Origin of the sequence: Kribbella catacumbae DSM 19601 (assembly GCF_000372465.1) — a bacterium.
Taxonomy (GTDB): domain Bacteria; phylum Actinomycetota; class Actinomycetes; order Propionibacteriales; family Kribbellaceae; genus Kribbella; species Kribbella catacumbae.
The window spans coordinates 1-51,047 of the sequence record NZ_AQUZ01000060.1 but is presented as its reverse complement, the minus strand read 5'-3'; the positions used below and the strand labels follow the sequence as shown (position 1 = coordinate 51,047).

Genomic DNA, 51,047 nt, shown 5'->3' with positions numbered 1-51,047 from the left:
ATAAGCAACATCATCGCTTTGTCCACACCCCAGCCATTCCTGTGCATAACTCGACCATTTCCGGCCACTCGCTGATCCCCTTACAGATAAGGCCTTCCGGCTCCAAAAACTGTCGGTGGGCCCGTCTAGAGTTCTGGGTATGGAGACCTCGCAGCTACTCTCACCGTCGATGCTCGGTGACAGCGCTCTGCTGTCCACCATCGACGGTGTCGACGCTGCCCTGTCCACCCTGCTCACCTACCGCCTCCAGTTGACCGCGGACCTCGACCATCGCGGCCTGGCCAAGGAACTCGGGGCCCGCGACACCGTCGAGTTCCTCGAGTTGCGCCACCACCGCAACGCCCGCGAAATCCGCCGCGACCTCAAAACCGCCAAAGCGCTCCCCAAATACGCAGCCGTCACCGCTGCCCTCCCCAACCCCCACACCTCCACCGGCCTCGCTGATCCGGATGGGGCTGGCGCCGGTGCGCTGACGGAGCAGGAGGCGGACGGGGACGGGACCGAGGTGCAAGGTCCGGCGGTGCTGAACCCGGGCCAGGCCGACGCCATCGTCTGGACGTTGGAGAAGGTCCCGCCCACGGTGCCTGATGAGGAGTTGCGGGTGGCCGAGGAGCAGATGATCGAGGCCGGCCGGTTGTTGAGCCCGGACGGGCTGGTGGATTTCGGCCGCGAGGTCCTGAACAGGCTGGACACCGACGGCCCCGAACCCGCCGAGGATGACGCCCACGCCAACGAATCCCTCTCGCTGCGGCGCGCCGACGGCGGCGTGAAGATCAACGGCTACCTGTCCGGCGAAAACGCCGAACTCCTCCGAACCCAGATCAACCGCCTGTCCAAGCCCCGCCGGACCGTCGACGGCGACCTAGATCCCCGCCCGCACCCCAAACGCCAAGCCGACGCCCTCACCACCCTCCTCAACGCCGCGGCCGCGACCATGCCCCGCAAACCCCACACCCCCAACCCATCCGGCACACCCGGCACGTCGGGTACGTCCGGCACACCCGGCACGTCCGGCACGTCCGGTACGTCCGGTACGTCCGGTACGTCCGGTACGTCCGGTACGTCCGGTACATCCGACGTGGCCGGTATGTCCGGTGGATCCAGTGGATCCAGTGGGTCCGGTACGTCTGGTGGATCCAGTGGGTCCGGTACGTCTGGTGGATCCAGTGGGTCGGGTACGTCTGGTGGGTCCGGTGCGTCCGGTATGTCCGGTGGGTCCGGTGCGTCGGATCCGTTCGACGGCTCAGGCGACTGGGGTAGCTCCGGCGCCTTGGATGGGTTCGATGGCTCCGGTGACTGGGGTAGCTCCGGTGCGTCCGGCGAGTTCGGTGAGCCGGAGACGCCGAGTGCGCACGGTACGTCGGGTGCCTGCGGGACCTGTGGCGCATCGGCTGGATCTGGTGGGTCGGGTGGGCCGGGGGTGCCGCACATCACCATCACCATCGACCTCGAAGACCTCCGCAACGCCACTTCGCAAGCCGTCGGCGAACTCGTCTACGGCGACAACCTGTCCGCCTCCGCCGTCCGCCGGCTGGCCTGCGACGCCGCCATCCTCCCCATCGTCCTCGGCTCCGACTCCCAACCCCTCGACGTCGGCACGGAACAGCGCTACGTCACCCGCGCCATCCGCCGCGCCCTGATGAGACGCGACAAGGGCTGCGTGATCTGCAAAGCCCCGCCCTGGCAGTGCCACGCCCACCATTTGATCCATTGGATCGACGGTGGCCCCACCGCGATCCACAATCTCGCGCTGCTGTGCGCCGCCCACCACCGCGCCGTCCACGCCGGTCACTGGACCATCACCATCACCCGCGGCGTCGTCCAGGTCACCCGCCCCGGCTGGACCAGCCCCGGCCCCACCAACCCCGCCGACCTGGCCAACCTCACCAACCTGTCCCGCTACTTCGGCCCACCCACCACCGGGCCCGGCAGCGCCTTGGACCACGAACATCCCGGCCGGTTCTTCGCCCCGCCCACCCCGCGCCCCAAAGTGCAGGCCGGTACCGGAAGCCTGTCCTGGCTGACTCCAGAAGCGGTCGCCCTGCTCGACCCCTGGGGCGACAACAACACCCCCTCCGCCGGCCCGTAACACCCACCGCGGCCCTCGCCGCCGTCGCGTCCGCCGCGACTGCCGCGTCCGAATACTGCCGCTCTCTAGCCCTCGGCTCGCCGACCGAGGGCTCCTCGCCATGCCCCGTCCTGGTCTTCCGGCCGCACGACGCACGAGTATGAACTGCAGAGGTGAGCGAGTGGCCTGAGTCCGGCTGCAGTTCCTTTGGTGGTGTCCAGTAATTCGTCTGGCGCATCCATAACGCATTGGCGATGACGGGCCAGGTCGAGCATCGCGGTCCGGGCTGGGGCAAAGTCCAGCGGTAGTGCACGAGGCAGCCGGCCATGATCGTCACCTGCCTGCGATTCCGCGCCACCCCCTTTGCCATCATTCGCCGCCTTTTCACCTCGCGCTCCTGAGTCACCTCGACGGCCGGCGCCAGCGATGTTCGCCGCTCCGCGCCATGGTGAATCGGATCGGCTGCCCGGGAGGGGTAAAGGGGGTCCTGTGACCCGTTCGTGGTGGCGTGGTTGGAGCTGGGGAGGATTCTGGCTAGACCCGGGGCGGATCTTGACCCGGTCCGGGGACATTTTCCTCCCGCCCGGCGAGGGGTGATCGACGTTGGGCACGGGCTGGGCGTCGATCGGTGGATTGGGTGCCTGGCCGGTGCCCAAGGTGGCTGGGGTGCTCACAAGAGACGTCCGGACCAGGTCAGAAGAACCGTCAAAAGGGGGCGAATGATCGGGGTTGTTGGCCTGGCGGGATCGGGACGGCAGGTACGAGACCGGACCGGCCAGCCTCGAGGCTTCAAACTGGCCGCGGGGTCGATCTTGTAGTGGGTTCGCGCATCTGTCTCGGTGGTCCTGCTCGTGTGACCGCGAGCGGCCGCCGCGAGCTGCTGCGGTGGCCGTTGCGGTTTACGGCGCTTGGTGCTCCAGCCGTAGCGCCGCGACGTTGCTCGGCGACCGGCTGCAGGTCGTGATGGCTGTGGTTCGTGGGTGGGATGTCGCTGGTGGTGGCCTTGTCGTTGTTTGGCTTGGCTAGTCGGCGTTGGGTGGGGTGGGGGACTTTGCTGTTGTGGTGGGGCGGTAGCGGACGTTGACTTCTGAGGTGGGGTCGGGCTGGTCGATGTGGTGGAGGTGGATTGGCTCGTGGCCGGGGTTGTTGTAGAGGCGGATGCCGTCGCCGAGTAGGACTGGGGCGATGTGGAGGTCGATCTCGTCGATCAGGCCGAGGTCGAGGAGTTGACGGCCGATGGTTGGTGAGAACACCTCGAGGTTCTTGCCGTCGGCTGCTTCCAGGGCTATCCGTACCGCCTCCGTGGGGCCGCAGTTGAGGAAGGTGACGCCGTCGGCCGGCGTCGCGTCCTCGGGGTGGTGGGTGAGGATGAAGATCGGTCTGTTCCAGTCATCGCTGTAAGGGCGGGCCCCGGAGGCCGCCGCGATGTCCCAGCCGTCCCGACCGCCCAGTACGGCGCCTGTGGTCTTGACGTACTCGTCGATCAGGCCTGGGCGGTTGGTCCCGGTCATCCAGTTCATCGCGTGGTTCGGGCCTGCCACGAAACCGTCCAGTGACATCGAGAAGTGCCAGAGGACCTTTCCCTCTGCGGTCTGCGGCTTGGTGTCGCTCATGCGTTTCTCCTTGTCGGCGTCGCCGGGGCGGAGCAGCTGACCTGCTCTCGATGCCGGGTGTGATCGCTGTCTTGACCAAGAGCCTGACAGCGAATCGGTACCGCGGTAAGGACCGCTTCGAGGGCAGGGCACAGGACCAATTCGCGGGTGGCCGACTAGCGTCTTCCAGCAGACTTCGGAGGAGAACCGAAAGCTTCGATCAGGCGGCGTCGAGGGCCGGGCCGAGGTGGGCCTCCTCGTAGGTGAAGTGGGTTTCGAGTTCGGTCGTAAGGCGGGCGAGTTCCTGCGAGATGGCTGAAGGGTCGTCGCCCTCGCCGAGTTCGGTGACCAGCTTGGTGATCTTGGTGTTCAGTTCGGCGATCACTTCGTGTTCGCGGCTCAGTCGATCGAGAGCCGATTTCAACTCGGGGAAGTCGTCGGCCAACCGGGGGAACACGCCGTCCTCGCGGTTGTGGTGGGCGTGCAGCGCGCTGCAGAAGGACAGGCAGTGGCGGAGGAGATCCGCGGCCGGCCGAGGTGCGGTACCGGCCAGGTAGTCATCCACAGCAGCCCGTACTGCGTCAAGCTCCGCCCGCAGCCCGGCGTGAATCTGCCGCAACTGCGCAGCCGCGGCCCCGAGTCGCTCGGGCGCCACCGCGGATTCGAGTCCGGCGGGCATAGCCGCGGCTGGCTGGTCGGCCGGCGGGTCGACGAGTGCATCGAGTCGGGCGGGTACCAGCGCGACTACTTGGATTCGGCGGTCTGTGCCTGCCTGGTAAGCGGCGAAGGCGGGGTCGCGCTGCGCCTGTTCGGCGTACAGGCGATCTCTTTCGGGGCCGGTGAGTTCGGTGGCGACGGCCTCGAAGCGGTCGGTGCCGCGCTCGATGGTGACCGTGGGGTTGCTTCGGAGGTTGTGGAGCCAGGCTGGCGCGGTGGGTTGGCCGGCGTTGGAGGCGAAGATGATCAGCCGGCCGGCGTCCTCGGCGTACACGGCCGGTGTGGTGTGCGGGCGGCCGGTGCGGGCGCCTGTGGTGGTGAGGAGCAGGAGTGGAGCTCCTTCGAACATGCCCCCGACCTGGCCGTCGTTCGCCCGGAACTCCTCGATGATGGTGCGGTTGAAGTCGCTCACGGCGTTACCCTCACGTCAGTGGGTTGTTTAGCTTTGCAAGCAAAATAGTTTTGAGGACAAAGGTATGTCAAGTGTCGACGACAGCATCCGCACGCTGCTCCTTCTGATGCCGAGGCTGGTCGGCCGGGCGAAACGCGCCAAGATCCCCGACGAACTGGCCGGCATGTCCCTCGCGCCACGCCATCTCTCGCTGTTCGCCTACCTGCTCTTCGACGGCCCGCTAGGCGTGAACGACCTAGCCGAACGCCTGGAGGTCACCCCCGCGACGGTGAGTCTGATGGTGGGCGAACTGAGCCGAAAAGGCATCCTCGAGCGCCGCGAAGACCCCGAAGACCGCCGCCGAGCCATCGTCACCCTCTCCGAAACCCACCGAGACGCGATCGACGCCTGGCTAGCCCGAAGCGCCCGAGCCTGGCGAGAAGCCCTGGCACCGCTGACCGACACCGAACGAGCCCTCTTCGTCAAAACCCTCAAAACCTACGAGGACGCCATCTGATCTGTCCCGACCGACAGGACATAGTGGACAGTGCGGCCTCCGCTCAGGCGGCGACGAGCGAGGAGAGGCGCGGTAAAGGGCACTATGTCCTGTCGGTCGGGACGGTGAGCTACCTGTTGCGGAGGGACCGGAGGTCCGCTTGGCAGCGGCGTTCTACCTCTGCCAGTTCCTCGAGGGTTTCGTCGATGTCGCGGCGGCGTTGCTCCAGTTCGGCTCGGCGGGTGCCGATCTGGTTGAGGAGGTAGACGAGTTGGCCTTCTTCGCCTGGTTCCGCGTCGTACATGTCGACGATGGTGGCGATCTCGTCGAGGCTGAAGCCCAGTCGCTTGCCGCGCAGGATGAGGCCTAGGCGGACCTTGTCGCGGGGGTGGTAGACGCGGACCGTCCCGCGGCGCTCCGGGGTGAGCAGGCCGCGGTCCTCGTAGAAGCGGATGGTGCGCAGGGTGACGTCGTACTCGGCGGCCAGTTCGGCGATGGACCAAGTAGCGGTTTCGACAGGCACCCGAATATTGTGCACACAGCCCATCGTGCTTTACGTTTACGTAAGCGTCAATCACGAGGCCCGGGAGTTGTCATGTCGTACGAACTGTCCGAAGAGCACCGCGAGTTCGCCCACAGCGTGCGCGACTTCGCTCAGGCCGAGATCGCGCCGCAGGCCGCCGAGTGGGATCGCAAGCACTACTTCCCGGTCGAGGTGGTCCAGAAGATGGGCGCGCTCGGGCTGTTCGGGCTGACCGCGCCGGAGGAGTTCGGCGGGTCGGGCGGGGACTTCACCAGCCTGTGTGTCGCGATCGAGGAGATCTCCAAGGTCGACCAGTCGATGGGCATCACGCTCGAGGCGGCGGTCGGGCTCGGGATCAACCCGATCCTCACCTACGGCACCGACGAGCAGAAGCAGCAGTGGCTGCCCGACCTCGTCGCCGGCAAGCGGCTGGCCGGGTTCGGCCTCACCGAGCCCGAGTCCGGGTCCGACGCGGGCGCGACGAAGACGAAGGCCGTGCTCGACAACGGCGAGTGGGTGATCGACGGGTCGAAGCAGTTCATCACCAACTCCGGCTCGAGCATCACCTCGCTGGTCACCGTGACGGCACGCACCGGCGAGAAGGCCGACGGGCGGCCGGAGATCTCCACGATCATCGTGCCGACCGGTACGCCGGGCTTCGTGGCGGAGGCGGCGTACGACAAGCTCGGCTGGCATGCATCCGACACCCACCCGCTGTCGTTCGCCGGCTGCCGGGTTCCCGAGGCGAACCTGCTCGGTGAACGCGGTAAGGGATTCGGGCAGTTCCTCGCCACCCTGGACGACGGCCGGGTCGCGATCGGCGCGGTGGCGCTGGGATGCATCAAGGCGTGCCTGGAGATGTCGGTCCAGTACGCCGGTGAGCGCAAAACGTTCGGCGTACCGATCGGTCAGAAGCAGGGGGTCGCGTTCCAGATCTCCGACCTCAAGGTGATGGCTGACGCGGCCGAACTGCTCGTGTACCGGGCCGCGGCGCTCAAGGACGCGGGTGCTCCGGTGAAGGAGTTCAAGCAGGCCGCCGCCGTCGCCAAGCTGTACGCGACCGAGTCCGCGGTCACCGCGACCCGGATCGCCACCCAGGTGTTCGGCGGCTACGGCTTCATGGAGGAGTACCCGGTCACCCGCTTCTACCGCGACGCCAAGATCCTCGAGATCGGCGAAGGCACTTCCGAAGTACAGCGCATGCTCATCGCCCGTGGCCTCGGTCTGCCGGTCGAATGACCCACCGGTCGAGTGACAGGATGGCCGCATGAGCAGGGATCACTGGACCGAGGTCAAGGTCGCGCGTGAGGCGACGCTGGCGCCGCCCGAGAAGGCGGCGGCCAAGCTCGCCTCGCAGAACAAGCTCTACGTCCGGGACCGGATTGCGCTGCTCGTCGACGAGGGCAGCTTCGTCGAGGACGCGCAGCTGGCCAACGCGCTGAACCCGGGTCTGCCCGCGGACGGCGTCGTCACCGGGCGCGCCCTGGTCGACGGCCGGCCGGCGCTGCTGGTCGCGAACGACCCGACCGTCAAGGCCGGCTCGTGGGGTGCCCGGACGGTCGAGAAGATCGTCCGGATCACCGAGGTCGCGATCCGCGACGAGCTGCCGATCTTCTGGCTGATCGACTCCGCCGGCGCGCGGATCACCGACCAGGTCGACCTCTTCCCGGGCCGGCGCGGCGCGGGCCGGATCTTCCACAACCAGGTCGCGCTGTCCGGCAAGGTGCCGCAGATCTGCTGCCTGTTCGGCCCGTCGGCCGCGGGTGGCGCGTACATCCCGGCGTTCTGCGACCTGGTGATCATGGTCGACGGCAACGCCTCGATGTACCTCGGGTCGCCGCGGATGGCCGAGATGGTGGTCGGCGAGAAGGTGACCCTGGAGGAGATGGGCGGCGCCCGGATGCACACCAGTGTGTCCGGCTGCGGTGACCTGCTCGCCAGCGATGACGCCGAGGCGATCGACCTGGCCAAGCAGTACTTCTCCTATCTGCCCGGTTCGTGGCAGTCGCCGCTTCCCTCGTACGACGCGTCCGCCGCCGGCCGCGACTTCACCCGGGACCTGGTGCCGGTCGAGGAGAGCATCGGGTTCGACATCCACGACGTGATCGACGCGTTGCTCGATGCCGACACCTTCTTCGAGGTCAAGCCGTCGTACGCGCCGGAACTCGTCACCGGGTTCGGGCTGCTCGCCGGGCAGGTCGTTGGGATCGTGGCGAACCAGCCGGCCGTGAAGGGTGGCGTGCTGTTCGTCGACTCGGCGGACAAGGCGGCCCGGTTCATCTGGTTGTGCGACGCGTTCAACGTGCCGCTGGTCTATCTGTGCGACGTACCGGGCTTCATGATCGGCTCGGAGGTCGAGCGGGCCGGGATCATCCGGCACGGCGCGAAGATGATCACCGCGGTGTCGGAGGCGACCGTGCCGACGGTATCGGTGATCGTCCGGAAGGCTTATGGGGCAGGGCTTTACGCGATGTGCGGGCCGGGTTTCTCGCCGGACGCGTGTCTTGCGTTGCCGACGGCAAAGATCGCGGTGATGGGGCCGGAGGCGGCGATCAATGCCGTCTACTACAACAAGATCCAGGAGATCGCGGACGAGGGGGAGCGGGTCGAGTACGTCTCCAAGCTGCGCGACGAGTACGAGACCGACATCGATATCCTCCGGCTCGCGGCCGACCTGGTGATCGACGCCATCGTCGAGCCGGAGAACCTGCGCGACGAGCTGATCGCCCGGCTGGCCGCAGCGCAGACGAAGAACCGTCACTTCTCCACCCGGCGGCACGGAGTACCGCCGGTCTAGCGCCTGGCACGGCGTGCGGCCGGTCTGGTGCCGCCGGCATCCGGTACGCCGTTCTGCGAGCATGTTCCTTGGCCTGCGTGCGGCGCCGGGGTTAGGTTCGGTTGTATGAGGGCTCCTGAGCGTGGAGCGTTGCCGTTGGGGCAGGCGGCGACGCTGGGCCGGACTTATGGGCGGCTGACCGAGGTAGTGCAGGGGTTGCCGGATGCCGCCTTCGAGCGGGCGACCCGGTGCGAGGAGATGCCCGTCGGCGCGCTGCTCGTGCATCTCCTGTACGACGCGGAGCGGGCGCTGGTCGCGTTCGCGACACCGTCGACGGCGGATCCGGATCGAGACTTCGTCTCGTACTGGCAGGACGAGCCGGACGAGCCGGACGAAACGGGCGAGACGGGCGAGACGGGCGAGACGGGCGACGCGGGCAACACGGGCGAGCCAGGCGAGACGAGCTTCGTGCGGGCGGTTGCGGCGGCGTACCGGGCGCCGTCGGTGGAGCTGGTCGGGCACTGGGCCGCGGTGTCGAGTGCGGCCGCTCGGGTGGCTGCGGTGCGGCTGGCGGAGAAGGGGCACAAGGTCGAGACGCAAGGCCATGTACTGCGGGCCGCCGACTTCGTCGCGACGCTGGTCACCGAGGCGACGATTCATCACCTCGATCTGATGCTGGAGCTGCCCGATGCGCCGGAGCCGGATCCGGAGGGGCTGCAGGTGACTGCCCGCACTCTGGACGGGCTGTTCGGTCCGGAGGCGTGGGATGTGATCTCGTGGGACACGACCACCTACGTGCTGAAGGCAACTGGGCGGCTGCCGCTCACCGAGGACGACCTGGACCAGCTGGGCATCTTCGCGGTCAGGCTGCCGTTGCTCAGCTGAGCGCCGAGAGGGACTGCATGACGTCGAAGGAGTTCGCCGATCGGCTCAAGAGCCGGCAGGTCGCTGTGGGGTACTGGGTGACGATGGACGCGCCGGCCGCGACCGAGCGGATCGCGTTGACCGGGTACGACTACGTAGGACTGGATGGGCAGCACGGGCTGATCGACGCCCGCGGGGTGCTGGACGGCCTGATGGCGATTGATGCCGCAGGCAACGGTACTGCGGGGCTGGTGCGGGTCGAGGCGAACAACGCGACGCCGATCGGGCGCGCGCTGGACGCCGGCGCGGCCGGGGTGATCGTGCCGCTGGTCGATACGGCCGAGGACGCGTTGCGGGCCGTCGAGGCGGCGCGGTATCCACCGACGGGGATCCGGTCGTACGGGCCGGCGCGCTCCGGGTTGCGGATCGGCCCGGTACCGGCGGAGGCGGACGCGGCGACCGTCGTACTGGCGATGATCGAGACTCGGCAGGGTCTGGAGAACGTCGCCGGGATCTGCGCGACGCCTGGGCTGGATGGAATCTATGTGGGGCCGTCGGATCTGCGGCTGGCCGTGGGTGGCAAGTATCCGGGCGATCCGGACGTCGATGAGACCTTTGACGCTGCCGTGGAGTTGATCGCCCGTACCGCGGCCGCGGCTGGTGTTGCCGCGGGCATCCATACGCACAGCGGTGCGGAGGCCCGGCAACGGCTGAGCGAGGGCTACACCTTCGCTACCGTGTCGTCGGACCTCGACCACCTACAAGCCGCGGCCGCCGCCCACCTCGCGGCCGCGCGTTAGAGGACCTCGGGTGCCCTGCGCCAACAACTTTGGGCGCAGGGCGTTTAGAGGACTCCGGCGAACGGATCGTCCAGGGACTGCCAGTCCATGCTGGCCAGTTCGGATTCGGTGAGCAGGCAGGCATCGAGGACCGCCTGCAAGCGGGCGGGATCCAGGCCGACGCCGGTCGCTACCACCGTGCATTCGGCCAGGTGCTCGGAATCGGACCACTCGCCGAGCATGCCCAGCGAGGCGCTGTAGCCGGCCGACTCCCAGCGGACTCGTTGGGTCGGCCGGTTGGCGAGCCAGACGACTCCGCGACTCCGGACGACGCCGTCGACGATGTCTTCGAGGGCATCGTTGAGCCGCGCTGGGTGAAGCGGACGGCTCGATCGCCAAAGCATCGTGGTGACGCCGTCGCCGCTCGGCTGCAGCCGTGAGTCGGTGGCCAGCTCCCCTGCCCAAGCCTCGGCTGCTTGGAAGTCGAAGCGGCCGAGGCGGGCAACCCTTGCCGCCGGTACGCCGGTGGCGTCGCTGTTGACGACAGTGGTGCGCGGATTGAGGTGCTGAAGCAGGTGATGCAAACGCTCGGGTGCCTTGCTGCGATGCGCATTCGCGAGCACACAGACATCGGCGTACTCGACCTGTCGTGCGGTCAGCTCGGCCACGTTGCGGCGGTCAGGCGGGCCGAGCGCGAGGCCGCGCTCATCCAGCAGTTCATCCCCGGACAACTGCTCGACCAGCAGCACGGCGTCGACCACGCAAGTGACCGTGTCGACCTGTACTTCCGGCATCGTGGCGACCAGAGCACTCGCCAGCGACCGGGCCTCCATAGCCGGCGGAGCAGCCAGTACTACGTGTTGCCAGTGCCCGCGCGCGACGAGCGTCTCCAGCAGGGGCAGAAGCGACTCGATCAGCTGGCAGGAGCCGCAATCGTCGTCCACGGTGAACTCACCGGCGTCGATCGGGCCGCTCTGGTCGATCACTCGCCAGGTCAGCACTCCGCGATGCCGCAGTTCGTCCTGATCCACGACGACGGCCACGGTGGTGGCGTCGACCATGGTGCCCAGCACGGGCTCGCGAAGCGTGGTGGAAAGCCCGGTCAACAGGGTCAGCGGGGTCTTGCGATGGGCGGCCATCCCCCGAGTATATGAAAACGATTTTCATCAGTCCAGGGCCGGGGGTAGCGGACGGCTGCGCACACACGACCCGGCGCCGATGCCTCGACACGCCGAGGGAAGCGTTTGCTGACCGGAGGTCGGTATGCGTGGCCTCCGGCCTGCGGCGCACCGTCAGTACCAGTTAACTGTTAAGGGTGTGACGCCTTCCGTGGGTGGGAGTGGGTCACTACTGTGCGGACTATGCCGGAGCCATTGGAGCAGGCGGATAGTGAGTTCGCTCGGGTTCTTCGCGCGGCCATCCAGGCCCGTGGGTTAGGACTCGAGCGGATTCGGGACCGCCTGCGGGGGCAGGGGATCTCCGTGAGTCTGGCGACGCTCAGCTATTGGCAGTCAGGGCGGTCCCGGCCGGAGCGGCGGGACTCGCTGGCGGCGGTTCAGTTGCTGGAAAGCGTTCTGGAGGTACCGACCGGGACGCTGGTGGACTCGTTGGGGCCACCGCGCCGGCGGGGGCGGTGGTTGAGCACTGTGCCCGATCCGCCTGAGGTGGCGGCGTTCTGGCCGCGGCCCGACGCGGTGGAAGACGCCGTCAGCGAGGTCACCATCAAATGGGATGAGCGGCTGACCAGGATCAGCCAGCATGACCGGGTGTTCGTCGGCCCCGAAGGCGGTGAGCGGTCCTATCACTGCCGCCAGGTACTGCGGGCCGAGGCGGACGGGCCCGATCGCTGGGTGGTGATCATGCATCTCGATGAGCACGATCGCGCGTTGCCCGAGATCAGGCCGCTGCGGCATTGCCGGCTGGGCCGCACCGTACTGCGTCCCGCGGACGGGCTGCTGGTCGCCGAATTGCTGTTCGACCGGCCCTTGCGAAAAGGCGAGACGGTGATCACCGAGCACGAGTTGGTGAATGCCGCGCCTTATCCGCCGGCCACGAACTACGAGCGGAAATTCCGGCTCCCGGTCCGGGAGTTCGTGCTGGAGGTCTGCTTCGACCCGGCCGCTCTGCCGGTCTCCTGCGTGCGGTATTCGCAACTGGACGAGGCGGACGAGGTCGCGGTACCGGTTGAGCCGCGGGAATCCGTGCACGGGGTGGCGTTGAATTTCGGGCCCGGCCGGTACGGCTTCCGGTGGAGCTGGCCACATTAAGTAAAGTGAAGTGTTAAGGCTATAGCCTTAACTGTGAAAGGCGTCTGGCGGATATCGGTGCCTTGAATTCGTTCCTAGGGTCAGCCCAACCCCTCGGAATGCGAATTCAAGGAGAACACTGATGAAAAGGCCCAGAAGGACTGTCGGCGGAGCCGCTGTGGTGGCCGCGATCGCAGCCCTGGTCACCGTCGGCGGCCCGGCGAGCGCGAACCAGCAGCAGGCCGGCGTGCCAGCGCCGCTCGAGCAGCAGGCCGGGCTGCATCAGCTATCCGACAAGTTGCCCAAGTCCCCGGATCAGGCTGGTCGCTGGATTGCCGACGGCAAGCTGATGGTTGCTGTGACCAACGAGCAGGAGGCCGCCAGGGTCCGGCAGGCCGGCGCGACCCCGAAGCTCGTCAGCCGCAGCCAGGCTCAGCTCGACAACCTGCTCGCCAAGGTCGACAAGATCACCCGGGCCGACCGCGGGAAAGGCTTGCAGAGCTGGGGAGTCGACCCGGTCAGCAACAAGGTCGTGGTGAAGGCCCGTGGCGCGTACGGCGCGCTGAGCGGGCTCGGCGACGGAGTACAGGTCGTCCAGGTCACGACGAACTTCAAACAGCAAGCCGGTGAGGTGAACCCCGGTGACGGGTGGTGGCCGGGCGCCGAGACCGACCACTGTTCCGTCGGCTTCCCCGCGACCGATGCCCAAGGCAACAAGCACTTCCTGACCGCCGGTCACTGCACCAACGACGCCAACCAGGCGGCGTACGGGGCCAGTGGTCAGAGCAACAAGCTCGGTACGTCGAACGTCGGCGGCAGTCGCAGCATCAATGCCCGGGAAGGCGACATGGGCGTCGTGGCCGTGACCGAGAGCGGCTGGACGATCTCCCCGAACGTCAACACCTGGGGGCAGCCGGCCATCAAGGTCAGCGGTTCGGCTGAGGCGATCGTCGGCGAGACCGTCTGCCACTCCGGCAACACCGCGCCGAACTTCGAGTGCGGCAAGGTCCGTTCGGTGAACCAGTCGATCGACTACGGCAACGTCGTGATCGACGGCCTGACCACGACCGACGCCTGCTCCCAGGGCGGCGACTCCGGCGGCGCCTGGCTGCGTGGCGACAAGGCCGTCGGCCTGCACTCGGGCGGCAACAGCTCCTGCGTCGCGAACGCCGACAACTCGATCTTCCAGCCGGTCAACGAGGCCCTCACCAAGTGGAACCTCACCCTGCTGACCGGCATCCCTGACCCGACTGACGACGAAGCACCGACCACACCGGGCAACCCCCGCTCCACCGGTACGACGTCCGACAGCGTCTCCCTCGCGTGGGACGCATCCGTCGACAACATCGGTGTCACCGGGTACGACGTCTACAACGGCAGCACGTTGGCCACCACGGTCGCCGGTACGACGGCCACCGTGTCCGGGCTGGCCGCGGACACCAGTTACTCCTTCACGATCCAGGCGAAAGATGCCGCAGGCAACAAGTCGAAGGCGAGCCCGGCCGTGACCGCACGGACCCAGCCGGGTGACCCGGGTGGCGCCCGGACGCTGGTCAACGGCACCGACTACCCGATCCGTGACTTCCAGACGGTGATCAGCCCGATCCGCTCGAACCTGACCGGCCGTGCCGCTAGTCCGGTCAAGGTCACCGTGGAAGGCAACCACACCTGCCTCGAGGACCTGAACATCAGCCTGGTCTCACCGAGCGGCCGCTGGTACTACCTGCAGCGGTACGGCGGAACCACCTGCCACCCGCTGCCGGCCAGCAAGACCTACAGCATCACCCCGTCCACTACGGAGAACGCAGCAGGCAACTGGACCCTGCGCATCGGCGACAACGGCCCCGGCGACACCGGCACCCTCACCAACTGGTCGATCACCCTCTGACCACCCGCTCCTGTGCCGGGTCGATCCCCTCGACCCGGCACCCGACCCGCAGTACGGGGACTACAAGGAGAAGTCGGTGATCTGGGGCCGGACCGACCTCACCACCAATGACGGAACAGTCGCCAAGATCGCGTCGTACTGGATCCACCCGGACTACCAGTGGGGCAGCCTCGCCGGAGACGACGTCGCAGTACTGACTCTCGACAAGGCTGTCGGTACTGCGGACTCCCTGCTACAGCTCGCGACTGACACCACGCTCAACGCCGTCGGCACCCAGACGACGCTTGCTACCAATGGCAAGAGCGGGGCTGGTACGACGACGGCCGACTACGACCCGGTGATCAAGAAGGCGACGCTGCCGATCATCGACCCGGACGCCAGTGGCGGCTGCAAGAACATCGGCTGGACCTTCACGCCGGAGAAGCAGCTCTGCTTCGGCCCGACCAAGAACGACACGCTTGGTGTGTGCTCCGGCGACAGTGGCAGCCCGCTGGTAGTCAGTACTCCGGCCGGCTACCGGCAGGTCGGTCTGATCGAGTCGGGCAGAGAAGGCTGGACCACGGCCGGAACCACCTCGACGGTCAGCACCGGCGCCCACACCGGTACGTCGGCCGCCCGGGCCGGTACGACGACTGCCACCAACGGCGAATCCAAACTCACCCAGAGCTTCACCGCTGCGGCAGGCGTCACCCGTTTGTCGTTCTGGTACAACACCACCTGCCCAGACACGATCACCTACGCCTGGGCGAAGGCGACACTGGCTGACACCACAGCCGGCACCACCAGCACGCCACTTGCCAAGACCTGCACCACCGGCCAGGGCTGGAAGCAGATCACCACACCCCTGATCGCCGGCCACGCCTACACCCTCACCCTCATCAACCGAGACGACAACCACCCCAACGACCCCGTCCACACTCTCTTCGACGACATCACCGTCGCCGCTGCCGCGGCGCTTCACGCCACCACCCAACGCCTGGCCGGGTAGGTGGAAGCGCCGGCCGGCCAGGGGACAGCCGGCCGGCGCCCCCGGTTCGCGGCCCGAGGCGACACCGGTGACGTGGGGGCTGCGTGGGAGGAAAACCTCAGCGGGCTGGCGTTGGAGTCTGATAGTCAGGGGGTATGACGATCGGGATCGAGCGGTTTGCTGGTGAGTGGGACGAGTTGCGGGGTTTGGTCGAGCTGGCGTTCTCGTCGCCCTGGACGGAGGCTCAGCTGGAGACTGAGCAGAAGGTCTGGGAGCGGGAGCGGAGCATCGTCGCCACCGACGGCAAGGAGCTGGTGGGGCACACCGGTGCCTTCGGGCATTTGCTGACGGTGCCGGGCGGGCAGGTGCCGGCGGCGGGGGTGACGATGGTCGGAGTGGTCTCGACGCATCGGCGGCGGGGGATTCTGCGCGACCTGATGCGGCGGCAGCTGACCGACCTGTACGAAGGCGGTACCGAACCGCTGGCCGTCCTGACCGCGAGCGAGCCGGTGATCTACGGGCGATTCGGGTACGGGCTGTCCTCGGATCATCAGCAGGTCACCATCAAGCGGGCCTCCCGTGAGTTGCGCAAGGTCGCCGGGGTCGAGGACGTCCGGCTCCGGTTCGCCGATCCGCAGGAGTCACTGGCCCGGACCACCGCGTTCCACAACGACGAGGCGCTGACCCGGCCGGGGATGTTCCAGCTCGGCGAGAACTTCCAGTACTACGTGACGCACGACAACGTGACGACCGATCTGCGGGGCGCCTCGCCGCTGCGGTGCCTGCTGGCCGAGCGCGATGGTGAGCTGGTCGGCTACGCGCACTACCGCACCCGGCGTACCGACAAGGGGTTCGTCGACGTCGCGCGGGTGCACTCGCGCGACCTGGCCGCCCACGCTGCGCTCTGGCAGAACCTGCTCGACCCGGATCTGCTCGGCGAAACGACGTACGAGCAGCTGCCGTCCGACGACCCGCTGCTGTTCCTGCTGGTTGACCCGCGGGCGGCTCGCGCGACGACGCTGGACGGGGTGTGGGGCCGGGTGGCCGACGTCGGCAAGGCGCTGGCTGCGCGGACCTACGCCGAGGAGCTCGACGTCGTCCTGGGGATCGAGGACGACTTCCTGCCGTGGAACGCGGGGTCCTGGCACCTGGCCGGTGGCCCTGGCGGCGCGACCTGCGAGAAGACCGACCGGACGCCGGATCTCGTGCTCGGCGTCCGCGAACTCGGTACGGCGTACCTGGGCCGGCCGTCGCTCGGTCTGCTGGGTGCGGCCGGCTTGGTCGAGGAGCGAACCGAAGGGGCATTGGCGGTGGCCTCTAGGGCATTCCTGTCGGCCCGAGTGCCCTGGCTCGACACAGGGTTCTGATCCAGCACCGAGCTAGTCTTCCGGGATGCAGCCCACCCGGCGTAGTGCGTTGGCGGTGGCTGTCGTCCTGGTACTGGGAGTCGCCGCGATCGCCCTGGTCGTGCTGGCGTCAGCGGGCGGCAGTGTCCGCCCGTACAGCGAGAGCACGGCCTCGGCGTCGCCGCGGCCGGTCGTCACACGGACGCCGCCAAACGTGGCTGTTCCTTCGATGTCCACGCCGCCGCCGCGGAGAGAGGGAAAGCCGTTCGAGCTCCCCGCGTGGGTCCAGGCGATCTGGCAGGCGGTGTTCTGGATCGTCGCGACGCTCTTGGTGCTGTTCCTGCTCCGGGCGCTCTACCGGATGCTCAACAAGGTCGAGCTGCCGGTGCCTGAGCGTGCCGACAACGACTGGGAGCGGATGAAGGTCGACCGCCTGGCCGAAGCGGTCGAGTCGGGCCTGGCCGCGGTCGACTCCGGTACTGCGACCGACGGCGTGATCGCCTGCTGGGTGGCGCTAGAGGACGCGGCCGCCTCGGCCGGAGTGCCTCGGCAGGAGTCCGAGACCCCGGCCGAGTTCACGGTCCGGGTGCTCGGTGTCGGCGGGATCTCCGAGCCCGAGCTGCTCCGGCTGGCGCAGCTGTACCGGGAGGCGCGGTACTCGACACATGGCTCGAGTGAGGAGGCCCGCATTCAGGCGCGGGCCGCCCTCGTCCGGCTCCGGGACGAGCTCATGACGGCGATCGCGCGCCGGACGCCGGCTGAGCCGGAGGAGGCTGCCCGATGAGGCAGCGGTTGGGGTCGTTCAACACGCTTTTGATGCAGCACCTGCTGATCTCGGTCGTGGGCAGTTTGTTGCTGATCGGGGGCTTTGGGCTGGCTGGGACGCGGCCGCGGCCGTTGTGGTTCGTCGCGATGGGCCTGGCGATCGGTTTCGGCTCAGTGGCCGTCCGGTTGATCGCGCCGCAGGCACTGGAGACCTCCTGGCCCTCGCGGTACGACGAGAAGCTGACGGCCCGGCGCGGCCGCAACAGCGACAACCGGACCCAGTTCCTCTCGACCTGGGTTCACGAGTCTGATCGGGAGCGCAGAGCCGGCGAGGGGTCGATGACGTTCACCCGCCGGATCCGGCCGCTGCTGCTGGAGCTGACCCGGGACCGGCTGGTGCACCGGCACGGCGTCGACCCGGATCTGGAGCCCGAGCGGGCCCGGGAGGTGGCCGGCGACCAGCTCTGGGAGCTGATCACCGGTACGGAGGCACGGACCGCGACGTTCGCGGAGATCGAGTTGGCTGTCCAGACCATCGAGAAGCTGTGAGGAACCCGTGACTGATGAGCTGAGCCTCGGCGAGGTGTCGGCGTTGAGCCGGAAGGTGCTGGACCGGGTCGGCGAGGCGGTGGTCGGCAAGGGCGACGCGCTGGAGCTGGTGCTGGCCGGGATCCTGGCCGGCGGACACGTGCTGCTGGAGGACTACCCGGGCCTGGCCAAGACGCTGGCGGCCCGGTCGTTCGCGCAGGCGCTCGGGCTGGAGTTCCGCCGGGTCCAGTTCACCCCGGACCTGTTGCCCTCCGACGTCACCGGTGCCTTCGTCTACGACCAGCGGGACTCGCAGTTCGTGTTCCGGCCCGGCCCGATCTTCACCGGCCTGCTACTGGCCGACGAGATCAACCGGACGCCACCGAAGACCCAGGCCGCGCTGCTGGAGTCCATGCAGGAGCATCAGGTGACGGTCGAGGGCCAGACCTTCCCGCTGCCCGTACCGTTCCACGTGCTCGCGACGGCGAACCCGGTCGAATACGAAGGCACCTACCCGCTCCCCGAGGCGCAGCTCGACCGGTTCATGCTCCGGATTGGTTTCGGCTACCCGACTGCCGCCGAGGAGTGGGAGGTGCTGCAGCGCAGGATGAGCCGCCGTTCGGAGGATCAGAAGGTCGAGGCGGTCACAGACGCAGCCGGACTGCTCGCTGCACAACAGGCGATCGAGACCGTCACCGTCGACGACACAGTCGGCCGGTACTGCGTTGAGCTCGCCGCTGCCACCCGCCGCGACTCCCAGGTACTCGTCGGCGCTTCACCGCGTGGCTCGCTGGCCCTGCTGCTCACCGCTCGCTCGTACGCCGTCATCCAGGGCCGCGACTACGTCGTACCGGAGGATGTGAAGGCGGTTGCGATTCCCGCGCTGGCTCACCGGATCACTGTGCGGCCCGAGCTGTGGCTGCATGAGGTGACTGGGGCCACTGTCGTTCGTACTGTGCTGGGGTCGGTGCCTGCGCCGCCTACTGTCGCGGGCGCCCGGCAGTGAGTTGGCGGCCGACACACGCGCAGGTCAGAGCTGTTTCCCTGGCCGCCGTTCTGCTGCTGATCGCTGTGCTGGGTCGCCGGCCGGACATGGCGGTGCTCGGCCTTCCACTGGCCTTCGTGGCGGCTTGGGGACGCTACCTGCGCCCACATGAGGAGCCGGTGCTGGAGTCCGAGCTGGATGCCGACGTGCTGTTCGAGGGCCAGGCGACGACGTACCGGCTGAAGGTGTCGGAGGCACTGGACCCAGACATCGACCTAGTGGTCATGTCCTTGGTCCGTACCCCGTGGTTCCGCTACGACCCGCCGCAGGCTGCTGTAGCCGAGTCGGTAGCCGACGGCGCTGTCACTGTCGAGGTCGGGGTGCGGTCTGAACGCTGGGGCCTTAGGCAACTGGAGCACCCGACAGTCATCGCCACCTCTGTCTTGGGCGGCTACCGGGTCCAGGTGAAAGCCGCGGAGGCACTGGCCGTCAGTACGTTGCCGCTGCGTGACGGGTTCGAGGCTGTTGACGCAGTACCGCGTCCTGCCGGGCTGGTCGGGCTCCACAGGTCCAGGCGGCCTGGCGAGGGCACTGAACTGGCAGGGGTCAGGCCGTTCCGTACCGGCGACAGGCTGCGCCGGATCAACTGGAAGGTGTCGGCCCGGACGCGCGAACTGCACGTCACGTCGACCTGGTCCGATCGCGACACCGAGGTCGTCATCCTGCTCGACACGGGCGCGGAGGTCGGTATCAGTGAAGGCATCGACGGCCGTTCGAGCAGCCTGGACACAGCCGTCCGCGCTGCAGCCTCCATCGCCGAGCACTACCTGCGACACGGCGACAGGGTCCGCCTGATCGACACCGGTACTGCGGCCGGCGGCGTGCGGGCCGGTAGTGGTCGGGCCCACCTGCGCCGGATCCTCGACGTACTGGTGCATGCTGATCGGCGGGGGCGTCAACAGGACGAATACCAGCTCGCCAGGCGGCACCGGATCCGCTCGGACAGCCTGGTGCTCGTGCTGAGCCCGCTACTCCGCCAAGGGATCCTCGGCTACATCGTCACGCTGGTCCACTCGGGCTGCACCGTGATCGCAGTCGACACGTTGCCACCAGATGTTGCCGACGTCATCGATCTCGAACAGCACGACGCGAGGACCTGGCCGCTGGCCTGGCGACTCCGGTTGCTCGAGCGGCGCGCCGAACTCGACCGGCTCGGCGACCTCGGCGTACCGACGGTTGGCTGGCGCGGTGCCGGGACGCTGGACGAAGTACTGCGGGATGCGGCGCGGGTGTCCGCGGCGCCGAGGATGCGGTCATGAACACGTCGGACAAGCTCAGCCAGTGGCTGTCGCAGCTCCAGGCGATGAGTTCAGCGACCTGGGCCGCGCGGTCGGCGATCGCCGGCGCCGGACTGGTGGCACTCGTGCTACCTGGGGTGCAGTCGTGGGATCAAATGGATGCGATCCCGCTCGCCGGGGCGTTCCTGCTGGTCGCCTGCGTGATGCTGCCGGACTCCTTGGCGGCATTGTTGTTCCTGGCCACCATCTGCGTGGGTTGGTTGATGCGGGCCCCCAATGACCTGAGCTGGGACCTGGTACTCACCGGGATCGCCTTGCTGGTGGTGCATCTGGCGTCGGCCTTCGCCGGCCAGATGCCGTCGTACGCCGTGGCCGGGCGCCAGGTCCTGCGGAAGTGGTTGCTACCAGCAACGATTGCAATTCTGCTCGGACCGGTTGTCGCGGTGGCCGCCGCGCTAGTGCGAGACGCCGCGGTACGGGGGTCTCTGGTCGTCACGGTCGCCGCGCTGATCGCCGCGACGGGGGCGGTCTGGTACGCCTCCGGATCATCGATGGGGGAGTCCGGCAACTAGTCCTCAGCACTGAGGCTGCTGAGTAGTTCCGTGGCCCAGGTGCAGGAGACCGGGTTGGGTCCGGTCACCTGCATCGCGGCCATCACGGTCAGCAGCATGCCGGTCGCCATGAACCTGGTGACCTCTTCCGGGGTCGCGCCGGAGATCTCGCCGACGACCTTGTGGATCCTGCCGAAGCGCTCCCGGACGGTCTCGCCGATCGCCGGGTCGTTGCTGGCCGCGAAACCGTGCAGCAGGACGACCAGTAGCTCGCGCTCGGGGATCAGTTCGTTGTAGGAGTCGGCCAGGCTGTCCAGCGTGGCCTCGCGGGCACCCGCGCGCCGGAAGGACTCCTCGATCCGGTCGCAGACCCGGTTGGTGGTGGCCAGGAACAGCTGCTGCTTGGTGCCGAACAGCCGGATCACATAAGGCTGGGACACCCCGGCCAGGCGGGCGATCTCGTCGGTCTTCGTCCCGGCGTACCCGTTGGCGCCGAACGCCACCACGGCCGCCTGCAGGACCTCTTCGCTGCGCTCCGCCGCGGTCAGCCTGGTCTTCGTCATGAGCTCCCTCTCGTCGGTCGCTTGACATGTTATCAGTCAATGCATACTTTGGTCTCGACGTAAGTTATCAGTCGATAACAACAAGGAGCTGGACATGACCGCGACCGCCCTCGAACCCGCCGGCCGTCCGGCGGCCGACGAGCCCGCCGTACGGCGCTCACTGGGCACCGTGCTCGCCGTGGTGGGCATCCCGGTGTTCATGGTGACGCTGGACAACCTGGTGGTGACGAACGCGCTGCCGGTGATCAAAGCCGAGCTCGGCGCCTCGCTGACCGACCTGCAGTGGTTCATCAACGCATACACGCTGTCCTTCGCCGCGCTGCTGCTGACCGCCTCGGCGATCGGCGATCGGCTCGGCCGGCGGCGGATCTTCCTGGCCGGCATCACGCTGTTCACGCTCGCCTCGGCGGCGTGTGCGCTGGCCACTGAGCCGTGGATGCTGATCGGCGCCCGCGCGATCCAAGGGGTCGGGGCGGCCGCGGTGATGCCGCTGTCGCTGACGTTGCTGGCGGCCGCAGTACCGGCTCGTCAGCGCAGCGCCGCGATCGGGATCTGGGGCGGGATCTCCGGCCTCGGCGTCGCGGTCGGGCCGGTCGTCGGCGGAGCGGTGGTCGACGGCATCAACTGGCAGTGGATCTTCTGGCTGAACGTACCGATCGGCCTGATCGCGATCCCCCTCGCCGCGCGGGTGCTGACCGAGTCCCGCGGTGGCAGCCACAAGCTCGACCTGCTCGGTCTGGTGCTGTCCGCGAGCAGTGTGCTCGCCATCGTCTGGGGCGTGGTGCACGGCGCCGACGACGGCTGGGCCTCGGGCCGGATCCTGACCGCGCTGATCGGCGGCGGCGCGCTGCTGATCGCCTTCCTCGCCTGGGAACACCGGGCGCCCGCTCCGATGCTGCCGCTGCGGTTGTTCCGGACCAAGGCCTTCAGCGTCGTCAACTTCACCGCGTTCACCTTCTCCGTAGGCGTCTTCGGCTCGGTCTTCCTGCTGGCGCAGTTCTTCCAGATCGTCCAGGGCTACACGCCGCTGCAGTCGGGCGTGCGGACGTTGCCGTGGACGATGGCGCCGATGGTGATCGCGCCGCTGGCCGGACTGGTCCTCGACCGCGTCGGCGCCCGCACCCTGATCGCGACCGGCCAGGCTTTCCTGGCCACCGCGCTGGCGTGGATCGCGCTGATCACCACCGTCGACGTCGGCTACACCTCGTACGTCGCTCCGTTCGTGCTCGCCGGGGTCGGGATGGGGCTCACCCTCGCTCCTTCGGCCAGCATCGTGATGGCGAGCTTCTCCGACGCCGACCGGGGCGTCGCGTCCGGCACGAACAGCACGATTCGCGAGGTGGGCGTGGCGATGGGAGTCGCCGTACTGGCCTCCGTCTTCGCCTCCACCGGCTCCTACGCCAGCCCCACCGAGTACGTCGACGGCCTGGTGCCGGCCGTCTGGGTGGGCGCCGCGATCGTCGCAGTCGGCGCAGTACTCGCCCTACTCCTCCCGGGCCGCCGCCGCTGATCGCTTGATGGCCGGGACGGTTGATCCGTCCCGGCCATTAGTGTGTCGTCGTGCTTGACGCAGACGACGTACGCCGGATCGCGCTCTCCCTGCCGCAGGTGGTGGAGAAGGAGCGCTGGGGGCACCCGACCTTCGACGTCGCGGGCCGGATGTTCCTCACCGTCCCCGACGACCAGACCTCGTTCGCCGTCCGCTGCCCCCGCCTCGAACGCTCCGAACTCATCGCCGCCGAACCAGAGAAGTTCTGGGTCCCACCCCACGAGGCAGGCTCCAGCTGGGTCCGCGCCCGCCTGTCCGCCCTGGAAGACGCAGGCGAACTCCAAGACATCCTCCGCGACTCCTGGCGCCAGGCCGCCCCCGAATCCCTGACCGCCGAGCCCTAGAGGTCTTGAGTTAGTGATGTTCAGCGTGCTGTCGTCGCGTTGGGCCGGACCGCCGCCACTCACAAACCTCAGCTGATCGCACCCGGCCAGGCGTGCATAGGCGTGCTCTCGGGTGGAAGCGGGAGGTTTGTGAGTGGTGGAGGTCCGGGCCTGCGCCGACCCGACGATGGGTCAGCCCTGCGTCGCCATATCTCACTGGGCGGAGCGGCGGAAGCGGATCAGCGGGTAGAGCGGGATAGCTGTGTTGCCTCGGGCTGGACCGGGGAAGGATGTTGCGCCGTCCAGGTAGAGGCCGTACTGCGCTGCGCGGGCGACCAGGAGGGGTAGGGCGTCCTCCGAGCGGCGATCGTTGGGGCCGCGGCCGGAAGCGTACCGGCTGGCTTCGGGTTTTTCGGTGGTGGTGATGAAGACGCCGTCGGGGCGTATTACTCGGGAGACCTCGGCGAGGATCTGGTTGCTGTCGGCTACGAGGTGGAGGAGCCAGATCGCCAGTACCGCGTCGCAGCGGCGGTCGGCGATCGGGAGTTGAGTGGCGTCAGCGACGGCGACGTGGCCGGGCAGGCGGGTTCGGGCGTGGTGGAGCATCGCGGGCGACAGGTCGAGGCCGTGGACCAGGTTGCCCTGGGCAACTAGCTCGGCGCCGACCAGGCCGGTGCCGACGGCCAGCTCGAGTACGCGGCCGCCCTTGGGCAGCAGCTCCTGGATCGCCTCGGCTGCGGCTTGGGCGCGTTGGGGGCCGCCGCGCGTTTCGTCGTACCGGGCGGCCTCGGCTTCGTCGTACCGGATCTCGCGGGGTGCCGTCCACAGCGACGGCCAGGCGATGCCGACCTGGCTGAGCATCCGGCGGACCAAGGGCAGGGAGATCCCGACGACGTTGTGGTAGTCGCCCTCGATGCCGGCCACGAACGGGCCGCCGAGGCCGTCGACGGTGAACGAGCCCGCGACGACGAGCGGTTCGCCGGTCGCCACATAAGCGTCGATCTCGTCGTCGGTGAGGTCGGCGAAGTTGACCGTGGTCGAGGCCAGTTCGCGGATCTCCTGCCGGCTGGTGGTGTCGAACAGGCAGTGGCCGGTGTGCAGGATGCCGGAGCGGCCGCTCATCATCCGCAGCCGCTCGCGCGCGATGTCCGGCGTACCGGGTTTGCCGTAGGCGACGCCGTCGATCTCCAGGACCGAGTCGCAGCCGAGCACGGTCGCGTGGTCGGTCAGGGTGGCGACGACCGCGCGGGCCTTCAGCGTGGCCAGCGTGCGGGCCAGCTCGCCCGGGCTCTCGGCGGTGATGTCGTCCTCGTCGACGCCGGAGACGATCACCTCGGGCTCGACCCCCGCATTGCGCAAGGTCTTCAGCCGGGCCGGTGACGCCGATGCGAGCACGAAGCGAGGAGGGGTGTTCACTGCGGCGCTCACAGCTTGGCGAGCGCGCGACGGAGCGGGTCCAGACCGATCGAGCCCAGGTTCAGCGCGCCGGTGTGGAAGGCCTGCAGGTCGAACGCGGCGCCCTTGCGCTGTTTGGCGTCTTCCCGCGCCTGCAGCCAGATCCGCTCGCCGACCTTGTACGACGGCGCCTGCCCGGGCCAGCCGAGGTACCGGTCCAGCTCGGCCCGCAGGAACTCGGTCTCCATCCGCGAGTGCGCCCGCAGGAACTCGAACCCGAGCTCGGCGTTCCAGCGCTCGCCCGGCCGCCAGCCGAACGGGTTGCCGGCCGGGATCTCCAGTTCCAGGTGCATCCCGATGTCGACGATCACCCGGGCCGCGCGCAGGCCCTGCGCGTCCAGCATGCCGAGCCGGGCACCGGGCTCCTCGAGGTAGCCGAGTTCCTCCATCAGCCGTTCGGCGTACAGGGCCCAGCCTTCGCCGTGGCCGGAGACCCAGCAGCCGACGCGTTGCCAGCGGTTCAGCAGGTCGGTGCGCAGCATCGTCTGGGCAACCTGGAGGTGATGCCCGGGCACACCTTCGTGGTAGACGGTGGTGACCTCACGCCAGGTGGCGAACTCGTCGACACCGGCCGGCACGGCCCACCACATCTGGCCCGGCCGGGTGGTCAGGTCCTCGCTCGGCGGCGTGTAGTAGATCGAGCCGTCGGAGGTCGGCGCGATCTCGCAGTCGATCCGCCGGATCGTGTCCGGGATGTCGAAGTGGGTGCCGGCCAGCTCCGTGACAGCGGCGTCGGCGAGCTGCTGCATCCAGTCCCGGAACGCCTCCTTGCCGTGGATCTTGCGGACCGGGTCGTTGTCGAGCAGTTCGGCGACGGCCTCGATGCTGCGGTCGCCGCCGTTGAGCGCGGCCGCGATGGTCTGCATCTCGCCCTCGATCCGGCCGAGCTCCTGCCAGCCCCAGGCGTACGTCTCCTCGAGGTCGACGGTCGCGCCGAGGAAGTCACGCGAGGCGAGCTCGTAGACCTCCCGGCCGCACGCGTCCCGGCTCGGGGCCTGCGGCAACAAGTCGGTCGTCAGCCACTGGCCGAACAGGTCGTACGCCTTGCGGGCAGAAGCGGCAGCCGCCTCGACGGTGCCCTTCACTGCGCTGTCGGGGGCCTTCGCGGCCAGCCCGGAGAAGAAGTCGTCACCCTCGGTGCCGGTCCAGCTGGCGATCCGCTCGGCCAGCCCGTTGACCTGGCGTGCCGCGGACACCCGCCCCGCGGCGGCCTGCTCGATCAGGGTCTCGCGGTAGCCGTCGAGCGTCGTACCGACCAGGTTCAGCCGGATCGCGATCGTCTCCCAGTCGTCCTGCGTCGCGGTCGGCATCAGGTCGAAGACCTGGCGGATGTCGGTCGGCACGGAGGCGATCGCGTTCAGCTGGCTCTGCGGTACGCCGGCCTCGTACCGCTCGAGTTCGAGCCCGAGGCGCTCCAGCAGGGCGTCCTTGGCGACCTCTTCACGCGGCGAGGAGACCGGTACTGCGGACGCCTGCGCGACCGTACGGCGGTTCAGCTCGATCAACGCGTCGTACCCGGCCGGCGACAGGTCCGGCAACTCGTGGTCGTGCCCCTGGATCCCCATGAAGGTCGCCGAGGCCGGGGACAGCTCGACATAGGCCTCGAGGAACGCCTCGGAGATCTGGTCGATCGGGCTGTTCGGTGTGGTCGCATCCGTCACCATGCCGACACTACCGCGCGCCTGATCCGGGAGGCCGGTACTGTGGCGCTCTCGCCAGTGGAACGACGCTGGCGTCAGTGAAAGGGACACGGGGTTGACGCAGCCGCCATACGGTCAGCAGCCGAGCGGGCCCTACCCGCCGAACCAGCAGCAACCGCCTTACCAACAGCAACCGCCTTACCAACAGATGCCTGCCCAACAGCAACAGCAGCCGCCGTACCAGCAGGCGCCCAATCAGCCGCAGTACCAGTACGGTCCGCCCTCGGTGGCGCCGCAGCAGGCGCAGGGGTTCGGCTGGGGTCCGCAGTTCGCCCCGCCGGGCGGCCCTGGTGGACCTGGTGGGCCGCAAGGCTTCCCGCCGGGTCCCGGTGGCTTCCCACCCGGGCCGGGCTTCCAGCCGGGCTGGCAGCAGCAACTGCCGCCGCGGAAGAAGTCCAAGGCGCCGCTGTTCGCGATCCTGGGCCTCGTCGTGGTCGCTGTGGCCGGCCTGTGGATCTTCGGTGTGATCAAGAAGAACGCCGACAACAACTACACCCAGCCGTCGTCCACGCAGCCGAGCTACCGGTCGACCGAGACCACCTCACCGACGGAGCCGACCTCGTCGACGGAACCGACCGGCGAACCGACGACCACCGAGCCGACCACCAGCGAGCCGACCACCACGGAGACACCTGACAAGCCGAAGGTGCCGGATCTGGACATCGTCTCCAAGAACGCGATCTACCGGACCGGCCAGATGCGCTCGGTGAACTGCAAGGAACCGAACATCGCGCCGAGCACGGCCGCCAACGCGGCGAAGTACTGGGCCCGGATCAAGCCGTGCCTGGACCAGTCTTGGGCGCGGCAGGTTGCGCTGGCGGGCTTCCGGTTCCGGGCGCCGACGATGCTCTACTGGTCCGGTGTGAGCGTGAGCACGCCTTGTGGCAACGGCGCCGTCTCGGTGCCGTTCTACTGCCCGCCGAACCACAAGATGTACATGAAGGTCGACAACTTCGTGAAGCGGTACAACGAGTACCCCCGGGCGGACACCAAGGCCTACGCCCGGATCTGGTACACCCGCTCGATCGCCCACGAGTACGGCCACGCCATGCAGTCCGTCACCGGCATCCTGGACGCCTCGGACCGGCTTGAGTACGAGGCGGACGGCTACGACGCCCGGATCCGGATCACCCGGCGGCTGGAGTTGCAGGCGAACTGCTTCGCGGGCGTGTTCCTCGCCGCCAACAAGCGCAGCTACCCGGTCAACGGCCTGCTGCTGGAGGCCTGGAACAAGTGGGTCATCACCTCCGGCGACAAGCCGAACCAGGGTGACCACGGCAGCCCGGCGAGCCAGGCGCGCTTCATGGGCCGCTCGTTCATGACCGGGAACCCGGCCAGCTGCAACACCTACGCGGCGTCAGCGGCCAACGTGAGCTGACCTGGGGTCGTCGCGACCAGCCCGTACGTCGTACAGTGCGTCGAGCTGGACCCAGTACCTGGTGAGTGTGCTGCTGCTGCGGCACCGGAATACGCAGCAGCAGCACGCTCATCGCCTCCGGACACTAGGCCGTCTTGGCATCCAGCAACTGCAGCAGGTCGTGGGCGGCGAGCTCGATCTTCTTGTGCCGCCACTCGGAGGCGCGGTAGACGCAGGCGATCAGCCCGGTCCGGTGCAGCCTCCGCAGATCGCCGTACACGAAGCCGAAGCGGGCCTTGGTCTCGTCACCGGCACCGACGGTCAGCCCGAGATGCCACTGCCCGTACTCCTCCCACGAGTGCGACTCGAGGAACTTGTTCTGCGCCTCGGCGTGCGGCTGGACCTCACCCCACTCGCTGTCCAGCACGTACTGCCGGCTCTCGATCAGCCGCTTCGCATACTCCACAGCCTGCTCGTTGACCTCGTACCTCGCCATGCCACCCCAGTGCCCACAACCGCGTACCCGATGCGTTTACGGGTGGGCGCTGGCTCGCCAGGCGTTGGGGCCGGGGTGGAGCGGGCGGGTGTGGTTTCGCCAGTAGGTGGCCCAGTTGCTGGCGTGGTCGGGGTCGGCGGTCGGGGCGGGGGTGGCTCGGGTGGAGACGACGGCGAGCAGGGCGGCCAGTTCCTCGGGGGTCGGGTCGCCCTTGACGACGCGTAGTACGGGGTCGGTCATGGGGGCTCCGATCAAAGCGGGATGTTGCCGTGCTTCTTGGGCGGGAGGGTGTCGCGCTTGGTGCGTAGCAGGCGGAGGGCGCGGACGATCTCGGCGCGGGTCTCGCTCGGCTTGATCACCGCGTCGATGTAGCCGCGCTCGGCCGCGATGTAGGGGTTGGCGAGGTGGTCCTCGTACTCCGTGATCAGTTGCCGGCGGCGCGCTTCGGTGTCCTCGCCGGCTTCGGCGGTGGCGGTCAGTTCGCGGCGGTGCAGGATGTTGACCGCGCCCTGGGCGCCCATCACGGCGATCTGCGCGGTCGGCCAGGCGATGTTCATGTCGGCGCCGAGGTGCTTGGAGCCCATCACGTCGTACGCGCCGCCGTAGGCCTTGCGGGTGATCACGGTGATCATCGGCACGGTCGCTTCGGCGTAGGCGAAGATCAGCTTGGCGCCGCGGCGGATGATGCCGTTCCACTCCTGGTCGGTGCCGGGCAGGAAGCCCGGTACGTCGACGAAGGTCAGGATCGGCACGTTGAACGCGTCGCAGGTGCGGACGAACCGGGCCGCCTTCTCGGAGGCGTCGATGTCGAGGGTGCCGGCGAACTGCATCGGCTGGTTCGCGACCACGCCGACCGGGCGGCCCTCGACCCGGCCGAAGCCGACGAGGATGTTCGGCGCGAACAACACTTGTACCTCGAGGAACTCGCCGTCGTCGACGACCGCCTCGATCACCGTGTGCATGTCGTACGGCTGGTTCGGCGAGTCCGGGATCAGCGTGTCGAGCGCGACGTCGGTCTCGCTGGCCTCGAGGTCGGCGTCGGAGTCGTACGCGGGCGGGTCCTCGAGGTTGTTCTGCGGCAGGTGCGAGACGAGGGCCTTGACCCAGTCGATCGCGTCCTCCTCGTCGCTGCCCAGGTAGTGCGCGTTGCCGGACTTGGTGTTGTGCGTCCGGGCGCCGCCGAGCTCTTCCTGGGTGACGTCCTCGCCGGTGACGGTCTTGATCACGTCCGGGCCGGTGATGAACATGTACGACGACTCGTCCACCATCACGGTGAAGTCGGTCACCGCGGGGGAGTACACCGCGCCACCCGCGCACGGGCCCATGATCAGCGAGATCTGCGGGATCACACCGGAGGCGCGGACGTTGCGGCGGAAGATCTCGCCGTACAGGCCGAGGCTGACGACGCCTTCCTGGATCCGGGCGCCGCCGGAGTCGTTGATGCCGATCAGCGGGCAGCCGATCTTCATCGCCAGATCCATCACCTTGACGATCTTCTCGCCGAACACCTCACCCAGGCTGCCGCCGAAGACGGTGAAGTCCTGCGCGAACACGCACACCTGGCGGCCGTCGATGGTGCCGAACCCGGTCACCACGCCGTCGCCGTACGGGCGGTTCGCGTCCAGCCCGAAGGAGGTCGAGCGGTGCCGGGCGAACTCGTCCAGCTCGGAGAAGGAGCCCTCGTCCAGCAGCAGCGCGATCCGCTCCCGCGCGGTCTTCTTGCCGCGGGCGTGCTGCTTCTCCACCGCGCGCTCGGACCCGGCGTGCACGGCCTCGTCCAGCCGGTGCTCCAGATCCGCGAGCTTTCCGGCGGTGGTGTGGATGTTCACGGTCTCTCCCATAAGCGGGCACTCTAACGCCTGCGGACGCCGCGCCCAGATGACGATGAACACACCGGATGCAAGAATCCTACTGTGGAGTATGACGACTTCCAGGCCGAGCGCCGGCGGATCATCGCCGCCTGGGGCAGTGAGATCACCGACCCGGAGCAGCTGAGCGCGGAGGTCGAGCGACTGCGGGACCTGGCTGCGACGGTGGACGGCGACGACCTCCGGGCCAAAGCGATCCGCTACCTCAGATCGATGGACACCCTGGTCGCCGAAGCCCGCGCGCCCGAGAGCGAGACGCTGCGACAGGCCTCGGACGTGCTGATGCAGGCCTCCAGACCGGACGGTACGCCGGACCAGCGGCGCGCCCGGGCCGAAGAGGGAATGCGCGAGATCGCCCGGATCGCGGCCGCCGCGCCGACGCCGGCCGAGCGGCTCGCGGCGCTGAACATGAACGAGCCGCTGGCCGAGATCGTCCACGTGCTCGATCCCGGCTGAGATGGCCGAGTCGGTGGGCCGGCGGCCCGACTCCGAAGTGCCGGATATCGACGACGGGCTGTGGGAGCGGATCCGCGATGCCGTGCTGGCTGAGTCCGGCGCGGCCAAGTCGTTGTGGAACGGCCACCTCGGCTACACCGATCCGGCTGAGCCGGTGCTGGGTGAGGCGTACGGCGATGCCCGCCTGAAGCTCAGCGAGGCGGAGGTGGTCCGGCCGTTGCAGGAGATGTTCGAAAAGCGCGGAGAGCGGGTGACCCAGGAGCAACTGATCGCGCGCCGGCGCGCGTTCGAGGTGGTCGTGCACGAGTTCGCGCATCTGGCGGTGCCGGCCGACTACGAGATCTGGGACCGCCTGGACGATATCGGGCGCCAGGAGCTGATCCCGATCGAGGAGGGCTCGAACGAGGCCTGGAGCCAGGCGAAGATGGACGCTCTGATCGATCGCGTGCTGCCGCGGGACCTGGCGGTCCAGCTGAGGGCGGTGGACTCGCCGCGGCTCTACCCGGGCTGGGATCCGGCCGCGCGGGCCTTCGCCGACGACGTCGGGGCCGAGACGGGAATCGACGGCGACGAGGTCCTGGATCTGATGGCCCGCGAGGCGCGGTCGGGCAAGGCCCGGGCCGTGGCCGAGCTGCTTTTCGAGAACTCGGAGCTCCCGAGCTTGGTGCCGCCGGACCAGCAGGCCGGCGTACGACGGCAGTTGCGGGAGCAGATCGATACCGCGTTCGCGGACCTTCGCCCACTGGGCGAAGACAGCAGGGTGAACCTCCGCTCGATCTCCACCCAGCGAGGCCAGGTGATCGCCGAGTCGGTCGTGCGCGGCATGCGCGCTACCGAGAAGCAGTTTCGCTCCGATCCCGTCCGGCTGGCGCAGGAAGCCGCCCGCCAGGCGCAGGAGCGCAGCTCGCCGGCCGAGGACCTCTCCGCGTTGCCGCCGCCCAACCCGGACGACCAACGCCCCGGCCCCGAGCAGGCCGCCGCGCCAGTGGACCCACGGATCGCCGACGCCCAGCAGCAGGCGCCTGTGGCTGGTGCGGAGGTGGAGGGGTTGCGGAAGCTGATGGGTGAGCAGGCCCCGGCTGCTGGGGCTGTGCGGGTGCCGCAGGGGCAGGCGGTGGGTGGGCGCGCCGATGCGACTGGGCGCGTCGCCGGGCCGGCGGCAGGTCGTAGTACGGAGACGGCTGAACGTTAGACCTTCGGGCCGACGACGAAGAGTTTGCTGAGGCGGGCGGCCAGGGCCAGGTCGCCGCGGACGGAGAGACGCTGTTTGAGTACGGCGAGGACAGGGTCCTCGTTGCCGGTGACGATCTTCAGCAGCGTGGCCGGGTCGGTGCGGACCGAGATGGCCGGCGGCTCGTCGTGGTCGGTCAGGATCCGGCAGGCACCGTCGCTGACCCGGATCCGGTACTCGTCGATGCCGCCGCCGCTCGCGCCGGTGATCTGCCAGGCGACGATCGCGTCGAATCCCTCCGCCCGGGCCGGGCGGAGGTACTCCGGCATCCGTCGAAAGATCTCGCGCAACGCGATCTCCCGCACGCCCCCGATGAGCCGATGCCGGAGCTCTCGCTCCGAGGTCCGGTCGACGAGGCGGGCCAGCTCGCCATGGTCGAGCGCGGCGAAATCATCCGACTCGAGCCACCGCGCACTGCCACGTTCGGCCAACCGGACGACCTCCCAGGCAGTGGTGGAACGAGTTCCTACCAGACCGTAGGAATTTCCTACGGCCTGATAGCTTTGTCAAGTGGTCAGCCCTGAAGACCCGGTTGCGGAACCTCGCCGTCGTGCCGCACACCTGGGCCCGGAGCGTCGGCGTCCGCTGATCCTGGACGCGGCCCTCGAGGTGTTCTCCGAGCGCGGGTACGCCGGGACGACGATGCAGTCGGTGGCCGATGCCGCCGGGGTGACCAAGCCGGTCGTCTACGACTCCTTCGCCAACCGCGACGAGTTGCTACTCGCCCTGCTGGCTCGCGAGGAGCAGCACCTGGTCCTGTCGATCATGGCCGCGCTACCCGCCGACCCGACCGTCGGTACGCCGCAGGAGCACGTGCTCGAAGGCCTGACCGCGTTCCTGGAGACGGCGGCCAAGTCACCGCACTCCTGGCGGATCGTCTTCGGAGCGCAGTACGGCGCGGCGCCGGTGGTGGCCAACCGGGTCCGGGCGGCCCGCGCGTTCCTGGTCGAAGGTCTGCGGTTGACCCTTGTGCAATCGTTGCCGGGCGTCACCGAACCGGACGCGAACCTCCCGGTGCTGGCCGAGATGCTCGCCTCGATGACCGAGAGCTGCGCCCGGATGCTCGTCGTCGACGGCACCGACCGCACCCCGGCCCAGCTCGCCAAAGTGGTCTCCCAGGTCGTCGGCGGCGGTTTCAGCGCGATCTAGCCCACCCACCTCCTGCGATCATTCGCCCCCTTTTCACCCTCTACGCCGGCTACCCAGCGTGTGAGTTCGATCGAGGAGGGTGAAAAGGGGGCGAATGATCGGGGGTGGGGAGGTCACGGTTGGCGTTCAGTGGACGGACTGGGAGGCGGTGTGGCGGGGGGCCGGATATCGTGGGCGAACGTGACCGAGACCGGCAGTCAGGCGAACGCCCGCACCCGTACCCGCGCACGTTTCGAAGTGCCTGAGGAGCTGCGGGCCGACGTACGCCTGCTCGGCGAGCTGCTCGGCCGGGTCCTGGTCGAGTACGCCGGTCAGCCGCTGCTGGATGACGTCGAGAAGCTCCGTGAGCTGACGATCGCCGGCGACGGCGCGGGGGCGGAGGCGCTGGTCGCCTCCTGGCCGCATGAGCGCGCCGAGGACGTCGCCCGCGCGTTCACCTGCTACTTCCACCTGACCAACCTGAGCGAGGAGCTGCACCGCGCCCGCGTACTACGGGAGCGTGACCGCTCCGGGGATGCGCCGGCCGTGTCCGAGCTCGCCCAGGCCGTGGAGAAGATCAGCGCCGACAGTGGTGAGCAGCAGGCGCGTGCCCTGCTCAACGGGCTGGAGTTCCGCCCGGTACTGACCGCGCACCCGACCGAGGCGCGGCGGCGCGCGGTACTGGCGACCATCCGGCGGATCTCGAGTCTGCTGGAGGTGCGCAACGACCCGCGCGCCGGTGACAGCGAGCTGGCCGAGAACCAGCGCCGCCTGGTCGAGCAGATCGACATCCTCTGGCGTACGTCGCAGCTGCGCACCAGCCGGCCGACCCCGCTGGACGAGGTCCGCTCCGCGATGGCGGTCTTCGAGGAGACCCTGTTCGATGTCGTGGCCAACGTCTACCGCCGGCTCGACGACGCGCTGGCGGGCGAGTCTGCCGGTGTGCGGCAGCCGGTGGTCGCGCCTTTCGTCCGGCTCGGCTCGTGGATCGGCGGCGACCGCGACGGCAACCCGAACGTCACCGCCGCGATCACCCGCGAGGCCATGCAGATCCAGGCCGACCACGTACTGCGGGCGCTCGAGCAGGCGACCGACAACCTCGGCCGCGCGCTCACCCTGGACTCGGCGACCACACCGCCCTCCGCGCCGGTACGCCGGATCCTGGAGGACGCCCGGGCGGTCAACCCCGAGCTGATCACCGACATCGAGACCCGCTCGCCCTCTGAGCCGCATCGCCAGCTACTGCTGCTTGCGGCGCGCAGGCTGGCCGCGACTCGTGCACGGGACGCCGACTTCGGCTACCCGCGAGCCACTGACTTCCTGCACGAACTGAAGGTCCTGCAGGACTCCTTGGTCTCCGCAGGCGCACTGCGGCAGGCGTACGGCGAGTTGCAGCAGCTCATCTGGCAGGTGACCTCCTTCGGTTTCCACCTGGCCGAGTTGGAGGTCCGGCAGCACTCCTCGGTGCACACCAAGGCTCTGGAAGAAGTACTGAGCGGTGGCGAGCTCTCCGACCAGACTGAGGAAGTACTGGCCACACTGCGGGTGATCGGCCAGATCCAGCAGCGCTTCGGCCCAGAGGCCTGCCGCCGGTACGTCGTGTCCTTCACCCGCAACGCCGGCGACCTGGCCGCCGTCTACGAGTTGGCTGATGCCGCCATGGACGGCCGGCCGATCGAGCTGGACGTAGTACCGCTGTTCGAGACCGGTGAGGATCTGCAGAACTCGGTGGAGGTGCTGGACAACGCGATCCAGCTCACCCGGGTCCGGCACCGCCTGACGGCCAACGACAGGCGCTTCGAGGTCATGCTCGGCTACTCCGACTCCGCCAAGGACGTCGGACCCGTCTCGGCGACCCTGGCCCTGTACGACGCCCAGGCGCGCATCACCGCCTGGGCCCAGCGCAACGCGATCCGCCTGACCCTGTTCCACGGTCGTGGTGGAGCACTGGGCCGTGGCGGAGGCCCGGCGAACCGCGCAGTACTCGCTCAGGCTCCTGGGTCGGTCTCTGGCCGGTTCAAGCTCACTGAGCAGGGCGAGGCGATCCCTGCTCGCTACGGCAACACGGCGATCGCCCAGCGCCACATCGAGCAGGTCACCGCCGCCACACTGCTCGCCTCGACTCCCGGCATCGAGGAGCGAGCGACAGTCGCGGCGGATCGGTTCGCAGTGGTCGAGAAGACCATGGACGAGGCCTCCCGTGCGACGTACCACCGGCTGGTCAAGGCGCCGGGCTTCGCGGAGTGGTTCGGCCGTGTCACGCCGCTGGAGGAGCTCGGGCAGCTGCCGCTGGGTTCCCGGCCGGCTCGCCGCGGGGTAGCCGTGTCGTCGCTGGAGGACCTGCGGGCGATCCCGTGGGTGTTTGCTTGGTCGCAGGCGCGGGTGAACGCACCGGGTTGGTACGGCCTGGGCTCCGCGCTGTCGGCCGTCGGCGACGTCGCAGTGCTGCAGGACGCGAACCAGCACTGGCCGTTGTTCCAGGTGATGCTGGAGAACGCCGAGATGTCGCTGGCGAAGACGGACCGCCGGATCCTCGGCCGCTACCTGGAGCTGGGCGACCGGCCCGACCTGACCCAGCAGATGCTGGACGAGCACGAGCTGACGACCGAGTGGGTGCTGAAGGTGCTCGGCGGCGACAAGCTGCTCAGCGGCCGCCGGGTGCTCGGCCGAGCCGTAGAGCTGCGCAACCCGTACGTCGATGCGCTGAGCTACCTGCAGTTGCGAGCTCTCCGGACCCTGCGGACGGACGACTCGCTCGACGAGCAGCAGATCGTCAGGACGAGGCGGCTGCTCCTACTAACCGTGTCGGGTGTCGCCGCCGGCCTGCAGAACACCGGCTGATGTTCGGCGATCTGGAGAGGCCGCCCCTCGACGTTGAGTTCCTGCGGGGGCGGCTGGTCCGTCCTGGCTCGCTATGGAGCCAGATCGACGTACTGGCCGAGACGGAGTCGACCAACGCCGTCGTAGCCGCCGCAGCGCGCTCCGGGGCGCCTGAGGGGCTCGTGGTGGCGGCGGAGTACCAGTCGTCGGGTCGTGGGCGGCTGGGGCGTACGTGGACCACTCCGGCGCGCTCTGCGCTGCTCATGTCTGCTCTGCTGCGCCCGACGGGCGTCCCGTCGCATCGTTGGCCGTGGCTGGGGCTACTGGTTCCGCTGGCGGTCGCGGCCGCAGTACGGCAGGTGGGGGAGATCCCTGCTCAGGTGAAGTGGCCTAACGACGTACTGGTGGAGGACCGGAAGCTGGCGGGCATCCTGCTGGAGCGGGTGGATGGGCCGGCGGCGGTGGTCGGTATCGGCCTCAACGTCACGCTGAAGAAGGCGGAGCGGCCGACCGAGGTGGCGACGTCGATGGCGCTGGAAGGTGCCGCGACAACCGACAGGGCCACGGTGCTGTCCGCAGTACTGCGGGAGCTGGCTGCTCGCTATCGGACCTGGGTCGACGCATCTGGAGACCCGGAAACGATCCTGCCGGACTACCGGGAGCTGTCGGCGACCTTCGGCCGGCAAGTGCGAGTGGAGCTGCCCGGCGGCGTCTTCCTGGAAGGTACCGCCACGGATCTGGATTCCGATGGACGGCTGGTGGTGCTGACCGCCGACGGCCCACACGTCCTGGCCGCCGGCGATGTCACCCACGTGCGTTCTAGTTAGTGAAGAGCTTCGCTGCGGTGATCAGCGTCTGGATGATGCCGTAGCCGAGCAGGACGGCTACCAGCGCCCAGGAGACGACTAGCCGGGGAGTCTGGTTCATTTCGCTGCCTCCGCTGCGGTTGCCTTGGCTGGTTCGTGGAACCGGTCCGCGACCGGCCGGATCAGCAGGTTGGCGACGAAGCCGATCGCCAGGACGCCGACCATGGTGAACAGCGCGGGCCGGTAGGCCTCGGCTGTCAGCGTGCCCGGTTTCCCTTCCCTGTCGAGGAATCCGTTGATGATGAGCGGCCCGGCCACCCCGGCGACCGACCACGCGGTCAGCAGCCGGCCATGGATCGCGCCGACCTGATAGGTCCCGAAAAGATCCCGCAGGTACGCCGGTACGGTGGCGAAACCGCCGCCGTAGAAGGACAGGATGACCGCGGCGAACAACACGAACAGCGCGGTGCTGTTGTGGCCGACGGTGGCCAGCAGGAAGTAGAAGATGATGCTGACCCCGAGGTACATCGCGTAGATCGGCTTGCGCCCGATCAGGTCCGACGTCGACGACCAGACGAACCGGCCGGCCATGTTGAAGATCGACAGCAGGCCGACGAATCCGGCCGCCGCCGCGACCGCGACACTCGACTTGCCGTCGCCGCCGCGGAAGAAGTCCTGGATCATCGGGCTGGCCTGTTCCAGGATGCCGATCCCGGCGGTGACGTTGCAGAGCAGGACGACCCACAGGCACCAGAACTGCGGGGTCTTGATCGCGTTCGCCGCCGACACGTTCGCGGTGGTGACGAGGGATTTCGCCTTCACCGTCGCGGGATCGAACCCGGCCGGCTTCCAGCCGTCGGCGGGGACCCGGATGTTGAACACGCCGAACATCATGATCACGAAGTAGCCGATGCCGAGCGTCAGGAACAGTGCGACCAGCGCGCCACCACCGGCCACCGAGCCGGACTTGTTGGGGTCGTAGCCGTCGTCGTACAGGCTCAGTAGCTGGCGGGAGAGCGGGCTGGCGACCAGGGCGCCGCCGCCGAAGCCCATGATCGCCAGGCCGGTGGCGAGGCCGGGCCGGTCAGGGAACCACTTGATCAGCGTGGAGACCGGGGAGATGTAGCCGATCCCCAGCCCGATGCCGCCGATGAAGCCATAGCCGAGGTAGACCAGCCAGAGCTGACCGGTACCGATGCCCAGGGCCCCTACCATGAACCCGCTGGCCCAGAAGCAGGCCGAGACGAACATCGACTTGCGCGGGCCGTTGCGTTCAACCCAGGTGCCGCCGATCGCGGCGGACAAGCCCAGCATCACGATCGCGATGCTGAAGATCACCCCGATCGAGGTCTGGCTGGCGTCGAAGTGCTTGGTCATCGACGTCTTGTACACGCTGGTCGCGTACGCCTGACCGATACACAGATGCACAGCCAGTGCAGCCGGCGGGATCAGCCAGCGGCCGTACCCCGGTGGCGCGATGGTGTGCTCGCGATCGAGTACCGACAAGATGCCCATCACGGCTCCTCAGAGTGTTCGAGCCCCCCAGATTGTGTGACGCAGGACCCCCTCGCGCATCTTTGCGGACAGTATGCGATTTGTGAAGCAGTTGATTAGTTAAGGTTCAACTACCACCCAGGGTCTGCCCAGAAGCAGTGTCCGCAAGGGCAACCGTGTCGACCGGCGACAAGCGGCCCCCCGAACTGTGAGACTGGGGACATGGCGATCTCGGCGAAGTTGTTGGGTGAGGACGAGTACGTCGTCGTCAGCACCCGGACGCACTGGAAGGCGCTGATCTTCCCGGTGTTCCTGCTGCTCGTGGTGGCGGCCGGCGGCGCTTTCCTGGCTGCCGTGGTGCCGGAAGGCAGCCTGCAGACTCCGGCCCGGATCGCGATCGGGGTGGTCGGCCTGCTGATCCTGTTCGGGTTCGCGGCCAAGCCGTTCCTGAACTGGTTCTTCTCCAGCTACACGCTGACCAACCGGCGGCTGATCACCCGGCACGGCATCCTGACCCGCACCGGCCGCGACATCCCGCTGATGCGGATCAACGACGTCTCCTACGAGCACGGCCTGATCGACCGGATGCTCCGTTGCGGCACACTGCAGATCCAGTCGGCCAGCGAGGGCGGTCAGGTGGTCCTGCCCGACGTGCCGCACGTGGAGCAGATGCACCTGAAGATGTCCGACCTGCTCTTCGGCGGCCCGGACGGCAAGCCCGGCGACGGCTACCTCGACGACGAAGCCCCGCCGGAACCCCTCCGCCGCCGCGAACCCCGTAGTACAGCTGAGCCGGACTCCGAAACCCTCTTCAGCTCCGACGACAACGACCGCCGCTGACCCCGCGGATCAGAAGATCTCGATGCTGGCTGGTGCGATCGGCCAGCCGAACGCTGCGGTGGCCAGGGTGAGTGTTCCGGGGGTGTGCTCGATGACCCGGCCGGTGGCGGCGAACTCGGCTAGCCTGCGGCCGCCGAGGTAGGCCGCGCCGAGTTCGGTCACGGACAGGCTCAGGTCGGCCGTGTCCTCGGTCCGCTCGCATCGCACGGCCGGACCGTCCGCAGCCAGCCGGAACCGCCCGGCGTTGGCCGGAATCACTTCGTCGGTCACCTCGAACACGAGGTCGACCGCAACGGCGTACCGGCGTTGCTCGAGGGCGCGGGCGACGTCCGTCACGCGCAGCCACAGGGATTCGGTCACCCGCCGGTTCAGCGCCGTCGGGGTGGTGACGAGTTGCTGCAGCGGCTCATCTGTCGCGGCGAAGCCGAACCTGAGCGTGGCGGCCAGATCCAGCGTCAGCAGGTGCTGCCACAGGGCCCGGTAAGCAGCCGGCTCGACCGCGACCAGCTCTTCGACCTGTACCTCGCTGGCGGGACCGGTCGGCCCCCAGCCCATCTTGCCGCGCCAGAGGGCGTAGCCGTCGATGGTGCCGGTCTCGTCACGGTGCACCAGGATCTCGCGGGCGGTCATGCCGCCGCGATCGTCCGGCTTGTCGGTCAGGCGCTGCTCCCACAGGAGATCCGACCGACCGGAGACACCCGGTCGCCGTTCCTGCAAGTTTCGATGCAACGAGGGCAGTTCCTTGAGGGCATCAGCGGCGGACAACACACTGATCTCGCCCGGACGCGTCCGCACGCTGGAGGGCCCGACCCGATGCAGATCGACCTCGTACGACGTACCGAACGCGGCAGCGCCGTACCCGAAGCGTCCGTAGATGCCGGACTCGCTGGCCCAGAGCACCGCGATGGCTTCCGGTACCTCGCGCAGTTGCCGGGTGATCAGTTCCGCCATCAGACCGCGCCGGCGATGGGTGGCCCGCACTCCGACCCCGGTCACATGCGCCGCCGGAACCACCGCACCGGGGACGGACAGGTCGCGCGTCAACGCCCGCGTGGTGCCGACGAGTTCAGCGCCGTCGGTCGCCGCCAGCGCCCGCTCAGGCTCGAACAGTCTTCGCCCGAGGTCGTCGACGGACGACTCGAACAGCATCGCCCCGGCGAACAGGGCACCCATCTCTTCATAGTCCTCGGCCACGGCCGGACGCACAGGGAACTCGGTCACCACCGCATCCTCACACGGCGGGCGGTTCGGGGCAGAAGGTTTTTTCAGCGAATGACCGGCAGGTCGCCGGTGCTGTCGGTGTCCAGGGCGGCCGGGGAGTCCGGGGCCTTGACCTGGTGCTCGGCCTCGTCGAGGGCGATCTCTTCGCGGAAGACGAACTTGCGGTAGGACCAGAAGCGGAACAGCGTGCCCAGCCCCAGGCCGACGAAGTTGGCGGCGATGTTGTCGGCCAGCCAGCTGTGCTGGTCCAGGACGTACCGCGAGAAGCCGAGGCAGCCGGCCGCGATCAGCAGGCCGATGCCGTTCAGGACGAAGAAGAGCACGTACTCGCGGTGCAGCCCGGTGCGCTCACGGTGCCGCCAGGTCCAGTGCCGGTTGCCCAGGTACGTCGCGATGGTGGCGACCGTCACCGAGATGAACTTCGCCGTGACGGGCTTGTCGTGCAGCATGCCGTTGGTCGACGCGCCGAGGACGAGCGGGTTGTCGAAGACCAGCCAGTTGTAGATCGGCAGGTCCACGACCATTCCGAGCAGTCCGACCAGACCGAACTTGGCCACCTCGTGCACCAGGTGCTCCACCTGGCGATACAGCGTTGTGACGATCTTCAACGGTCCCGGAAACTCTCTGTGAACACGGACGGCGGCACGGACAGCTTCCCACGGTACCCGGCAACGGGTCAGACGCCGAAATTCCCGGCCCGTCTTGACGTCTCCTTGACGCCGCCGAGCTGGCGAAGTTGTCCGCACATTAGGCTCCACCCGTGAAGTTCGAGCGCAAGGATCTCCCCGTCGGGACCCCCGTGGTGGGCATGGTCGGAGGCGGTCAGCTGGCCCGGATGACCCAGGAAGCGGCGGTCGCGCTGGGCATCCAGCTGCGGGTGCTCGCCGAAGGGCCCACGGTCTCCGCGGCCCAGGCGGTCGCCGACGCGCCGGTGGGCGACTACCGCGACCCCGACACCGTACGCCGGTTCGCCGCTGACGCGGACGTGGTCACCTTCGACCACGAGCACGTCCCGACCGAGCTGCTCCGGGCCCTGGAGGCCGAGGGCGTCAAGGTCCGCCCCGGCCCCGACGCCCTGGTGCACGCGCAGGACAAGGCGGTGATGCGGCAGCGCCTGGACACCATCGACGCGCCCGCGCCGGCCCATCAGGTGGTGGCGTCCAAGGCGGACGTCGACGACTTCGCCAAGCGCATCGGCGGCTTCCCGATCATCCTGAAGACCACCCGCGGCGGGTACGACGGCAAGGGCGTCTGGGTCGCCACCAGCGCCGACGACCCGGTGGTCGACGAGGCGTTCGCTTCGCGGGTGCCGATCCTGGCCGAGGAGAAGGTCGACTTCGTGCGCGAGCTGTCCGCGATCGTCGCGCGCTCCCCGCACGGCCAGGCGGTCGCGTACCCGATCGTGGAGTCCGTCCAGCGGGACGGGATCTGCGTCGAGGTCACCGCCCCCGCGCCCGATCTGAGCCCGGACAGGGCAGCTCAGGCCCAGCAGACCGCGCTGAAGATCGTCGGCGAGCTCGGCGTGGTCGGGATCCTCGCGGTCGAGATGTTCGAGGCCCGCGACGGCCGGCTGCTGGTCAACGAGCTGGCGATGCGGCCGCACAACACCGGGCACTGGTCGATCGAGGGCGCGGTCACCAGCCAGTTCGAGAACCACCTGCGCGCAGTACTGGATCTGCCGCTCGGGTCGCCGGCGGCGCGTGCGCCTTACACGGTGATGGTCAACGTTCTGGGCGGTGACGTCGAGGACATGCATCTCGGGCTGCTGCACTGCATGGCCCGCGATCCTGGGCTGAAGATCCACTTCTACGGCAAGTCCGTGAAGCCCGGCCGCAAGGTCGGCCACGTGACGGCGTACGGCGACGACCTGGACGAGGTCCGCGAACGCGCCCGGCACGCAGCGGCGTACCTGACCGGCACCATCGACGAATGAGGGCGACAGCATGACCGTGGGAATCCTGATGGGCTCGGACTCGGACTGGCCGACGATGAAGGCGGCCGCCGAGGTCTGTGTCGAGTTCGATGTGCCCTTCGAGGCAGATGTTCTGTCGGCGCACCGGATGGCGGTCGAGATGATCGACTACGGAAAGGCAGCGCACGACCGGGGGCTGAAAGTGCTGATCGCCGGAGCCGGTGGCGCCGCGCATCTGCCCGGCATGCTCGCGTCGGTCACTCCGCTGCCCGTGATCGGCGTACCGGTGCCGTTGAAGTACCTCGACGGGATGGACTCGCTGCTGTCGATTGTGCAGATGCCGGCCGGGGTACCAGTGGCTACGGTGTCGATCGGAAACGCGCGCAACGCCGGTCTGCTGGCGATCCGGATGCTCGCCGCGCACGACGAGAAACTGCTCGCCAAGATGATCGCTTTCCAGGAGAACCTGGCCGAGCTGGCCCGGGCGAAGGGCAGTACTGTGCGTGATGGCGCGGCAGAGCTCCGTAAAGGCTGAACACTCGCAGGTTTTCCACAGTCTGGGGCGGGTAGCCGTGAGTTCCCATCCATTGTCGTCTAAGGTCGTCGATCGTGACTCCGCCCGCAGAACCGGATACGCAGCGCATCCCGGTCCGATACTGGATCTGGCTCTTCGGCGCAGCTGTCTCGCTGCTCGGCGACCTGACGATGACGTTTGCCATCGGCTGGTCCGCCAGCCGGCATGGCGGACAGGTCGCCGGCCTGGTGCTGCTGCTGGCCGCGGCACCGCGCGCGGCCCTGCTCCTGATCGGCGGCGCGGTAGGCGACCGGTACGGCGCGCCGAAGGTCCTGCTGGCCAGCTGCATCGCGATGTTCGTGGTCACGAGCGTCCTGGTTCCGGCCACGCTGGCGGTCGGCGAACCGATCAGCCTGCTGCTGGCCACCGCGTTGATCGTCGGAGTCATCGACGCGTTCTTCCTGCCGTCGTCCCGCTCGATGCCCCGGCTGCTGGTGTCGCCGGAGCTGGTCCCGCGCGCACTCGCTAGCTTCCAGGTCACAGGAGTCGTCTTCGCCGTCACCGGTACTGCGGTCGGCGGCGTGCTGGTGAACTGGCAGGGGCTGACCGCGGCCGCCGGTTTCGACGCGCTGACGTTTGCCGTGATGATCATCGTGCTGCTGTCGTTCCGGGGCATGCCGGCCGGTTCGACCGGACCGCGGACGGGGATGTTTCGTTCGATCGTCGACGGCGTCAAGGTCGCGTTCGGACGGCCGCTGACTCGCGCGCTGCTGATCACGATGACGGTCGCGGCCGGCCTGTTGATGCCGCTCGACGCGCTGCTACTTCCCTTGCTGGCAAGGGATCACGGCTGGGACGCGTCGACCGCCGGCCTGCTGGTCGCCAGCCGCAGCCTGGGCGTCGGCATCATCGCGCTACGGATCCTGGCGAAGGGGGCGTTCGCCCGTCCCGGCATCTTCGCCGCACTCGGCCTGCTGCTGGCCGGAGTCGGACTGCTCGGCCTTTCGGCCCTCGATCCGTTGCCGCTCACCTTCGCGGCCGGAGTGGTCAGCGGGATCGGCGTGGGTACCTTCACCGGACACGTGCTGCCGCTGTTGATGAACTCGGTCGAGCGCGAGTACCAGTCCCGGCTGCAGTCGGTGGTTGTGCTCTGCCAGAGCCTCGCGCTGGTCGTGATGAACCCCGTACTGGGCACCTTCGCGGACCTGGACGGGGTGGGCATCACCGGCGTCTGCCTAGGCATCGGCGTGGCGTCGGCCCTGATCGGCCTGTTCGCCCTCACCCGCCCCGTCCTGCGGAACGCGACCGTTTCTTAAGGCTTGTTCTTAAGGCCTGCCAGGGGCCCGGTAGATCCAGCCCGCGTCGCGCCACTTCTGCGCCTCCAGGGACAGCCGGGCGTCGACCACGACGGGAGCCTCCACGACCCCGCGCAACGCGGCCGGGTCGAGCAAGCGGAACTCTGGCCACTCGGTCAGGTGCAGCACCAGGTGCGCGCCCTCGCAGGCCTCGGCCGCGGATCCGGCGTACCGGAAGGTCGGTCGGACCTTGCGCGCGTTCTCCATCGCCTCGGGGTCGAAGACGGTGACGGTCGCGCCGTGCAGCTGGATCCGGCCGGCGATGTCGAGAGCCGGCGAGTCGCGGACGTCGTCGGTACCGGCCTTGAACGCCGCGCCGAGGACGGTCACATTCTTGCCGACCCAGTCGGCGCCGAGCAGTTCGTGCACCACGTCGACGATCCGCGCGCGCCGGTGCTGGTTGATGTCGTCGACCTCGCGGAGCAGCGTGATGACCTCTTCCACGCCGAGCTCACCGGCCCGGGCCATGAACGAGCGCAGGTCCTTCGGCAGGCAACCGCCGCCGTACCCGGGACCCGCGTTCAGCATGCCGCGGCCGATCCGCTTGTCGTAGCCGAGCGCGTCAGCGAGCAGGGTGACGTCCGCGCCGGTCGCGTCGGTCAGTTCGGCGAGCGCGTTGATGAAGGAGATCTTCGTTGCCAGGAAGGCGTTTGCGCCGCCCTTGACGAGCTCCGCGGTGGGCAGGTTGCAGACGACCACCGGCGAACCCTCGGCGATCGGCTGCGCGAAAACCTCACGCAGCTTGGCCTCAGCCGCATCGGACTGTACGCCGAAGACGAGCCGGTCCGGGTGCAACGTGTCGTCCACGCCGTGCGCCTCGCGCAGGAACTCCGGCTGCCAGGCGATCTCGACCTGCGGGCCGGCCGGGGCCTCGGCGTGGAAGCGCGCCTCCACCATCTTCGACGTACCGACCGGGACGGTGGACCGGCCGACCACCAGGCAGGGCTTGGTCAGCAGCGGGGCGAGCATGGTGACGACGGAGTGCACCTGGGCGAGGTCGGCGGAGTCGCTGCCCTCGAGTTGCGGCGTACCGACGCAGACGAAGTACACGTCGGCCCAGTCGGCGATCTGGGTGTAGTCGTTGGTGAACCGGAGCCGGCCGGAGTCGGTGTGCTTCTTCAGCAACGGGTCCAGGCCCGGTTCGTACAGCGGAGCCTTGCCGTCGTTCAGCAGTTTGAGCCGGTGCTCGTCGATCTCGACACCGATCACGTCGAAGCCGAACTCGGCCATGCCCGCGGCAGTGTTGGCCCCGAGGTAGTTGGTGCCGATCACCGCGATCCGCAGTGGTCGCGCGCTGGTGGGCGTGCCTTCAGTCATGCGGGGGACTCTACCGATCACGGTTATCACCCGGTGACCGGCTCATGTCCACTGCTCATCGGTGGGTGCGCCGTTCGTCACTTTCCGGGTACGGCGTCTCCCGGCGGCGCGGGTTTCGTCGTACCTTGGTACTCGTGAGTAACTCATTCGACCTGTACGCGCTGTCCGAGGAGCACCAGGCGATCCGGGAGGCCGTGCGCGACGTCTGCGACGCGAAGGTGGCCCCGAACGCCGGCGACGTGGACGAGCTCGCCGAGTTCCCGAAGGCGTCGTACGACGCGTTGAAGGCGTCGGACTTCCACGCCCCGCACATCCCCGAGCAGTACGGCGGCGCCGGGGCGGACGCGCTGGCCACCGTGATCGTGATCGAGGAGGTGGCCCGCGCCTGCGCGTCCACCTCGCTGATCCCCGCGGTGAACAAGCTCGGCTCGCTGCCGTTGCTGCTGTCCGGGTCGGATGAGGTGAAGGATCGCTATCTGCCACCGGTGGCGGCGGGCGACGCGATGTTCTCGTACTGCCTGTCGGAGCCCGAGGCCGGTTCGGACGCGGTCTCGATGAAGACCCGCGCCGTCGCCGATGGCGACGGGTTCGTGCTGAACGGCGTGAAGCGCTGGATCACCAACGCGGGCGTCAGCGACTACTACACGGTCTTCGCGTTGACCGACCCCAACTCCCGCTCGAAGGGCATCAGCGCCTTCGTGGTCGAGAAGTCCGACGACGGTGTCTCCTTCGGCGCCCCCGAGAAGAAGCTCGGCATCAAGGGCTCACCGACCCGCGAGGTGTACTTCGACAACGTCCGGATCCCGGCCGGCCGCCTCATCGGCGAGCTCGGCACCGGCTTCGGTACTGCGATGGCGACGCTCGACCACACCCGCGTGACGATCGCCGCGCAGGCACTCGGCATCGCGCAAGGCGCACTCGACTACGCGCTCGGCTACGTCAAGGAGCGCAAGCAGTTCGGCAAGGCTCTGGCAGAGTTCCAGGGCCTGCAGTTCATGCTCGCCGACATGGGCATGAAGATCGAGGCCGCCCGCCAGCTCACCTACGCCGCCGGGGCCCGCTCCGAACGCAACGACAGCGACCTCACCTACTTCGGCGCCGCCGCCAAGTGCTTCGCCTCCGACGTGGCGATGGCCGTCACCACCGACGCAGTACAACTCCTCGGCGGCTACGGCTACACCCACGACTACCCGGTCGAACGCATGATGCGCGACGCCAAGATCACCCAGATCTACGAAGGCACCAACCAGGTCCAACGAATCGTCATGGCCCGCCAGCTACTCAAGGGCCTCAGCTGAGGGTATTTCTGCAGGTCAGAGGCTGATTTCGGGTTTTCGGCAGACAGGCCGCCGTCCGGCTCCCATGAGGCAGTTGGGGAGCGAACGGCGGCCTGCTCCGTCACTGCTCCGTGAGATCTGAGGGACAAGAGACGAGCAAGTCTGGAGTCGACAGCCTTCCGCGCCCGCTCATGCGATGACGGCAACATGTGGGTGTAGAGCCGGAGGGTGAAGCCTGGGTCTCCGTGGCCGAGGTATTCGGCGAGTTCTTTGATGTTGACGCCGTCGGCGAGCGTGATGCTCGCGTAGTAGTGCCGCAGCGCGTGCATGCCGCTCTCTCGACGGGTGACGTAGTGCTTCCGCCCGCGGGCATCTCTGGTCGGCTCGCGAATGACTCCGGCATGGAGCAGGGCTGGCTTCCAGACGAGCTCGTCGTAGGTCCGCGCCCGGATGTGTTTGTCGTCCGTCCAGCGGAACAGGAGCCTGACGGTGTGAGGACCCGCCGTCGACCTTCTCCCACGGGAGTGTGTACGGTCGCGGTCCAACAGCTTCGATGTGATCCTTCAGGACCAGGGCTGTCCCGTCGGACATCGGGACCGTCCGCTCGGTGTCGTTCTTCGGCAATGCGAACACAAAGTCTCTGCCGAGCTTCTTCACCTGCCGCCGCACGTGGATGACCATCGCGTCGAAGTCGATGTCCTCTTCCGCGAGGCCGAAGATCTCACCTTGCCGCAGACCGCAGGCAGCACCGACGGCCGCGATCGGCCTGTACTGCGGGGGATGCCCTTCGACAATTCGCACTACGACGTCATCACCCCAAACCACGACGTTCCCGCCCTTCGGCGAAGGCAGCTTGACCACGCTGGCCTTCGCCGGGTTCCGCTTCAGCGTCTCGTCGTCCACAGCCAAACCGAGTATCCCTTGCAGGACCAGGTACGCCGCCCGCGCGGTCGACGACCCGAAGCGCGTATTCAGATCCACGACCCAGGCAGCGATCTCCGACGGCCTGATCGTCCTGAGCTGCCTGCGACCGAACACCGGGGTCACATGCAGCCGAAGCACCGACTCGTATCTGATCGCGGTCGCCGGATCTACCACCCGCGATGCCAGCCACCGCTCCGCGACCTCCTCGAACCGGACCTTCCCAGCCCTCGGATCGATGTACTCCCCACGCTCCCGATCCGTCTCCATCGCATTCCCATGCCGCTCAGCCGCCCCCTTGGTACTGAACGCCTTCGTCCGCTCCTTCCCCAGCGGATCGACCCACCCAGCCAACCACCGCTTCCCACGCCCCCACCGCGCGTTCCGCTCCCGAACAACCGTTCCGTCCTCCTGCTTAGCCGGCCGAGTCCACAGATCCTTCACATACGCCATCCCGCCGCACCTCCACCGAAGCTGATGTGCGAGCTCAACGGCTGAGAGCGAGATGCCTTGCACCCCGCCCAACCTGTACGGCGTGCCTCCGCTGCGCGCCGCGGCTAGTGCCTAGCTCAGCCTTGGAAGGCCGTCGTGGAGGTACGCGACCGTCTGCGAGTCGACGGCTTTGAGGGCGGCTTCGAGGCGGAGCCAGACGTATGGCCGCAGCCGCTCGCGTGCTTCATCCGGCTCGAGAAAGGCGTAGCGCTTCAGCTCGTCGGAATCCGGCCGCAAGCGGGAGATCTGGGCAGGCTCAAGCTGTCCAGCGTCGAAGATGAACATCAAAGAGTCGTCCCATGGGCCGTGCGGTGCGACCCAGTCAACGCAGGCGAGCGTCAGTTGCCTGGATGTCAGTTCGAGGTTGAGCTCTTCCTTCAGCTCGCGGATCAGGCCGTCGATCGGTGGTTCGTTTGCCTCGATCATGCCTCCGGGGAGATCCCAATCGGGCTTGTAGTCAGGTTCGACGAGGAGGATCCGGCCCTGATGATCGCGCAGGATCGCATCCGCTCCCACCCGCTTCCTGGCCTGCTTGGCGTTGCCCTCAGCCAGGTGCTCCTGCCACGCCTCGGGGTCGCGACGATAGAGCGGTTCGTCGGTCATCTGGCGCGCACCTGCGTGTCGGGCGCGTCCGGAGTCATCCATTGCTGGAGCCATACCTGTTGGCGCACGGCGTCCGCCAGGATGTGCCTGGTCTCGCGGACGTCGGCTGAGTCGGCGTGCGGTGCGAGCTGATCGTGGATGTCTCGGAGTTGCTGCACGACCAGTTGGGATCCGAGTGATTGTGTTGCTTCGACGACCTCGCGGGTGGTCCGGCAGGCCTCCTCGAGTTCGCCCTGATCGATCAGTGTTGCGATGAGGAAGAGCTGTCCGAACGCGCGACTCCGGGTGCTGTTCGAGGTCCGGAGTGCCAGGATCCGCTGCGCATGTTCTTGCGCTTTCCCGGGCTTGCCCAGTTGCCTCATACAGCGTGCGGCCTCGCTGGACAGACTGCCCAGGTCGAAGCGGCTCACCCACTCGGAAGGAGCCTGTTCGTGAGTTCCAGCGAGTGCTGTTTCGGCCTGTCCCAAGAGTGCGTACGTCTCCTGGCTGTGTCCTAGGGCGGCGCGGCCTTTGGCTTGCATCGCCAGAAGTCGCGCACTGAGTTCGGGGTTTGCGGGGGAGTCCGCTAATGCTTTCTGTCCCGCTCGGGCGAAGCGCATGGCCCCGTTTGGGTCGGCCCGGTGGTGAGCAAGGTGACTGAGACTGGCGAGGATGTGTACGCCGAGATGGCGGTCCTGCCCGGCCTTGGAGAGATGGAACGCGCGCAGGAAATGGCTGTAGGCGCGGTCGTCACGACCAGCATCGTGTGCCATCCAGCCGGCCATCTCCGTCAGCCCTGCCGCAGCAGTGAAGACACCGGGATCCTCAACGACCACATCGCCACCGAACATCCGCGGACCAACGTGCATATGCAGGTACTTCACCACCGCGGCATACAGATGCCCGCCCCCGACCTGCTTGTCGGCAGACCTGAACGCCTGCATCGCAAACACGTCATTGCCCTGGGCGCGCTCAGAGCGGATCGCGACACCAGTTCGCTCCGGTGGTCGGGGTCGATGTAAACGCATCGGGGGATCGGCTGCGGCCGGAAAAGATGCGGAGATCGACTCGCGGTCTGGCTGTTTCGCGATCTGCAGACGTGCGGCGAACCGTGACTTCTCGTCCTCGCTTGCTGCTGCCAGCAGCGAATCCAGTCCCTCCTGATTGATCGGCCTCGGACGGATGTTCTCCCCGCCTGCCTCCCACCGGGAGACCATCCGCTCGCTCACACCGATTCGCGCGGCGAACTCGCGGGTGCTCAGCCGCTGCGACTCGCGCAGCGCCCGCACCTCGCGACCAGACCAGACCTGGACCATCACGGGCCAAGTCTCCCATTGCCGCGCAGGGCTCTCTACTTGAACACCGATCATCCGGTTCAGTGAAAGTTCAGTACTGCGTCAGCGGCAAACCATGGTGCCGACAAACCAGTCGGGCCGAGGCTGATCCCACAACAGCAACTGCTGATTCGCACTGAATCCAACGGGGTTAGACGCATGCGAGTGGCCTTCGGATACTTCAAGAAGCACTTCCTCATGACCGATGCGGAGACCGCCGCATGCCGTCAAGGAATCGTTGACTGCGCAGCAGTTCATGGCTGCGAGCTAGCCGCCCTGTTCATCGACGAGCTCGACACCGCTCCTGACGAGTTACACAAGGCGCTGACGGCGCTCATGGATCGCGACGACCGCGTCCTGATCGTGCCCAACCTTCTCCACTTCGCCAGCAACGGCAACCCGATCGAGTTCCGCCGGAGCCTCCAGAACCACCAGATCGACGTCCTGCTGTCCGAGGTACCCAATCAGGCGGGGCGGGTGTGCTGAGGGGTTCCCCTCTCCTCAATGACCCCTGCGTTCCGCACCCGTCCCGCCTCTCCACCAACCAGAAACCCGCGATGCCCTCTCCCAACACCGCCCTCCGCGAGGCACGGCAACGAACGCCGTCACCCACAGACCCGACCCGCCCAATGTCCCGCGCAGACCTAGCCGAAGCAGTATGCGCCTGGCTCTGGCGCGAGCGGGGCATTCAAATGCCACTGGACGGCCACTACATCGCCAAGCTCGAACGCGGAGCCGTACGCCGAACCGGCAAGCTCTACCGAGAAGCACTCCGAGCCGTGCTCGGCGTAGCCACCGACCGCGAACTCGGCATGGGCCACTCAGATCGCCCGCAGCTCGCCAACCGGGTTCGACTGGCAACCGGTGCATATTCGAAGTGTGCGGTATTCCGTCTTCCTTGGGCGATCGAGGATTGGATCACTGGCTCTGGGTTCATGAGCAGTGTTGGATCATGAAGGATAGGGGCATGGGCCCTGACCCTGGTTCTTGGACACGCTGAATCCAGCCATGTGCTGGGGAAGCGAGATGATCAGGACCATGGCCCGCAAGAACTACTCCGAGGAGTTCCGTCGGCAGGCCGTCGACTTGTACGAGTCCACTCCGGGAGCGACGCTGCGTGGGATCGCAGCCGATCTCGGGATCGAGCGGGCGACCCTGGCACGCTGGGTCGACCTGTATGGGACGGGCAAGAAGACGACCGCCGACGGCAGCACCATCAGCAGCCCGTCCAGGCCCCGCCGGCGTGAGACGCCAAC

At 68.1% G+C, this 51,047-nt stretch carries 50 protein-coding genes; 30 read left to right on the top strand and 20 right to left on the bottom strand.

All coding sequences use genetic code 11. The annotated features are described in order from the left end of the window. Positions 1–139: 139 nt before the first annotated feature. On the top strand, positions 140–2,089 hold the full coding sequence (locus tag A3ES_RS56855) for an HNH endonuclease signature motif containing protein (protein WP_026163590.1): 1,950 nt from the start codon (positions 140–142) through the stop codon (positions 2,087–2,089). A gap of 1,001 nt (positions 2,090–3,090) precedes the next feature. Here the strand turns inward: A3ES_RS56855 and A3ES_RS49925 are convergent. Then, positions 3,091–3,681 (bottom strand): dihydrofolate reductase family protein, encoded by a 591-nt coding sequence (locus tag A3ES_RS49925; RefSeq protein ID WP_020392136.1) that lies wholly within the window; start codon positions 3,679–3,681, stop codon positions 3,091–3,093. A gap of 199 nt (positions 3,682–3,880) precedes the next feature. After that, positions 3,881–4,789 carry a nitroreductase/quinone reductase family protein gene (locus A3ES_RS0138280; protein WP_020392135.1) on the bottom strand — a complete coding sequence of 303 codons (909 nt, stop codon included), beginning with the start codon at positions 4,787–4,789 and terminating at the stop codon, positions 3,881–3,883. Between the two features lie 64 nt (positions 4,790–4,853). Between A3ES_RS0138280 and A3ES_RS0138275 the strand changes: the two genes are divergently transcribed. Continuing rightward, positions 4,854–5,285 (top strand): MarR family winged helix-turn-helix transcriptional regulator, encoded by a 432-nt coding sequence (locus tag A3ES_RS0138275; protein WP_020392134.1) that lies wholly within the window; start codon positions 4,854–4,856, stop codon positions 5,283–5,285. Between the two features lie 109 nt (positions 5,286–5,394). Here the strand turns inward: A3ES_RS0138275 and A3ES_RS0138270 are convergent, their stop codons facing one another. Continuing rightward, positions 5,395–5,787 (bottom strand): MerR family transcriptional regulator, encoded by a 393-nt coding sequence (locus A3ES_RS0138270; protein ID WP_020392133.1) that lies wholly within the window; start codon positions 5,785–5,787, stop codon positions 5,395–5,397. Positions 5,788–5,859: 72 nt separating this feature from the next. Between A3ES_RS0138270 and A3ES_RS0138265 the strand changes: the two genes are divergently transcribed. The 4 genes from A3ES_RS0138265 to A3ES_RS0138250 all read left to right on the top strand — a co-directional run bounded on the left by A3ES_RS0138265 (position 5,860) and on the right by A3ES_RS0138250 (position 10,227). After that, positions 5,860–7,026, top strand: coding sequence for an acyl-CoA dehydrogenase family protein (locus tag A3ES_RS0138265; protein ID WP_020392132.1), 1,167 nt, complete (start codon positions 5,860–5,862; stop codon positions 7,024–7,026). A 28-nt stretch (positions 7,027–7,054) separates the two neighbouring features. Continuing rightward, positions 7,055–8,584 carry an acyl-CoA carboxylase subunit beta gene (locus tag A3ES_RS0138260; RefSeq protein WP_020392131.1) on the top strand — a complete coding sequence of 510 codons (1,530 nt, stop codon included), beginning with the start codon at positions 7,055–7,057 and terminating at the stop codon, positions 8,582–8,584. A 105-nt stretch (positions 8,585–8,689) separates the two neighbouring features. After that, positions 8,690–9,448, top strand: coding sequence for a maleylpyruvate isomerase N-terminal domain-containing protein (locus A3ES_RS0138255; RefSeq protein ID WP_040456527.1), 759 nt, complete (start codon positions 8,690–8,692; stop codon positions 9,446–9,448). 17 nt (positions 9,449–9,465) lie between these two features. After that, positions 9,466–10,227: an HpcH/HpaI aldolase family protein gene (locus A3ES_RS0138250; RefSeq protein ID WP_020392129.1), complete on the top strand. Its 762-nt coding sequence runs from the start codon at positions 9,466–9,468 to the stop codon at positions 10,225–10,227. A 44-nt stretch (positions 10,228–10,271) separates the two neighbouring features. Here A3ES_RS0138250 and A3ES_RS0138245 read toward each other — a convergent pair whose 3' ends face one another. After that, a complete protein-coding gene (locus A3ES_RS0138245; RefSeq protein WP_020392128.1) occupies positions 10,272–11,345 on the bottom strand; it encodes a CobW family GTP-binding protein in 1,074 nt (357 codons plus the stop codon). Positions 11,346–11,567: 222 nt separating this feature from the next. Here A3ES_RS0138245 and A3ES_RS0138240 point away from each other — a divergent pair, with 222 nt between their 5' ends. The 9 genes from A3ES_RS0138240 to A3ES_RS0138200 all read left to right on the top strand — a co-directional run bounded on the left by A3ES_RS0138240 (position 11,568) and on the right by A3ES_RS0138200 (position 20,801). Continuing rightward, complete coding sequence (locus tag A3ES_RS0138240; protein WP_051084900.1) at positions 11,568–12,473, top strand: hypothetical protein; 906 nt, start codon at positions 11,568–11,570, stop codon at positions 12,471–12,473. Between the two features lie 121 nt (positions 12,474–12,594). Continuing rightward, positions 12,595–14,340, top strand: coding sequence for a proprotein convertase P-domain-containing protein (locus A3ES_RS0138235; RefSeq protein WP_157630974.1), 1,746 nt, complete (start codon positions 12,595–12,597; stop codon positions 14,338–14,340). Between the two features lie 76 nt (positions 14,341–14,416). Beyond that, entirely contained in the window at positions 14,417–15,328 is a 912-nt protein-coding gene (locus tag A3ES_RS55275) for a trypsin-like serine protease (protein ID WP_020392125.1), read from the top strand. A 134-nt stretch (positions 15,329–15,462) separates the two neighbouring features. Then, entirely contained in the window at positions 15,463–16,674 is a 1,212-nt protein-coding gene (locus A3ES_RS0138225; RefSeq protein ID WP_020392124.1) for a GNAT family N-acetyltransferase, read from the top strand. Positions 16,675–16,699: 25 nt separating this feature from the next. Further along, entirely contained in the window at positions 16,700–17,437 is a 738-nt protein-coding gene (locus A3ES_RS0138220) for a DUF4129 domain-containing protein (protein ID WP_040456525.1), read from the top strand. Then, positions 17,434–17,967 carry a hypothetical protein gene (locus A3ES_RS0138215; RefSeq protein WP_020392122.1) on the top strand — a complete coding sequence of 178 codons (534 nt, stop codon included), beginning with the start codon at positions 17,434–17,436 and terminating at the stop codon, positions 17,965–17,967. The genes A3ES_RS0138220 and A3ES_RS0138215 overlap by 4 nt, the downstream gene beginning before the upstream one ends. A 7-nt stretch (positions 17,968–17,974) precedes the next feature. After that, entirely contained in the window at positions 17,975–18,952 is a 978-nt protein-coding gene (locus A3ES_RS0138210) for an AAA family ATPase (RefSeq protein ID WP_020392121.1), read from the top strand. Next, complete coding sequence (locus tag A3ES_RS0138205) at positions 18,949–20,250, top strand: DUF58 domain-containing protein (protein WP_020392120.1); 1,302 nt, start codon at positions 18,949–18,951, stop codon at positions 20,248–20,250. The genes A3ES_RS0138210 and A3ES_RS0138205 overlap by 4 nt, the downstream gene beginning before the upstream one ends. Further along, positions 20,247–20,801, top strand: a complete 555-nt coding sequence (locus A3ES_RS0138200; RefSeq protein WP_020392119.1) for a hypothetical protein — start codon at positions 20,247–20,249, stop codon at positions 20,799–20,801. The genes A3ES_RS0138205 and A3ES_RS0138200 overlap by 4 nt, the downstream gene beginning before the upstream one ends. Here A3ES_RS0138200 and A3ES_RS0138195 read toward each other — a convergent pair. Next, on the bottom strand, positions 20,798–21,343 hold the full coding sequence (locus tag A3ES_RS0138195) for a TetR/AcrR family transcriptional regulator (RefSeq protein ID WP_020392118.1): 546 nt from the start codon (positions 21,341–21,343) through the stop codon (positions 20,798–20,800). The genes A3ES_RS0138200 and A3ES_RS0138195 overlap by 4 nt on opposite strands. A 94-nt stretch (positions 21,344–21,437) precedes the next feature. On the opposite strand from A3ES_RS0138195, the gene A3ES_RS0138190 reads away from it, so the two are divergent. Together A3ES_RS0138190 and A3ES_RS0138185 are read left to right on the top strand one after the other, a co-directional pair. Next, positions 21,438–22,853: an MFS transporter gene (locus A3ES_RS0138190; RefSeq protein WP_020392117.1), complete on the top strand. Its 1,416-nt coding sequence runs from the start codon at positions 21,438–21,440 to the stop codon at positions 22,851–22,853. Positions 22,854–22,903: 50 nt separating this feature from the next. After that, complete coding sequence (locus A3ES_RS0138185) at positions 22,904–23,236, top strand: MmcQ/YjbR family DNA-binding protein (protein WP_020392116.1); 333 nt, start codon at positions 22,904–22,906, stop codon at positions 23,234–23,236. Between the two features lie 192 nt (positions 23,237–23,428). Here A3ES_RS0138185 and A3ES_RS56960 read toward each other — a convergent pair whose 3' ends face one another. Further along, entirely contained in the window at positions 23,429–24,631 is a 1,203-nt protein-coding gene (locus A3ES_RS56960; protein ID WP_157630973.1) for a Maf family nucleotide pyrophosphatase, read from the bottom strand. Positions 24,632–24,639: 8 nt separating this feature from the next. Then, on the bottom strand, positions 24,640–26,334 hold the full coding sequence (locus A3ES_RS0138175; RefSeq protein ID WP_020392114.1) for a DUF885 domain-containing protein: 1,695 nt from the start codon (positions 26,332–26,334) through the stop codon (positions 24,640–24,642). A gap of 184 nt (positions 26,335–26,518) precedes the next feature. On the opposite strand from A3ES_RS0138175, the gene A3ES_RS0138170 reads away from it, so the two are divergent. Then, positions 26,519–27,748 (top strand): neutral zinc metallopeptidase, encoded by a 1,230-nt coding sequence (locus A3ES_RS0138170; RefSeq protein ID WP_020392113.1) that lies wholly within the window; start codon positions 26,519–26,521, stop codon positions 27,746–27,748. A gap of 124 nt (positions 27,749–27,872) precedes the next feature. Here the strand turns inward: A3ES_RS0138170 and A3ES_RS0138165 are convergent, their stop codons facing one another. The 3 genes from A3ES_RS0138165 to A3ES_RS0138155 are packed head-to-tail and all read right to left on the bottom strand — an operon-like array spanning position 27,873 to position 30,064. Further along, entirely contained in the window at positions 27,873–28,223 is a 351-nt protein-coding gene (locus A3ES_RS0138165) for a hypothetical protein (RefSeq protein WP_020392112.1), read from the bottom strand. Positions 28,224–28,259: 36 nt separating this feature from the next. Then, positions 28,260–28,463: an acyl-CoA carboxylase subunit epsilon gene (locus A3ES_RS0138160; RefSeq protein ID WP_020392111.1), complete on the bottom strand. Its 204-nt coding sequence runs from the start codon at positions 28,461–28,463 to the stop codon at positions 28,260–28,262. 11 nt (positions 28,464–28,474) lie between these two features. Further along, entirely contained in the window at positions 28,475–30,064 is a 1,590-nt protein-coding gene (locus tag A3ES_RS0138155) for an acyl-CoA carboxylase subunit beta (RefSeq protein ID WP_020392110.1), read from the bottom strand. A gap of 72 nt (positions 30,065–30,136) precedes the next feature. On the opposite strand from A3ES_RS0138155, the gene A3ES_RS0138150 reads away from it, so the two are divergent. Beyond that, positions 30,137–30,547: a hypothetical protein gene (locus tag A3ES_RS0138150; RefSeq protein ID WP_020392109.1), complete on the top strand. Its 411-nt coding sequence runs from the start codon at positions 30,137–30,139 to the stop codon at positions 30,545–30,547. Between the two features lies 1 nt (position 30,548). Next, positions 30,549–31,739: a hypothetical protein gene (locus tag A3ES_RS0138145; protein WP_020392108.1), complete on the top strand. Its 1,191-nt coding sequence runs from the start codon at positions 30,549–30,551 to the stop codon at positions 31,737–31,739. On the opposite strand, the gene A3ES_RS0138140 is transcribed toward A3ES_RS0138145, so the two are convergent. Next, positions 31,736–32,209, bottom strand: a complete 474-nt coding sequence (locus A3ES_RS0138140; protein ID WP_020392107.1) for an SCP2 sterol-binding domain-containing protein — start codon at positions 32,207–32,209, stop codon at positions 31,736–31,738. The genes A3ES_RS0138145 and A3ES_RS0138140 overlap by 4 nt on opposite strands. Before the next feature lie 79 nt (positions 32,210–32,288). On the opposite strand from A3ES_RS0138140, the gene A3ES_RS0138135 reads away from it, so the two are divergent. The 3 genes from A3ES_RS0138135 to A3ES_RS0138125 all read left to right on the top strand — a co-directional run bounded on the left by A3ES_RS0138135 (position 32,289) and on the right by A3ES_RS0138125 (position 36,553). After that, complete coding sequence (locus A3ES_RS0138135) at positions 32,289–32,927, top strand: TetR/AcrR family transcriptional regulator (RefSeq protein WP_020392106.1); 639 nt, start codon at positions 32,289–32,291, stop codon at positions 32,925–32,927. Positions 32,928–33,107: 180 nt separating this feature from the next. Next, a complete protein-coding gene (locus A3ES_RS0138130; protein WP_020392105.1) occupies positions 33,108–35,747 on the top strand; it encodes a phosphoenolpyruvate carboxylase in 2,640 nt (879 codons plus the stop codon). Beyond that, positions 35,747–36,553: a biotin--[acetyl-CoA-carboxylase] ligase gene (locus A3ES_RS0138125; RefSeq protein ID WP_020392104.1), complete on the top strand. Its 807-nt coding sequence runs from the start codon at positions 35,747–35,749 to the stop codon at positions 36,551–36,553. The genes A3ES_RS0138130 and A3ES_RS0138125 overlap by 1 nt, the downstream gene beginning before the upstream one ends. On the opposite strand, the gene A3ES_RS57320 is transcribed toward A3ES_RS0138125, so the two are convergent. Together A3ES_RS57320 and A3ES_RS0138115 are read right to left on the bottom strand one after the other, a co-directional pair. Next, on the bottom strand, positions 36,546–36,653 hold the full coding sequence (locus tag A3ES_RS57320) for an MFS transporter small subunit (protein WP_020392103.1): 108 nt from the start codon (positions 36,651–36,653) through the stop codon (positions 36,546–36,548). The two genes, A3ES_RS0138125 and A3ES_RS57320, sit on opposite strands and share 8 nt — an antisense overlap. Next, positions 36,650–38,047 (bottom strand): OFA family MFS transporter, encoded by a 1,398-nt coding sequence (locus tag A3ES_RS0138115; protein ID WP_020392102.1) that lies wholly within the window; start codon positions 38,045–38,047, stop codon positions 36,650–36,652. The genes A3ES_RS57320 and A3ES_RS0138115 overlap by 4 nt, the downstream gene beginning before the upstream one ends. A 201-nt stretch (positions 38,048–38,248) precedes the next feature. Between A3ES_RS0138115 and A3ES_RS0138110 the strand changes: the two genes are divergently transcribed. Then, positions 38,249–38,866, top strand: coding sequence for a PH domain-containing protein (locus tag A3ES_RS0138110; protein WP_020392101.1), 618 nt, complete (start codon positions 38,249–38,251; stop codon positions 38,864–38,866). Between the two features lie 9 nt (positions 38,867–38,875). Here A3ES_RS0138110 and A3ES_RS0138105 read toward each other — a convergent pair whose 3' ends face one another. Both A3ES_RS0138105 and A3ES_RS0138100 read right to left on the bottom strand, forming a co-directional pair. Then, complete coding sequence (locus A3ES_RS0138105) at positions 38,876–40,087, bottom strand: GNAT family N-acetyltransferase (RefSeq protein WP_020392100.1); 1,212 nt, start codon at positions 40,085–40,087, stop codon at positions 38,876–38,878. A gap of 44 nt (positions 40,088–40,131) precedes the next feature. Further along, the gene (locus A3ES_RS0138100) at positions 40,132–40,695 is read right to left on the bottom strand and encodes a GtrA family protein (protein WP_020392099.1); all 564 of its coding nucleotides are present in this window, start codon (positions 40,693–40,695) and stop codon (positions 40,132–40,134) included. 152 nt (positions 40,696–40,847) lie between these two features. Between A3ES_RS0138100 and A3ES_RS0138095 the strand changes: the two genes are divergently transcribed. From A3ES_RS0138095 to A3ES_RS0138085, 3 genes are all read left to right on the top strand, one after another. Continuing rightward, positions 40,848–42,020 carry a 5-(carboxyamino)imidazole ribonucleotide synthase gene (locus tag A3ES_RS0138095; RefSeq protein WP_020392098.1) on the top strand — a complete coding sequence of 391 codons (1,173 nt, stop codon included), beginning with the start codon at positions 40,848–40,850 and terminating at the stop codon, positions 42,018–42,020. A 10-nt stretch (positions 42,021–42,030) separates the two neighbouring features. After that, on the top strand, positions 42,031–42,534 hold the full coding sequence (gene purE / locus A3ES_RS0138090; RefSeq protein ID WP_020392097.1) for a 5-(carboxyamino)imidazole ribonucleotide mutase: 504 nt from the start codon (positions 42,031–42,033) through the stop codon (positions 42,532–42,534). 74 nt (positions 42,535–42,608) lie between these two features. Further along, positions 42,609–43,829, top strand: coding sequence for an MFS transporter (locus A3ES_RS0138085; RefSeq protein WP_020392096.1), 1,221 nt, complete (start codon positions 42,609–42,611; stop codon positions 43,827–43,829). Between the two features lie 9 nt (positions 43,830–43,838). On the opposite strand, the gene A3ES_RS0138080 is transcribed toward A3ES_RS0138085, so the two are convergent. Then, on the bottom strand, positions 43,839–45,185 hold the full coding sequence (locus tag A3ES_RS0138080) for a UDP-glucose dehydrogenase family protein (protein ID WP_020392095.1): 1,347 nt from the start codon (positions 45,183–45,185) through the stop codon (positions 43,839–43,841). A 134-nt stretch (positions 45,186–45,319) separates the two neighbouring features. Here A3ES_RS0138080 and A3ES_RS0138075 point away from each other — a divergent pair, with 134 nt between their 5' ends. After that, positions 45,320–46,483, top strand: a complete 1,164-nt coding sequence (locus A3ES_RS0138075) for an acyl-CoA dehydrogenase family protein (RefSeq protein ID WP_040456531.1) — start codon at positions 45,320–45,322, stop codon at positions 46,481–46,483. A gap of 168 nt (positions 46,484–46,651) precedes the next feature. Here the strand turns inward: A3ES_RS0138075 and A3ES_RS56490 are convergent, their stop codons facing one another. From A3ES_RS56490 to A3ES_RS51925, 3 genes are all read right to left on the bottom strand, one after another. Next, a complete protein-coding gene (locus A3ES_RS56490; protein ID WP_051084899.1) occupies positions 46,652–47,836 on the bottom strand; it encodes a tyrosine-type recombinase/integrase in 1,185 nt (394 codons plus the stop codon). Between the two features lie 111 nt (positions 47,837–47,947). Next, entirely contained in the window at positions 47,948–48,478 is a 531-nt protein-coding gene (locus A3ES_RS0138065) for an NUDIX domain-containing protein (RefSeq protein ID WP_020392093.1), read from the bottom strand. Next, on the bottom strand, positions 48,475–49,773 hold the full coding sequence (locus A3ES_RS51925; protein WP_020392092.1) for a helix-turn-helix domain-containing protein: 1,299 nt from the start codon (positions 49,771–49,773) through the stop codon (positions 48,475–48,477). The genes A3ES_RS0138065 and A3ES_RS51925 overlap by 4 nt, the downstream gene beginning before the upstream one ends. A 177-nt stretch (positions 49,774–49,950) precedes the next feature. On the opposite strand from A3ES_RS51925, the gene A3ES_RS0138055 reads away from it, so the two are divergent. Beyond that, entirely contained in the window at positions 49,951–50,277 is a 327-nt protein-coding gene (locus tag A3ES_RS0138055) for a hypothetical protein (RefSeq protein WP_020392091.1), read from the top strand. A 158-nt stretch (positions 50,278–50,435) separates the two neighbouring features. On the opposite strand, the gene A3ES_RS54605 is transcribed toward A3ES_RS0138055, so the two are convergent. Then, entirely contained in the window at positions 50,436–50,612 is a 177-nt protein-coding gene (locus A3ES_RS54605) for a hypothetical protein (RefSeq protein WP_157630971.1), read from the bottom strand. Positions 50,613–50,829: 217 nt separating this feature from the next. Here A3ES_RS54605 and A3ES_RS0138045 point away from each other — a divergent pair. After that, positions 50,830–51,047, top strand: a 218-nt coding sequence (locus A3ES_RS0138045) for a transposase (protein WP_020391295.1), incomplete at its 3' end; no start/stop codon positions are given.

Coding starts and splice junctions, on each gene's coding strand:
- A3ES_RS56855 (WP_026163590.1), top strand. CDS start 140: ATGGAGACCTCGCAGCTACTCTCACCGTCGATGCTCGGTGACAGCGCT.
- A3ES_RS49925 (WP_020392136.1), bottom strand. CDS start 3,681: ATGAGCGACACCAAGCCGCAGACCGCAGAGGGAAAGGTCCTCTGGCAC.
- A3ES_RS0138275 (WP_020392134.1), top strand. CDS start 4,854: ATGTCAAGTGTCGACGACAGCATCCGCACGCTGCTCCTTCTGATGCCG.
- A3ES_RS0138265 (WP_020392132.1), top strand. CDS start 5,860: ATGTCGTACGAACTGTCCGAAGAGCACCGCGAGTTCGCCCACAGCGTG.
- A3ES_RS0138260 (WP_020392131.1), top strand. CDS start 7,055: ATGAGCAGGGATCACTGGACCGAGGTCAAGGTCGCGCGTGAGGCGACG.
- A3ES_RS0138255 (WP_040456527.1), top strand. CDS start 8,690: ATGAGGGCTCCTGAGCGTGGAGCGTTGCCGTTGGGGCAGGCGGCGACG.
- A3ES_RS0138250 (WP_020392129.1), top strand. CDS start 9,466: ATGACGTCGAAGGAGTTCGCCGATCGGCTCAAGAGCCGGCAGGTCGCT.
- A3ES_RS0138245 (WP_020392128.1), bottom strand. CDS start 11,345: ATGGCCGCCCATCGCAAGACCCCGCTGACCCTGTTGACCGGGCTTTCC.
- A3ES_RS0138240 (WP_051084900.1), top strand. CDS start 11,568: ATGCCGGAGCCATTGGAGCAGGCGGATAGTGAGTTCGCTCGGGTTCTT.
- A3ES_RS0138235 (WP_157630974.1), top strand. CDS start 12,595: ATGAAAAGGCCCAGAAGGACTGTCGGCGGAGCCGCTGTGGTGGCCGCG.
- A3ES_RS0138225 (WP_020392124.1), top strand. CDS start 15,463: ATGACGATCGGGATCGAGCGGTTTGCTGGTGAGTGGGACGAGTTGCGG.
- A3ES_RS0138220 (WP_040456525.1), top strand. CDS start 16,700: ATGCAGCCCACCCGGCGTAGTGCGTTGGCGGTGGCTGTCGTCCTGGTA.
- A3ES_RS0138215 (WP_020392122.1), top strand. CDS start 17,434: ATGAGGCAGCGGTTGGGGTCGTTCAACACGCTTTTGATGCAGCACCTG.
- A3ES_RS0138200 (WP_020392119.1), top strand. CDS start 20,247: ATGAACACGTCGGACAAGCTCAGCCAGTGGCTGTCGCAGCTCCAGGCG.
- A3ES_RS0138195 (WP_020392118.1), bottom strand. CDS start 21,343: ATGACGAAGACCAGGCTGACCGCGGCGGAGCGCAGCGAAGAGGTCCTG.
- A3ES_RS0138190 (WP_020392117.1), top strand. CDS start 21,438: ATGACCGCGACCGCCCTCGAACCCGCCGGCCGTCCGGCGGCCGACGAG.
- A3ES_RS0138175 (WP_020392114.1), bottom strand. CDS start 26,334: ATGGTGACGGATGCGACCACACCGAACAGCCCGATCGACCAGATCTCC.
- A3ES_RS0138170 (WP_020392113.1), top strand. CDS start 26,519: ATGCCTGCCCAACAGCAACAGCAGCCGCCGTACCAGCAGGCGCCCAAT.
- A3ES_RS0138165 (WP_020392112.1), bottom strand. CDS start 28,223: ATGGCGAGGTACGAGGTCAACGAGCAGGCTGTGGAGTATGCGAAGCGG.
- A3ES_RS0138160 (WP_020392111.1), bottom strand. CDS start 28,463: ATGACCGACCCCGTACTACGCGTCGTCAAGGGCGACCCGACCCCCGAG.
- A3ES_RS0138155 (WP_020392110.1), bottom strand. CDS start 30,064: ATGGGAGAGACCGTGAACATCCACACCACCGCCGGAAAGCTCGCGGAT.
- A3ES_RS0138145 (WP_020392108.1), top strand. CDS start 30,549: ATGGCCGAGTCGGTGGGCCGGCGGCCCGACTCCGAAGTGCCGGATATC.
- A3ES_RS0138125 (WP_020392104.1), top strand. CDS start 35,747: ATGTTCGGCGATCTGGAGAGGCCGCCCCTCGACGTTGAGTTCCTGCGG.
- A3ES_RS57320 (WP_020392103.1), bottom strand. CDS start 36,653: ATGAACCAGACTCCCCGGCTAGTCGTCTCCTGGGCGCTGGTAGCCGTC.
- A3ES_RS0138115 (WP_020392102.1), bottom strand. CDS start 38,047: ATGGGCATCTTGTCGGTACTCGATCGCGAGCACACCATCGCGCCACCG.
- A3ES_RS0138110 (WP_020392101.1), top strand. CDS start 38,249: ATGGCGATCTCGGCGAAGTTGTTGGGTGAGGACGAGTACGTCGTCGTC.
- purE (WP_020392097.1), top strand. CDS start 42,031: ATGACCGTGGGAATCCTGATGGGCTCGGACTCGGACTGGCCGACGATG.
- A3ES_RS0138080 (WP_020392095.1), bottom strand. CDS start 45,185: ATGACTGAAGGCACGCCCACCAGCGCGCGACCACTGCGGATCGCGGTG.
- A3ES_RS56490 (WP_051084899.1), bottom strand. CDS start 47,836: ATGGCGTATGTGAAGGATCTGTGGACTCGGCCGGCTAAGCAGGAGGAC.
- A3ES_RS0138065 (WP_020392093.1), bottom strand. CDS start 48,478: ATGACCGACGAACCGCTCTATCGTCGCGACCCCGAGGCGTGGCAGGAG.
- A3ES_RS51925 (WP_020392092.1), bottom strand. CDS start 49,773: ATGGTCCAGGTCTGGTCTGGTCGCGAGGTGCGGGCGCTGCGCGAGTCG.
- A3ES_RS0138055 (WP_020392091.1), top strand. CDS start 49,951: ATGCGAGTGGCCTTCGGATACTTCAAGAAGCACTTCCTCATGACCGAT.